Origin of the sequence: Metapseudomonas resinovorans, assembly GCF_002003485.1 — a bacterium.
Taxonomy (GTDB): domain Bacteria; phylum Pseudomonadota; class Gammaproteobacteria; order Pseudomonadales; family Pseudomonadaceae; genus Metapseudomonas; species Metapseudomonas resinovorans_D.
In genome coordinates, this window is record NZ_BDMA01000057.1 from 113,377 (window position 1) to 170,245 (window position 56,869).

51 protein-coding genes (2 of these 51 running past the window's edge) are annotated in these 56,869 nt (G+C 64.1%); 15 read left to right on the plus strand and 36 right to left on the minus strand.

Annotated features, from left to right (window positions below):
* From fkpB to murJ, 5 genes are all read right to left on the minus strand, one after another.
* Positions 1–426, minus strand: partial view of an FKBP-type peptidyl-prolyl cis-trans isomerase gene (gene fkpB, locus MnOB_RS15390; RefSeq protein ID WP_077525093.1) — the 5' portion only. Its footprint begins 12 nt before the window's first position; only the first 426 of its 438 coding nucleotides appear in the window; it begins with the start codon at positions 424–426; its stop codon lies beyond the left edge, outside the window.
* Positions 419–922, minus strand: coding sequence for a signal peptidase II (gene lspA / locus MnOB_RS15395; protein WP_077525094.1), 504 nt, complete (start codon positions 920–922; stop codon positions 419–421). The genes fkpB and lspA overlap by 8 nt, the downstream gene beginning before the upstream one ends.
* Entirely contained in the window at positions 915–3,749 is a 2,835-nt protein-coding gene (ileS, locus tag MnOB_RS15400) for an isoleucine--tRNA ligase (RefSeq protein ID WP_077525095.1), read from the minus strand. The genes lspA and ileS overlap by 8 nt, the downstream gene beginning before the upstream one ends.
* A 16-nt stretch (positions 3,750–3,765) precedes the next feature.
* Positions 3,766–4,704 carry a bifunctional riboflavin kinase/FAD synthetase gene (ribF, locus tag MnOB_RS15405; protein ID WP_077525096.1) on the minus strand — a complete coding sequence of 313 codons (939 nt, stop codon included), beginning with the start codon at positions 4,702–4,704 and terminating at the stop codon, positions 3,766–3,768.
* 110 nt (positions 4,705–4,814) lie between these two features.
* Positions 4,815–6,350 (minus strand): murein biosynthesis integral membrane protein MurJ, encoded by a 1,536-nt coding sequence (gene murJ / locus MnOB_RS15410; RefSeq protein WP_077525097.1) that lies wholly within the window; start codon positions 6,348–6,350, stop codon positions 4,815–4,817.
* A 217-nt stretch (positions 6,351–6,567) separates the two neighbouring features.
* Between murJ and rpsT the strand changes: the two genes are divergently transcribed.
* On the plus strand, positions 6,568–6,843 hold the full coding sequence (rpsT, locus tag MnOB_RS15415) for a 30S ribosomal protein S20 (protein ID WP_069082204.1): 276 nt from the start codon (positions 6,568–6,570) through the stop codon (positions 6,841–6,843).
* A 125-nt stretch (positions 6,844–6,968) separates the two neighbouring features.
* On the opposite strand, the gene MnOB_RS15420 is transcribed toward rpsT, so the two are convergent.
* The 5 genes from MnOB_RS15420 to rplU all read right to left on the minus strand — a co-directional run bounded on the left by MnOB_RS15420 (position 6,969) and on the right by rplU (position 10,597).
* Entirely contained in the window at positions 6,969–7,433 is a 465-nt protein-coding gene (locus tag MnOB_RS15420; protein ID WP_077525098.1) for a CreA family protein, read from the minus strand.
* A gap of 13 nt (positions 7,434–7,446) precedes the next feature.
* Positions 7,447–8,565 carry a glutamate 5-kinase gene (gene proB, locus MnOB_RS15425; RefSeq protein WP_077525099.1) on the minus strand — a complete coding sequence of 373 codons (1,119 nt, stop codon included), beginning with the start codon at positions 8,563–8,565 and terminating at the stop codon, positions 7,447–7,449.
* Positions 8,566–8,645: 80 nt separating this feature from the next.
* Positions 8,646–9,863, minus strand: coding sequence for an Obg family GTPase CgtA (cgtA, locus tag MnOB_RS15430; RefSeq protein WP_077525100.1), 1,218 nt, complete (start codon positions 9,861–9,863; stop codon positions 8,646–8,648).
* A gap of 140 nt (positions 9,864–10,003) precedes the next feature.
* Positions 10,004–10,261 carry a 50S ribosomal protein L27 gene (gene rpmA, locus MnOB_RS15435; RefSeq protein ID WP_044410405.1) on the minus strand — a complete coding sequence of 86 codons (258 nt, stop codon included), beginning with the start codon at positions 10,259–10,261 and terminating at the stop codon, positions 10,004–10,006.
* 24 nt (positions 10,262–10,285) lie between these two features.
* Positions 10,286–10,597, minus strand: a complete 312-nt coding sequence (gene rplU, locus MnOB_RS15440; protein ID WP_044872190.1) for a 50S ribosomal protein L21 — start codon at positions 10,595–10,597, stop codon at positions 10,286–10,288.
* Between the two features lie 244 nt (positions 10,598–10,841).
* On the opposite strand from rplU, the gene MnOB_RS15445 reads away from it, so the two are divergent.
* Together MnOB_RS15445 and MnOB_RS15450 are read left to right on the plus strand one after the other, a co-directional pair.
* Positions 10,842–11,810 (plus strand): polyprenyl synthetase family protein, encoded by a 969-nt coding sequence (locus MnOB_RS15445; protein WP_077525101.1) that lies wholly within the window; start codon positions 10,842–10,844, stop codon positions 11,808–11,810.
* A 131-nt stretch (positions 11,811–11,941) separates the two neighbouring features.
* Positions 11,942–12,184 carry a PA4570 family protein gene (locus tag MnOB_RS15450; protein WP_077525102.1) on the plus strand — a complete coding sequence of 81 codons (243 nt, stop codon included), beginning with the start codon at positions 11,942–11,944 and terminating at the stop codon, positions 12,182–12,184.
* 141 nt (positions 12,185–12,325) lie between these two features.
* Here MnOB_RS15450 and MnOB_RS15455 read toward each other — a convergent pair whose 3' ends face one another.
* The 6 genes from MnOB_RS15455 to MnOB_RS15480 all read right to left on the minus strand — a co-directional run bounded on the left by MnOB_RS15455 (position 12,326) and on the right by MnOB_RS15480 (position 17,622).
* Positions 12,326–12,943: a BamJ family beta-barrel-assembly machinery protein gene (locus MnOB_RS15455; protein WP_077525103.1), complete on the minus strand. Its 618-nt coding sequence runs from the start codon at positions 12,941–12,943 to the stop codon at positions 12,326–12,328.
* An 87-nt stretch (positions 12,944–13,030) separates the two neighbouring features.
* Complete coding sequence (locus tag MnOB_RS15460; RefSeq protein WP_077525104.1) at positions 13,031–13,336, minus strand: DUF6482 family protein; 306 nt, start codon at positions 13,334–13,336, stop codon at positions 13,031–13,033.
* A gap of 122 nt (positions 13,337–13,458) precedes the next feature.
* Positions 13,459–13,953, minus strand: a complete 495-nt coding sequence (locus MnOB_RS15465) for a TIGR00645 family protein (RefSeq protein ID WP_077525105.1) — start codon at positions 13,951–13,953, stop codon at positions 13,459–13,461.
* Between the two features lie 193 nt (positions 13,954–14,146).
* The gene (locus MnOB_RS15470; protein WP_028629637.1) at positions 14,147–14,488 is read right to left on the minus strand and encodes a PA4575 family protein; all 342 of its coding nucleotides are present in this window, start codon (positions 14,486–14,488) and stop codon (positions 14,147–14,149) included.
* Between the two features lie 212 nt (positions 14,489–14,700).
* Positions 14,701–17,211 (minus strand): Lon protease family protein, encoded by a 2,511-nt coding sequence (locus MnOB_RS15475; RefSeq protein WP_077525106.1) that lies wholly within the window; start codon positions 17,209–17,211, stop codon positions 14,701–14,703.
* Positions 17,212–17,298: 87 nt separating this feature from the next.
* Positions 17,299–17,622 (minus strand): TraR/DksA family transcriptional regulator, encoded by a 324-nt coding sequence (locus MnOB_RS15480; RefSeq protein WP_077525107.1) that lies wholly within the window; start codon positions 17,620–17,622, stop codon positions 17,299–17,301.
* 160 nt (positions 17,623–17,782) lie between these two features.
* On the opposite strand from MnOB_RS15480, the gene MnOB_RS15485 reads away from it, so the two are divergent.
* From MnOB_RS15485 to MnOB_RS15495, 3 genes are all read left to right on the plus strand, one after another.
* Positions 17,783–19,636, plus strand: a complete 1,854-nt coding sequence (locus MnOB_RS15485; protein ID WP_077525108.1) for an Lnb N-terminal periplasmic domain-containing protein — start codon at positions 17,783–17,785, stop codon at positions 19,634–19,636.
* A 380-nt stretch (positions 19,637–20,016) separates the two neighbouring features.
* A complete protein-coding gene (locus MnOB_RS15490; RefSeq protein ID WP_077525109.1) occupies positions 20,017–21,237 on the plus strand; it encodes an RtcB family protein in 1,221 nt (406 codons plus the stop codon).
* A 91-nt stretch (positions 21,238–21,328) separates the two neighbouring features.
* On the plus strand, positions 21,329–21,691 hold the full coding sequence (locus MnOB_RS15495; RefSeq protein WP_077525110.1) for a hypothetical protein: 363 nt from the start codon (positions 21,329–21,331) through the stop codon (positions 21,689–21,691).
* Positions 21,692–21,817: 126 nt separating this feature from the next.
* Here MnOB_RS15495 and gdhA read toward each other — a convergent pair whose 3' ends face one another.
* The 3 genes from gdhA to ettA all read right to left on the minus strand — a co-directional run bounded on the left by gdhA (position 21,818) and on the right by ettA (position 25,667).
* A complete protein-coding gene (gene gdhA / locus MnOB_RS15500) occupies positions 21,818–23,152 on the minus strand; it encodes an NADP-specific glutamate dehydrogenase (protein ID WP_077525111.1) in 1,335 nt (444 codons plus the stop codon).
* 254 nt (positions 23,153–23,406) lie between these two features.
* A complete protein-coding gene (locus MnOB_RS15505; protein ID WP_077525112.1) occupies positions 23,407–23,934 on the minus strand; it encodes a hypothetical protein in 528 nt (175 codons plus the stop codon).
* Between the two features lie 65 nt (positions 23,935–23,999).
* On the minus strand, positions 24,000–25,667 hold the full coding sequence (gene ettA / locus MnOB_RS15510; protein ID WP_077525113.1) for an energy-dependent translational throttle protein EttA: 1,668 nt from the start codon (positions 25,665–25,667) through the stop codon (positions 24,000–24,002).
* A gap of 233 nt (positions 25,668–25,900) precedes the next feature.
* Here ettA and MnOB_RS15515 point away from each other — a divergent pair, with 233 nt between their 5' ends.
* On the plus strand, positions 25,901–30,148 hold the full coding sequence (locus MnOB_RS15515; RefSeq protein ID WP_475120348.1) for a sensor domain-containing protein: 4,248 nt from the start codon (positions 25,901–25,903) through the stop codon (positions 30,146–30,148).
* A 137-nt stretch (positions 30,149–30,285) separates the two neighbouring features.
* Complete coding sequence (gene glyA / locus MnOB_RS15520; protein WP_077525114.1) at positions 30,286–31,539, plus strand: serine hydroxymethyltransferase; 1,254 nt, start codon at positions 30,286–30,288, stop codon at positions 31,537–31,539.
* Between the two features lie 316 nt (positions 31,540–31,855).
* Here glyA and MnOB_RS15525 read toward each other — a convergent pair whose 3' ends face one another.
* The 4 genes from MnOB_RS15525 to MnOB_RS15540 all read right to left on the minus strand — a co-directional run bounded on the left by MnOB_RS15525 (position 31,856) and on the right by MnOB_RS15540 (position 36,111).
* Positions 31,856–32,923 (minus strand): extracellular solute-binding protein, encoded by a 1,068-nt coding sequence (locus MnOB_RS15525; protein WP_077525115.1) that lies wholly within the window; start codon positions 32,921–32,923, stop codon positions 31,856–31,858.
* 243 nt (positions 32,924–33,166) lie between these two features.
* Positions 33,167–33,370 (minus strand): YbdD/YjiX family protein, encoded by a 204-nt coding sequence (locus MnOB_RS15530; RefSeq protein ID WP_077525116.1) that lies wholly within the window; start codon positions 33,368–33,370, stop codon positions 33,167–33,169.
* A gap of 13 nt (positions 33,371–33,383) precedes the next feature.
* Complete coding sequence (locus MnOB_RS15535) at positions 33,384–35,450, minus strand: carbon starvation CstA family protein (RefSeq protein WP_077525117.1); 2,067 nt, start codon at positions 35,448–35,450, stop codon at positions 33,384–33,386.
* A 154-nt stretch (positions 35,451–35,604) separates the two neighbouring features.
* Positions 35,605–36,111 carry a DUF3015 domain-containing protein gene (locus MnOB_RS15540; RefSeq protein WP_077525118.1) on the minus strand — a complete coding sequence of 169 codons (507 nt, stop codon included), beginning with the start codon at positions 36,109–36,111 and terminating at the stop codon, positions 35,605–35,607.
* A 172-nt stretch (positions 36,112–36,283) separates the two neighbouring features.
* On the opposite strand from MnOB_RS15540, the gene MnOB_RS15545 reads away from it, so the two are divergent.
* From MnOB_RS15545 to MnOB_RS15555, 3 genes are read left to right on the plus strand one after another with little or no spacing between them, the layout of a single operon-like run.
* Complete coding sequence (locus MnOB_RS15545; RefSeq protein ID WP_077525119.1) at positions 36,284–37,465, plus strand: DUF3142 domain-containing protein; 1,182 nt, start codon at positions 36,284–36,286, stop codon at positions 37,463–37,465.
* Positions 37,452–39,617: a hypothetical protein gene (locus MnOB_RS15550; RefSeq protein WP_077525120.1), complete on the plus strand. Its 2,166-nt coding sequence runs from the start codon at positions 37,452–37,454 to the stop codon at positions 39,615–39,617. The genes MnOB_RS15545 and MnOB_RS15550 overlap by 14 nt, the downstream gene beginning before the upstream one ends.
* Before the next feature lie 52 nt (positions 39,618–39,669).
* Positions 39,670–40,038, plus strand: coding sequence for a PilZ domain-containing protein (locus tag MnOB_RS15555; protein ID WP_077525121.1), 369 nt, complete (start codon positions 39,670–39,672; stop codon positions 40,036–40,038).
* A gap of 210 nt (positions 40,039–40,248) precedes the next feature.
* Here the strand turns inward: MnOB_RS15555 and radA are convergent, their stop codons facing one another.
* The 3 genes from radA to MnOB_RS15570 form a co-directional block, all read right to left on the minus strand.
* The gene (radA, locus tag MnOB_RS15560; RefSeq protein WP_077525122.1) at positions 40,249–41,613 is read right to left on the minus strand and encodes a DNA repair protein RadA; all 1,365 of its coding nucleotides are present in this window, start codon (positions 41,611–41,613) and stop codon (positions 40,249–40,251) included.
* Between the two features lie 43 nt (positions 41,614–41,656).
* Entirely contained in the window at positions 41,657–41,935 is a 279-nt protein-coding gene (locus MnOB_RS15565) for a hypothetical protein (RefSeq protein WP_077525123.1), read from the minus strand.
* Positions 41,936–42,018: 83 nt separating this feature from the next.
* Positions 42,019–42,264, minus strand: coding sequence for an HP1242/YdcH family protein (locus tag MnOB_RS15570; protein WP_077525124.1), 246 nt, complete (start codon positions 42,262–42,264; stop codon positions 42,019–42,021).
* 208 nt (positions 42,265–42,472) lie between these two features.
* On the opposite strand from MnOB_RS15570, the gene mscL reads away from it, so the two are divergent.
* Positions 42,473–42,889 carry a large-conductance mechanosensitive channel protein MscL gene (gene mscL, locus MnOB_RS15575; protein ID WP_077525125.1) on the plus strand — a complete coding sequence of 139 codons (417 nt, stop codon included), beginning with the start codon at positions 42,473–42,475 and terminating at the stop codon, positions 42,887–42,889.
* Positions 42,890–43,052: 163 nt separating this feature from the next.
* On the opposite strand, the gene MnOB_RS15580 is transcribed toward mscL, so the two are convergent.
* From MnOB_RS15580 to MnOB_RS15590, 3 genes are all read right to left on the minus strand, one after another.
* Positions 43,053–44,606 (minus strand): TerC family protein, encoded by a 1,554-nt coding sequence (locus MnOB_RS15580; RefSeq protein WP_077525126.1) that lies wholly within the window; start codon positions 44,604–44,606, stop codon positions 43,053–43,055.
* A 278-nt stretch (positions 44,607–44,884) separates the two neighbouring features.
* Positions 44,885–45,367: a DUF934 domain-containing protein gene (locus MnOB_RS15585; protein ID WP_077525127.1), complete on the minus strand. Its 483-nt coding sequence runs from the start codon at positions 45,365–45,367 to the stop codon at positions 44,885–44,887.
* Positions 45,364–47,034 carry a nitrite/sulfite reductase gene (locus tag MnOB_RS15590; protein WP_077525128.1) on the minus strand — a complete coding sequence of 557 codons (1,671 nt, stop codon included), beginning with the start codon at positions 47,032–47,034 and terminating at the stop codon, positions 45,364–45,366. Before MnOB_RS15590 ends, MnOB_RS15585 begins: the two co-directional genes overlap by 4 nt.
* 307 nt (positions 47,035–47,341) lie before the next feature.
* On the opposite strand from MnOB_RS15590, the gene ccoN reads away from it, so the two are divergent.
* Together ccoN and MnOB_RS15600 are read left to right on the plus strand one after the other, a co-directional pair.
* A complete protein-coding gene (gene ccoN, locus MnOB_RS15595; protein ID WP_077525248.1) occupies positions 47,342–48,778 on the plus strand; it encodes a cytochrome-c oxidase, cbb3-type subunit I in 1,437 nt (478 codons plus the stop codon).
* Positions 48,771–49,016 carry a cytochrome Cbb oxidase CcoQ gene (locus tag MnOB_RS15600; protein ID WP_107504089.1) on the plus strand — a complete coding sequence of 82 codons (246 nt, stop codon included), beginning with the start codon at positions 48,771–48,773 and terminating at the stop codon, positions 49,014–49,016. Before ccoN ends, MnOB_RS15600 begins: the two co-directional genes overlap by 8 nt.
* 131 nt (positions 49,017–49,147) lie before the next feature.
* On the opposite strand, the gene MnOB_RS15605 is transcribed toward MnOB_RS15600, so the two are convergent.
* Positions 49,148–49,924 (minus strand): ferredoxin--NADP reductase, encoded by a 777-nt coding sequence (locus MnOB_RS15605; protein ID WP_077525129.1) that lies wholly within the window; start codon positions 49,922–49,924, stop codon positions 49,148–49,150.
* A gap of 82 nt (positions 49,925–50,006) precedes the next feature.
* On the opposite strand from MnOB_RS15605, the gene MnOB_RS15610 reads away from it, so the two are divergent.
* Entirely contained in the window at positions 50,007–51,131 is a 1,125-nt protein-coding gene (locus tag MnOB_RS15610; RefSeq protein WP_077525130.1) for a methyltransferase, read from the plus strand.
* Positions 51,132–51,293: 162 nt separating this feature from the next.
* Here MnOB_RS15610 and MnOB_RS15615 read toward each other — a convergent pair whose 3' ends face one another.
* From MnOB_RS15615 to MnOB_RS15640, 6 genes are all read right to left on the minus strand, one after another.
* Positions 51,294–51,434 carry a DUF2474 domain-containing protein gene (locus MnOB_RS15615; protein WP_077525131.1) on the minus strand — a complete coding sequence of 47 codons (141 nt, stop codon included), beginning with the start codon at positions 51,432–51,434 and terminating at the stop codon, positions 51,294–51,296.
* 9 nt (positions 51,435–51,443) lie between these two features.
* Entirely contained in the window at positions 51,444–52,451 is a 1,008-nt protein-coding gene (gene cydB / locus MnOB_RS15620; protein ID WP_077525132.1) for a cytochrome d ubiquinol oxidase subunit II, read from the minus strand.
* 3 nt (positions 52,452–52,454) lie between these two features.
* Positions 52,455–53,891, minus strand: a complete 1,437-nt coding sequence (locus MnOB_RS15625) for a cytochrome ubiquinol oxidase subunit I (RefSeq protein ID WP_077525133.1) — start codon at positions 53,889–53,891, stop codon at positions 52,455–52,457.
* Positions 53,892–54,251: 360 nt separating this feature from the next.
* Positions 54,252–54,827: a nucleotidyltransferase family protein gene (locus MnOB_RS15630; RefSeq protein WP_077525134.1), complete on the minus strand. Its 576-nt coding sequence runs from the start codon at positions 54,825–54,827 to the stop codon at positions 54,252–54,254.
* A gap of 171 nt (positions 54,828–54,998) precedes the next feature.
* Entirely contained in the window at positions 54,999–55,970 is a 972-nt protein-coding gene (locus tag MnOB_RS15635; protein ID WP_077525135.1) for an XdhC family protein, read from the minus strand.
* Positions 55,971–55,985: 15 nt separating this feature from the next.
* On the minus strand, positions 55,986–56,869 hold the 3' portion of the coding sequence (locus MnOB_RS15640) for a cytochrome c (RefSeq protein WP_077525136.1). 337 nt of this gene lie beyond the right edge of the window; only the last 884 of its 1,221 coding nucleotides appear in the window; its start codon lies beyond the right edge, outside the window; the stop codon is at positions 55,986–55,988.

The following is a 56,869-nucleotide window of genomic DNA, read 5'->3' on the forward strand; positions in this document are numbered from 1 at the left end:
GACCGACAGGATCTCCACCTCGAAGGCGAGAGGCTTGCCGGCCAATGGGTGATTGAAGTCGATGGTCACATGCGTGTCGTCGATCAGCTTGACCACCCCAGGCAACTCGGCGTTGGCCGCGTCATTGAAGATGACCAGCAGGCCTTCGGAAAGCTCCATGTCCTGGAAGTTGCCACGGGGCATCACCTGCACGTTCTGCGGATTGTGCTGGCCGAATCCCTGCTCCGGCTCGACGGCGAGGACGCGCTTGTCGCCGCTCTTGAGTCCGAATAGCACGCTCTCGAAGCCAGGCAACAGGTTACCGTCGCCTACTTTGAAGGTGGCCGGCTTCTTCTCGAAGGTGCTGTCCACCACGTCGCCGTTATCCAGCTTGATGGCGAAATGCAGGGTGACTTCCATGTCCGGCCCTATGCGATGTTCAGTCATGGGCAGGTTCTCCGGACTTCTTCGCTTTGAACATATCCAGCGCCAGCATCACGGCGCCGACGGTGATGGCGCTATCGGCCAGATTGAACGCCGGGAAATACCAGCGGTTCTGCCAATGCACCAGGATGAAATCGACCACGTGGCCAAGTACCACGCGGTCATAAAGGTTGCCAAGGGCTCCGCCCAGAACCAGGGCCAGCGCGATGGCCAGCCAGGTTTCTTCGGGCTTCAGGCGCTTCAGCCAGACCACCAGCACGCCGCTCACAACCAAGGCGATCATCGCGAACAGCCAGCGCTGCCAGCCGGAGCTATCGGCGAGGAAGCTGAAAGCCGCCCCGGTGTTGTAGGCCAGGGTCCAGCTGAAATAGTCGGGGATGACCACGATCTGCTGGTAGAGGTTGAGCTCGGTTTCGAAGAACCACTTGCTCGCCTGATCCAGTATGAACACCAGGGCGGTCAGCCACAGCCAGCCGAGACGGCCGTATGCCTTAGGCATAGTGACGAACCTCGCCGGCCCCATCGATGTTTTCGACGCAACGGCCACACAGCTCCGGGTGCTTCACGAACTGACCAACATCGGCGCGGTGGTGCCAGCAACGGCCGCACTTGGTGTGGGCGGATTTGTGGATTTTCAGCTTGAGGCCGGCGACTTCGGTATCCACGGCATCGGCCGGGGCACTGGCCAGGGGCTGGACGTCAGCCGCCGAGGTGATCAGCACGAAGCGCAGTTCGTCGCTCAGCTTGGCCAGGCTCGCCACCAGGGCGTCTTCAGCGAACAGGGTGACTTCGGCCTGCAGGTTGCCGCCAATCGCCTTGTTGCTGCGCAGGTTTTCCAGTTCCTTGTTGACCGAGGCCTTGACGGCCATGACCTGCTCCCAGAATTCGCGGTCCAGCTCGGTGCCTTCCGGCAGCTCGGACAGGCCTTGGTACCAGGTATTGAGCATGACGGACTCGTTACGCTCGCCCGGCAGGAACTGCCAGATTTCCTCGGCGGTGAAGGACAGGATCGGCGCGATCCAGCGCACGAGGGCTTCAGCGATGTGGAACAGTGCGGTCTGGCAGGAGCGGCGCGGCACGCTGTCAGCGGCGGTGGTGTACTGGCGGTCCTTGATGATGTCGAGGTAGAAGCCGCCCAGTTCCTGCACGCAGAAGTTGTGCACTTTCGAGTAGACGTTCCAGAAACGGTACTCGCCGTAGGCTTCTTCCAGTTCGCGCTGCAGCAGCAAGGCGCGGTCCACGGCCCAGCGATCGAGGGCCAGCATGTCTTCCGCCGGCAGCAGGTCCTTGACCGGGTCGAAGCCGTTCAGGTTGGCCAGCAGGAAGCGCGCGGTGTTGCGGATGCGGCGGTAGGCATCGGCGCTGCGCTGGAGGATCTGCTGGGAAACCGCCATCTCACCGGAGTAGTCGGTGGCCGATACCCACAGGCGCAGGATGTCGGCGCCCAGACTGTCGGTAACCTGCTGCGGGGCGATGACGTTGCCCAGGGATTTGGACATCTTGCGGCCGCTTTCGTCCACGGTGAAGCCGTGGGTCAGCAGTTGGCGGTAAGGTGCGTGGCCGTCGATGGCGCAACCGGTCAGCAAGGAAGAATGGAACCAGCCACGGTGCTGGTCGGAGCCTTCCAGGTAGAGGTCGGCAGCCGGACCGCTGGCATGGCCCAGTTCTGCGTGGGAGCCGCGCAGGACGTGCCAGTGCGTGGTGCCCGAGTCGAACCATACGTCCAGGGTGTCGCTGATCTTGTCGTACTGGCCGGCCTCATCACCGAGCAGTTCGGCGGCATCCAGCTTGAACCAGGCTTCGATGCCTTCCTGCTCGACGCGAAGGGCAACCTGCTCCATCAGCTCGACCGTGCGCGGGTGCAGGTCGCCGGTGGCCTTGTGCAGGAAGAACGGAATCGGTACACCCCAGTTGCGCTGGCGGGAGATGCACCAGTCAGGACGGCCGGCGATCATGCCGTGCAGGCGCGCCTGGCCCCAACCCGGAACGAATTCGGTCTGTTCGATAGCGGTCAGCGCACGCTCGCGCAGGGTGGCGCCCTGCTCCGGCTGCTTGTCCATGCCGACGAACCACTGCGCGGTGGCGCGGTAGATCAGCGGGGTCTTGTGACGCCAGCAGTGCATGTAGCTGTGGCTGATGGATTCGTGCTTGAGCAACGCACCCACTTCTTCCAGTTTGGCGACGATGGCCGGATTGGCTTTCCAGATGAACTGGCCGCCAAAGAACGGCAGGTCCTGAACGTAGACGCCGTTGCTCTGAACCGGACTGAGGATGTCGTCGTTGCTCATGCCGTGCTGTTTGCAGGTACGGAAGTCGTCCTCGCCGTAGGCCGGCGCGGAGTGGACGATACCGGTACCGGCGCCCAGCTCGACGTACTCGGCCAGGTAGACGGGCGACAGGCGCTCATAGAAGGGGTGGCGGAAGCGAATCAGGTCCAGCGCCTCGCCTTTGGCGGTGGCGATGACCTGGCCTTCCAGGCCGTAGCGCGAAAGGCAGGATTCCACCAGTTCTTCGGCCAGAATCAACAGGCGCGCGCCGGTATCCACCAGCGCGTAGTTGAATTCGGGGTGGACGTTCAGTGCCTGGTTGGCCGGGATGGTCCAGGGGGTGGTGGTCCAGATGACGATGGCAGCGGGCTTGTCCAGGCTCGGCAGGCCGAAGGCAGCAGCCAGCTTGTCGGCATCTTCAATGGCGAAGGCGACGTCGATGGCGTCAGACTTCTTGTCGGCATATTCGACTTCCGCCTCGGCCAGGGCCGAAGCGCAGTCGAAGCACCAGTTCACCGGTTTCAGGCCCTTGAACACGAAGCCCTGCTTGACCATTTCGGCCAGTGCACGGATTTCGCCGGCCTCGTTGCTGAAGGCCATGGTTTTGTAGGGATTGCCCCAGTCGCCCAGTACACCAAGACGGATGAAGTCGGCCTTCTGGCCTTCGATCTGCTCGGCGGCGTAGGTACGGCACAGCTCACGGGTCTTGTCCGCGGGCAGGTTCTTGCCGTGGGTGGTCTCGACCTTGTGCTCGATGGGCAGGCCGTGGCAGTCCCAGCCCGGAACATAGGGCGCGTCGTAGCCCGCCAGGGTCTTGGAGCGAACGATGATGTCCTTGAGGATCTTGTTGACCGCGTGACCGATGTGAATGCTGCCGTTGGCGTAGGGCGGGCCATCGTGCAGGACGAACCTCGGGCGACCTTCGCCGATCTGACGCAGCTTTCCGTACAGGTCGATGCTGTTCCAGCGCTGCAGCAGTTCCGGCTCGCGCTGGGGCAGACCGGCCTTCATCGGGAATGCCGTCTCGGGCAGGTTCAGGGTCGCTTTGTAATCGGTCATTTCAAGTCCAGGCTCTTCAATTTGATTGAGTACCCTGCCAATAGGCACGGGCGGCAGCGACATCCGCATCGATCGCCGACTTCAACGCCTCCAGGGAGGCAAAACGCTGCTCATCACGCAGCTTGTGGTGGAAGGTCACGCTGATCCGCTGGTCGTAGAGGTCGGCGGAATAGTCCAGCAGATGGACCTCCAGATGGGCGCGTCCATCGCCCTTCACGCTGGGGCGCACGCCGATGTTTGCAACGCCGGGCAGTTGCCGGCCTTCCAGCTCCACACTGACCAGGTACACGCCGTTGAGCGGGACGCGGCGGCGTTTGAGCTGCACGTTGGCGGTCGGGGTACCCAGCTGGCGACCGAGTTTCTGCCCGTGCAGCACTCGGCCGGTAATGGTGAACGGCCGCCCCAGCAGCCGCTCCGCAAGCACGAAGTCGCCCTCGGCCAGGGCCTGGCGCACGCGGGTGCTGCTGACCCGCAAGCCATCCAGCTCGACGGTTGCCGCGGCTTCGACACTGAAACCTTCCGCTTCGCCCGCCTGCAGCAGGAAATCGAAGTCTCCGGCGCGGTCGCAGCCAAAGCGGAAATCGTCACCGATCTCCAGGTGCTTGGCGCCCAGTCCTTCCACCAGCACGGCATGCACGAACTCGGCGGCGCTGAGCTCACGCAGACGGTGGTTGAAGGCCAGGCAAAGCACCCGGTCCACCCCTTCGCGGGCCAGCAGCTCGAGCTTGTCGCGCAGCCGCGTCAGGCGCACGGGTGCAGTGTCAGGGCCGAAATATTCGCGCGGCTGCGGCTCGAAAATCACCACGCAAGTAGGCAAACCCAGCTCAGCCGCACGCTCGCGCAACCGCTTGAGAATGGCCTGGTGGCCGCGGTGCACGCCGTCGAAATTGCCGATGGTGGCGACGCAGCCCCGATGTTGGGGCCGCAGGTTGTGTAAACCTCGAACCAGCTGCATAGCACAAGTCTTGTTCACAAAGTGGTCGATTATACGCACAGCCGAGGCTGGACAACAGGCGCTACAGACCCGTCACCACGACAAGCGGCGACGAGTCGCAGCTCGGCGAACTACACGGCCCGCCGGGCGAAGTCGCGAAGGCGAAAACCCAGGAGCGCCAGCATGCCGAAATAGGTGATTACACCGGCACCCACGAGCGCGGCCAGGCGCAGCAGACGTTCGGCCATTCCTCCCTGCTCCCATGCGGGCAGCAGGTACATCACGCCGAGCAGGACCGCGCACATCGCCAGCACCGCCAGCACGAGCTTTGCCAGAAATTTCCCCCAGCCCGGCTGCGGCTGGAACAGCTGCTGCTTGCGCAGCTGCCAGTAGAGCAGCCCGGCGTTCATGCAAGCCGCGAGGCTGATCGCCAGTGCCAATCCGGCATGGCGCAGCGGGAAGACGAAGACAAGGTTCATCAACTGGGTGGCGATGAGCGTGAACAGGGCGATCCTCACCGGCGTGCGAATGTTCTGCCGCGCATAGAAACCAGGAGCCAGTACCTTGACCAGGATTATCCCGAGCAGGCCCACGGCGTAAGCGATCAATGCGCGCTGGGTCATCAACGCGTCGGTGGCAGTGAACTTCCCGTACTGGAACAGCGCCACTGTCAGCGGCTCGGCGAGCAGCGCCAGGGCCAGGGTGCAAGGCAGTACCAGCAGGAAGCACAGACGCAGACCCCAATCGAGCAGCTGCGAGTACGCATGGCGGTCATCGCTCGCGTAAGTCTTGGCCAGGGATGGCAGCAGGATGGTGCCCAAGGCGACGCCGAGCACACCGGACGGCAACTCCATCAGGCGGTCGGCGTAGTACATCCAGGACACCGACCCCGCCGCCAGGAAAGAGGCGAAGATGGTGTTGATGATCAACGAGATCTGCCCCACGGAAACCCCGAAGATCGCCGGCCCCATCTGCTTGAGCACGCGCCAGACCCCGGTATCGCGCAGGTTCAGGCGAGGCAGTACGAGCATGCCGATGCGCTTTAGCGACGGCAGTTGGTAGAGCAACTGTGCCAGGCCGCCGACAAGCGTCGCCCAGCCGAGGGCCATGATCGGCGGGTCGAAATAGGGAATCAGGAACAGCGAGAAGACAATCATGCTGACGTTCAGCAGGGTCGGCACAAAGGCCGGCACCGCGTAACGGTTCCAGGTATTGAGGACCGCTCCCGCCAGCGATGACAACGAAATCAGGAAAATATACGGAAAGGTCACCCGCAGCAGGTCGGTGGTCAGGGCGAACTTCTCAGGGGTATCAGCAAAACCCGGGGCGGTCACCCAGATCACCCACGGCGCCGCGAGCACACCGAGCAGGGTCACCAACGCCAGTACCAGGGTCAGGAGGCCGGAGATGTAAGCGATGAACGTGCGGGTCGCCTCCTCGCCCTGCTGGGTCTTGTATTCCGCCAGGATCGGGACGAATGCCTGGGAGAACGCCCCCTCGGCGAAGATTCGACGCAACAGGTTGGGCAACTTGAAAGCGACGAAGAAGGCGTCGGTGGCCATGCCGGCGCCGAAATAGCGCGCGACGATGGTATCGCGCACGAAGCCCAATACGCGGGAAAGCATGGTGATGGAGCTGACGGCCGCCAGCGACTTGAGCAGGTTCATTCAGGGGTCCGGACAGGTGTTGCGCGGTCCTTCGGCAATGCTGCCAGGGGACAATCGAGGCTGCCGAGTGTAGAGTCCGTGCGGGATAAAAGCATCCGGCAAGAAAAGCGCACGCTCGTCGCCCGACCTGCCTGAACGCCCTTGACAAGCCCACATCACGTGGGCATGATTCGCGGCCTTAATTTGATTCAATTCCCCAGTTTCGAGGAGCTTGACGGTGGCCAACACACCTTCTGCCAAAAAACGCGCCAAACAGGCTGAGAAGCGTCGTAGCCATAACGCCAGCCTGCGCTCCATGGTTCGTACCTACATCAAGAACGTGGTCAAGGCTATCGACGCCAAAGACCTGCCGAAGGCACAAGCCGCTTTCACCGCTGCTGTACCGGTGATCGATCGCATGGCCGACAAAGGCATCATCCACAAGAACAAAGCTGCTCGTCACAAGAGCCGCCTGAACGCCCACATCAAGGCGCTCGGTCAAGCTGCTGCCTAAGCTTGAGTTCTTGCGAAAAAACCGGCCTTCTGGCCGGTTTTTTTATTGCCTGCATTTTCCTGACGCAGGATCTGCAGCCATAAAAAAGCCCGGAAATTCCGGGCTTTCTGCTTTCTGGAATCAACTCAAGGCCGGCTCGGCCATGGAACGATCGGGATCGCCGTAACAGCATTCTGTGGACTGCCCTCGATCACGCGGTCGCTGTAGACCAGATAGATCAGGGTATTGCGCTTGCGATCGAAGAAGCGCACGACCTGCATGGTCTTGAAAACCAGCGACGTGCGCTCCTTGAATACCTCTTCGCCATCCTTGAGTTCGCCACTGAAGCGAATGGGCCCCACCTGGCGACAAGCAATGGACGCCTCGGCACGATCCTCAGCCAGCCCCAGCCCACCTTTCACACCACCAGTCTTGGCTCGTGACAGGTAGCAGGTCACACCTTCCACCTTCGGATCATCGAATGCTTCGACCGTGATCTTGTCGTTCGGCCCCATCCACTTGAACACGGTGGAGACCGAGCCGATTTCCTCCGCAGCAGCCAACAGCGGTATCGCCAGAAGCGCCACCGCCACTCCCTTGATCAGTCGCATCTGCCCCTCCAACTCAAACCAGGACCAGGTTGTCCCGGTGCACCAGCTCCGGCTCATCGACATAGCCCAGCAGCTTCTCGATGAGATCGGACGATTGGCCAATGATCTTCTGCGCCTCGAGAGCGCTGTAGTTGGCCAGACCACGGGCGATTTCAGCACCATCCGGCCCGACGCAAACCACCATCTCGCCGCGACGGAAACTGCCCTGAACAGCCTTCACGCCGACCGGCAGCAGGCTCTTGCGGTCCTCCCGGAGAGCTTTGACCGCACCCGCATCGAGCACCAGCGTGCCACGGGTCTGCAGATGGCCAGCCAGCCACTGCTTGCGCGCCGCCAGCATGCCGCGCTCAGGCGCAAGCAGCGTACCCAGGCGCTCACCAGACTTGAGGCGATCCAGAACACGCTCGATCCGCCCACCGACGATCACGGTGTGCGCGCCGGAGCGTGCCGCCAGCCGCGCGGCGCGCAGCTTGGTCTGCATACCGCCCCGCCCCAGAGCACCACCGGTACCACCGGCGACAGCATCCAGCGCAGGGTCATCGGCACGAGCCTCGAAGATCAGTTGGGCATCGGGATTGTGACGAGGGTCGGCGTCGAACATGCCGTCGCGATCCGTAAGGATCACCAGCAGGTCCGCCTCCACCAGGTTGGCCACCAGCGCCGCCAGGGTGTCGTTGTCACCGAAGCGAATTTCGTCGGTAACCACGGTGTCGTTCTCGTTGATCACCGGAATCGCACCCAGCTCAACCAGGGTGCGCAGGGTGCTGCGAGCGTTCAGGTAGCGCTTGCGATCAGACAGGTCATCGTGGGTCAGCAGGATCTGCGCAGTGTGGCGACCATGCTCGGCGAAACTGGATTCCCAAGCCTGGACCAGCCCCATCTGCCCTACGGCAGCGGCAGCCTGCAGCTCGTGAACGGCGCTCGGGCGACTCTGCCACCCCAGGCGACTCATACCAGCCGCCACAGCACCGGAGGACACCAGCACCAGCTCCACACCTGCCTCACGCAAGGCCACCATCTGCTCAACCCAGACCGCCATGGCCGAGCGATCCAGCCCGCGACCGTCAGCCGTGAGCAAAGCACTACCGATCTTCACCACCCAGCGCTGCGCGCCAGTCACCTTGTCCCGCATATCGTCCAACCTTAGCTAGAAGGCCGCGCGGCAAGGCGCGCGGCCATGCGAACATCCCACAGCGCCGGGTGGCGCCAGGATCAGGGTACGTAGAAGATTTCCGGCCCGTCGCCGTCATCCTCGTCGTCATCGAAATCGTCGTCATCATCGACGCCAGCGCTCTTCATGCCGGCACGGCGCAGGGCACGCTGATCATCCATGGCCTGCAGACGGGCACGCGCCTCGTCCTCGATGCGCTGATCCAGCTCAGCGAGCTGATCGGCATACTCCGGCTCCTCTTCCATGCGCAGGGTGCGCTCGTCGAGGTAGCGCATGATCTCCTGGGAGAGCGCTTCGGTGCCTTCGCGCTCCAAGGCGGAAATCACGAACACCGGCCCTTCCCACCCCAGACGCTCAAGCACTGCCTTCAAGCGGGTATCGCGATCTTCATCGAGAAGCTGGTCAGCCTTGTTCAGCACCAGCCAGCGATCACGCTCGGTCAGGGCCGGACTGAAGCGCCCCAACTCTTCGATGATGGTGGCAGCAGCCTCGGCCGGATCACTTTCATCCAGCGGCGCCATGTCGACGATGTGCAGCAACAGGCGAGTACGCGCGAGGTGCTTGAGGAAGCGAATGCCCAGGCCAGCGCCTTCTGCAGCACCCTCGATCAGACCGGGGATGTCCGCGACCACGAAGGACTTGAAACGCCCCACGCTGACCACGCCAAGGTTCGGCACCAGCGTAGTGAAGGGGTAATCAGCCACTTTCGGCTTGGCCGCGGAAACGGCACGAATGAACGTGCTCTTGCCTGCGTTCGGCAGGCCGAGCAGACCAACATCGGCCAACACCTTCAGCTCCAGCTTGAGGTCGCGGGACTCGCCCAGCTTGCCCTTCGTGGTCTGACGCGGTGCGCGGTTGGTACTGGACTTGAAGCGGGTGTTGCCCAGGCCGTGCCAGCCACCCTGGGCAACCATCAGACGCTGTCCCGGCTTGGTCAGGTCGCCGATGATTTCCTGGGTCGCCGCATCGATGATCGTGGTCCCTACCGGCACCGGCAGGACCAGGTCATCACCCTTGCGACCGGTGCAGTCCTTGCTGCCGCCGTTTTCACCGCGCTGGGCGTCGAAACGACGGGTGTAGCGGTAATCGACCAGGGTATTGAGGTTCGGATCGGCCTCCATGAATACGGAGCCGCCATCGCCCCCGTCACCACCGTTGGGGCCGCCCTTCTCAATGAACTTTTCGCGACGGAAGCTCATCAGGCCATTGCCGCCGTCGCCCGCTTTTACAAAGATCGATACTTCATCGACGAATTTCATCAGGACGCCTCCCGTCACGGGGACGGGTTGTAGAAAACAAAGAACATAGGATACAGGGAAGCTCGAGCAATTCAGAGTTTCCGCATATCAGAAACAAAAAAGCCCCGTCGCAAGACGGGGCTTTTGCAGCGAGATCGCGATCAGGCCGCGACGACGCTCACGTACTTGCGACCGAAGGCGCCTTTGACCTCGAACTTGACCACGCCGTCCACTTTCGCGAACAGAGTGTGATCCTTGCCCAGGCCTACGCCGACGCCGGCGTGGAACTTGGTGCCGCGCTGACGCACGATGATGTTGCCGGCCTTGATGACCTGGCCGCCATACAGTTTCACGCCAAGGCGTTTACTTTCTGAGTCGCGGCCGTTGCGGGTAGAACCGCCAGCTTTTTTGTGTGCCATGAGTCAAATCCTCCAAAAAGGAAATTAGGCCTGGATGCCGGTGATTTTGATTTCAGTGAACCACTGGCGGTGGCCCTGGCGCTTCATGTGGTGCTTACGACGGCGGAACTTGATGATGCGCACTTTGTCGTGACGGCCTTGAGAGACCACTTCAGCGACTACTTTGGCGCCATCAACAACCGGAGCACCGATTTTCACGTCTTCGCCATTGCCGATCAGCAGGACTCGGTCGAAAGTCACGGATTCGCCAGTGGCGACTTCGAGCTTCTCGACTTTCAGGAATTCACCTTCAGCGACTTTGTATTGCTTGCCGCCGGTAACGATAACTGCGTACATGGATTTTCTCCGTTAAACCTGCTCACCCGACGCTTTATAAAAAGAGGTATCGGTCGGCATGGCTGCATGGGGCCGGAACTGACGCCCGTGCAATTGCGTAAGGCAGGAAAATGCCCAAGGAAGTTCAGGGGCCGCGATTGTACGCAAGGCGCGATTGCCGCGCAAGCACCGCCAGGGCTCGCCTTGACAGTCCCCGGCCCGGTCCCTAGCATGCCGCGCATCCCAACAGGAGCACTTCTGGCCGATGCAACCCCAGGCTTTCTACCGCGTGGTGGCGGACGATTTTACCGCAGTCGACGACATCATTCGCCGGCAGCTGACCTCCCGCGTCCCCCTGGTGGAAAAGATCGGTGACTACATCGTCTCCGCCGGTGGCAAGCGCCTGCGTCCGCTGCTCGTCCTGCTGAGCGGCAATGCCCTTGGCTTCGGCGGCGACCAACTGCGCCTGCTGGCCGCCACCATCGAGTTCCTGCACACCTCCACCCTGCTCCACGACGACGTGGTGGATGCCTCCGGCCTGCGCCGCGGCCGCTCCACCGCCAACGCCCTGTGGGGCAACGCACCCAGCGTGCTGGTGGGCGACTTCCTCTATGCCCGCTCCTTCGAAATGATGGTGGAACTCGGCTCCATGCCGGTGATGCGCATCATCTCCCAGGCCACTCGGGTCATCGCCGAAGGCGAAGTGCTGCAGCTGTCGAAAATCCGTGACGCCAGCACCACTGAAGAAACCTATATGGAAGTCATTCGCGGCAAGACCGCGATGCTCTTCGAAGCTTCGACCCACAGCGCCGCTGTGTTGGCCGGCGCTAGCGCCGAGCAGTCCGAGGCCCTGCGCCAGTTTGGCGACGCCCTGGGCATCGCCTTCCAACTGGTGGACGACCTGCTCGACTACCGTGGCGATGCTGCCACCCTCGGCAAGAACGTCGGAGACGACCTGGCCGAAGGCAAGCCCACCCTGCCGCTGATCGCCGCCATGCGCGATGGCACTCCGGAGCAGGCCAGCCTGGTGCGCAAGGCCATCCAGCAAGGCGGTAGCCAAGACCTGGAAGGTATCCGCGCAGCCGTGGAAGCCGCCGGCGCCCTGGACTACACCGCCCAACTGGCCCGTGATTATGCCGCCCGCGCCATTGCCTGCCTGGACACGCTGCCAGCCAACGCCTATCGCGATGCGCTGGTGGAGCTCACCGAGTTCGCTGTCGCGCGCACCCACTGAGGTTCTGATCAGCCGAAAAAGCCCGTCCTGGTGACGGGCTTTTTTCTGCCTCGACGAAAGGTATCGATTAGCGCTTGCTATTTTAATAATGGGAATTATTCTCATCTCAACGGTTTTCAAGGAGATGAGCCATGACCTACCTGATCGATGCCTGGCTGGATCGCCCCCACCCTTACCTGCGGATACTTCACAGGGAAACCGGTGAGGTCTGCGCCGTGCTGGAAGAAGAAGCCCTCGACGAACTGCGTGACCAGGGCGACCTCGACCTGGCCTGCCTCAACTCAAGCGAACCGCTGGTGCTCAAGGAACTGGTGCGAAACCTCTTCCTGTTCTGCTACGCCAGGGCATTGCGTCCGCACGGCGAGCTGCACTGAGGGTCATTCCGGAATCTGGATGACGCCAGGATGCGTCATCCGCAAGAGCGGCGCCCGGGCGCCGCGCTTGCAGCGAGGGCAAAGGCGCCCTCGCCGGTTCCTGGGCGGGCCAGGGATGGCTCGCCCAGGGGTCGCCCTGGATCAGAGGATGTCCAGGAGCTCCACGTCGAACACCAACACGCTGTGCGGCGGGATGCTGCCGACAGCCTGGCCGCCGTAGGCCAGTTCGCTCGGAACGTGCAGGCGCCATTTGCTGCCGGCGTTCATCAGTTGCAGGGCCTCGACCCAGCCGGCGATCACGCCGCCCACCGGGAATTCAGCCGGCTGGCCACGATCATAGGAGCTGTCGAACACAGTGCCGTCGATCAGGGTGCCGTGGTAGTGCGTACGTACGGTGTCTTCGGCGGACGGCTTGGCGCCCTCACCCGCTACCAACACTTCGAACTGCAGGCCCGACGGCAGGACGGTCACGCCTTCGCGCTTGGCGTTCTCTTCCAGGTAGGTGCGACCAGCGCCGGCGGCGGCTTCGGCCTTGGCTTCGGCTTCGGCCTGCATGCGCTCGCGGATGACGCGGAAGCTGGCGGACAGGGCGGCGCCATCGACGCGGCTTTCCAGGCCCTGGAAGGCATCGCTGAGGCCAGCGATCACAGCCTCAAGGCTCACGCCGGGCGGGGGATTGTCACGGATCTGGTCGCCGAGCTGACGGCCAATGCCGTAGCTGACGCGGGTTTCGTCGGTAGAGAGATCAAGTTGGGACATGGCGGAACTCCGCTCCGGGAAAAAAAGGCCGGCCAGACTAGCACAGCTTCCCTTTCCCGGCGCGGGCGCCCACCCACAGCCGCAGGGTCAGTGGGACACGCGGGTCGAAATAGGCACGCGCACCGTATCCTGGCTGTCCGCCTCCATCCCGCACATCTCGTCGTGCACCACGCTGTGCACCAGGTGGAAGGGCAGGTCCGGGAACTCGCGAAGCACTTCCCGGGCGTGTTCCACCGATCGAAGATGCGTCGCATGGCCCTGGCCGTCATCCAGATGATGGGTACGCCCATCGATTCGGGCTTCCAGCAGATAGATGCCGCCTTCCAGAGAGATCAGGTTGATTTCTTCGATGTGCCCGGCACGGGCATGACTGCTGAGGTCGTGCAATTTCATGGCGTCGCCCTCGCTCGCTGTACACCTCCAATCTAATGCACTGGACCGGATGCGGACGGCAGATACGCAACCGCCCGTCCGCTTTTCAGCGGCCGGGCGGTCAGGGCAGCGATAAAACCTTGTCAGTGGTCGTGCTTGGTCATCTTGTCCAGATAACCCATGGCGAAGGCCGAGATGACGAAGGTCATGTGCAGGACCACGTACCACATGATCTTGCTGTTATCGATGTTCTGCGCGTCCATGAAGATACGCAGCAGGTGAATGGAGGAGATTGCCACGATGGATGCGGCCACCTTCATCTTCAGCGAGCCGGAGTCCATCTTGCCGAGCCAGCTCAGTTTTTCCTTGCTGTCGTCGATGTCCAGCTGCGAAACGAAGTTCTCGTAGCCGGAGATCATCACCATCACCAGCAGGCCGCCCACCAGCGACATATCGATCAGCGAAAGCAGCACCAGGATCAGGTCGGCTTCGGACTTCTCGAAGACGTGCGGCAGGATGTGCACGACTTCCTGGAAGAATTTCAGGGTAAGCGCCAACAGCGCGAAGGACAGACCGAAGTAGATCGGGGCCAGCAACCAGCGTGCGGCGTACATCGAGTTTTCTAGAATGCGTTCCATGGCTTCTCGTAGTCAGTAAAAAACCGGCCGCGAGTATAGCGAGGTGCTTCTTACAGAAAAATAATGGCAACGAGCAGCGAAATATCCCCAAACACTGTGGATAAGTCTGTGAGCGAACATTGGAACGTCCGACGAACGCCGCTACCGCCGCAGGCTCCCAGCCGCTGCACAAAAGCTGGCCAACTGAAGCCCATCAGGTTTCAGGGCGGAACTGGTAGTCGCCAAGGTTTCGGCAACGCGTGCCGTTGATGCGTCGCAACTCACCCTGGAGGTGCAGCCGCCAGATCGGCGGATCGTGGGCTTCGGTGTATCCCTGCTCGGCGAGGCAATCGGCAATCGCAGAGAGCACCGACTCCGCAACGAGAGGCCCGTGGAATGGGCCCTGGGCTTTGATCGCCGAGGGTTGTTCCCCCGACATTCCCGCTGCACAGAGCAGCGTCCAGAGTCCATTCTCTCCCGCCAGCGGACGGATCACACACTCGATCCGGGTCACGAGTCCCAGGCACTGGCGGGTAAGGCAGAGGTTGCGCGTCATGGCGGCTTTCCTCGCAGAGGCCTGTTTTTCAGCCTACACCCGAGTTTAGCCCTACGAAAGCACGATGCTTATCCACGTGAACTGTGGATAACCCTGTGTACAGGGTGAGGGAAAGGCGGTGGGACGCCGGCTACCCGAGGGGCCTACCCCACCGCTCAATGACTGACCAGCCACGCCGGGCACCCAACCCGGCGCGACGAGTCAGCAGAGGCTCAGGACGGACCCTGGGTCTTGTCCGGGACCGGCGCCTTGCCGGGCTCCTTCTTTGGCCCCTTACGCGCAGGCTTGGGCGGTGCTGCGGCCTTGGCAACGGCCTCCACTACCTCCTGGGCAACAGCTGGTTTCTCCTCTTCTTCCAGCCCCATCTCGGCAATTTCCCGCAGTCGCTCCACCACGCGGGCATTGACGCTACCTTCAGGGAACTGGCCCTTGTCGTCTGGTACGCCAGCCGGCTCGCCCACCAACAAGCTCAGGGCCTCGTCGGCCTGGCGGACCGCATAGACGTGGAAGCGTCCCTTGCGCACGGCGTCCAGCACGCGCTCGTCCAGCATCAGGGTGGTGACGTTGGCATGGGGGATGATGACTCCCTGCTCGCCCGTGAGGCCACGGGCTTCGCAGAGGCGGAAGAAGCCTTCGATCTTCTCGTTGACGCCACCCACCGCCTGCACTTCACCGAACTGGTTGATCGAGCCGGTGATGGCGAAGCACTGCTTGAGCGGCGTGCGCGAGAGGGCGGAGATCAGGGTGCAGGCCTCACCGAGGGAAGCGCTGTCGCCATCCACGTAGCCGTAGGACTGCTCCAGGGCGATGCTCGCGGAGATTTCCAAAGGGAATTCCTGGGCATAGCGGCTGCCGAGGTACCCGGTGAGGATCATCACCCCCTTGGAGTGGATGGGCTGGCCCAGGTTGACCTCGCGCTCGATGTCGACGATGCCGGAGCTGCCCGGGTAGACGGTCGCGGAAATCCGCGCCGGCACGCCGAAAGCCGAATCGCCCACTTCCAGCACGGTCAGGCCGTTGCACTTGCCCACGGCGGCACCGGCGGTGTCGATCAGGATGATGCCCGCCAGCATGTCGTCGAGGATGCGCGCGGATACGCGACCCGTGCGGGTGGCCTTGGCCTTGAGGGCACGGTCGATGTGATCGGCATCGGTCATCGGCTCATTCGCCAGCTGACGGATGAAGTCCGCCTCGCTGACCAGTTGGAACAGATCGCCGATGCGTGCCGAAAGCCGGCCCTGGTGCTCGGCCAGACGGGCGCTGTAGGTCGCCAGACGGGCGACGGCAGCCGCGGTGAGCGGGGCCATGCCCTCTTCCGAGGTGCGGGTCTTCAGCAACTGGGCGAACTGCTCGAGGCTGTCGTCGGACAGGGCAATTTCCTCGTCGAAGTCCACCAGCACGCGGAACATCTCCTGGAAGTCGGGATCCAGGTCCTGCAGCGTGTAGTAGAGCTGGCGCGACCCGATGATCACCACCTTCACCTGCAGCGGGATCATCTGGGGTGTCAGGGTGACGGTGGCCAGGCGGCCGAGCTCGGCAAGAGGGGACTCCATCTTCAGCTTGCGCGACTGCAGTGCGCGCTTCAGGGCATCCCAGACGAAGGGTTCGCCCAGCAGCTTCTCGGCTTCCAGGATCAGGAAACCACCGTTGGCGCGGTGCAGCGCACCTGGGCGCAGCTGGCGGTAGCTGGTGTAGAGGGCGCCCTGGTCGGTGCCGTACTCGATGCGGCCGAAGAGGTTGTCATAGGTGGGATGCGGCTCGAACACCACTGGGGCGCCGCCGCTGGCGTGATGACCCACCACCAGGCTGGGGCAGTACTGCTCTTCCAGTATTTCGCGACGCTGGGCGTCCGGCTTGTCGTCCAGCAGCTGGTCCACCACCGTTTTCAGCAGGTTCACCTGCATGGCCTGCAGATAGGCCACCACGCCGGCGTTCTCCGCGTACTTGGCCGACAGGGGCGAAAGCAGCGGCTGCAGGGCCTGGGTAATGGTTTCCTCGTTGAGCTGGCGGAGCTGGTTGCTGGACTCGCGCTTCCACTGCGGCAGGCTGGACAGCTCCTCGTTCAGGCGCTCCTCCAGCATGGAAATGTCATCGTGGAAACGCTCGCGCTCGGCCTCGTCCAACTGGGCGAAGTCCGCTTCGTCCAGGGCCTTGCCGTCCTTCATGGGCGTGAAGGCGATGTTCGCACTGTCACGGTAGAGGGCGACGTCTTTCTCCAGGGCCAGGCGCTCGATGACGTCCAGGGCACGGTCGTAGCGCTGGTTGAAGGCGCGATCGATAGCGCTCTTCTTCTGCTGGAAGGTCGGCGTCTCGAATACCGCCGGGAAGGTGGACAGGAGGTTGTCCACCAGATGCTCGATGTCGCTGATGAAATCGTTCGCCTCGCCCGACGGCAATTGCAGGGCACGAGGCTCGCGGAGTTCTTCAAAGTGGTTGACGTAGAGCCAGTCCGCCGGGGTTTCCAGGCGCTTGCCCTCGGCCTTGAGGTAGCGTTTGACGAAGGAGAAGCGGCCAGTGCCCGGCTCCCCCATTACATAGACGTTGTAACCGGGACGCGGCATTGCCACGCCGAACTGCAGGGCCTCCACCGCGCGCTCCTGGCCGAGCACGCCGCGGAAGGGCTCCAGGTCCTCGGTCGACTGGAAACTGAACTGGTGGGGCTCGAACGGACGGGTCAGCGCATCGGGCGCCAGTCGCAGGCTGGCAGCGAAGGAGTCAGGCATCGAGTGTCCTTAATGGCTCGGCAAGAAAGCAATGGCCGCATTCTGGCGCCGCCCTGACATCACTGGCAAGGCAAAACGCCAGGGTGTTCAGTGGGCCAGGTCAGCGCAGCTCAGGCAGTACTCGGCCGCCGGCAGCACCGCCAGTCGCGCCGGCTCTATGGCATCGCCGCAACGCTGGCAAAAACCGTAGCTGCCGTCCGCCAGGCGCAGCTTGGCCATGCCCACGCGGCGCAGGGCGGCCTCGGTTTCGGCGAGGATGGCAGTCAGCACTTCGTCGTTCTCGCGCTCCCCCGCCTGCTCGGCAAAATCCGGCGAGTGGCTGCTGGCCAGGTCTTCACGAATGGAGTTGGCGCGGGCGGTGTACTCCACTATCAGGGCATCGAGTGCAGCCCGAGGGTCTGTGGTTGTCATGCTGGAATCTCCCCAGTTCACTCCCTAAGTGTGGACGCTGTAACGCAGCCTGCATCCCACTTGTGCAAACTTGCGCAAATGCGCGTCATCGCCTTGCTTGACACCCGCCCCGGCGTTACCCAAAGCTCGGACCAATCTCTCACCAGGAAGAGCTGCGCCCTTGAAACGGATTTTCCCGTACCTCGCCCTGTGCACCTCGATCGCCGCCCACGCCGCTCCCCAGATCCCCGCCGAACGCCACCAGGCGCTGGCATATGATCCCTACTGGATTGCCCTCGGCCACTACGAGACCGGGAAGCTGGGCGGCTGGCGCAGCTATGTGGACGATTCCGAGTTCTTCCTGGCCGAAACGGGGGCGAACGACCCGGAAGCCGAACTGCGCGCCACCCTTGCCGCGCTCTATGCGCCGGCCGAGCAAGGCGACAAACATCCGCAATGCGTCTATCCCGCACGTACTCGCTGGCTGCGCGAGCAGCTCCAGCTCAGCGACCTGCCCCAGCCGGCTTGCGGCGAGTACAAGGCCTGGTACGCCGATATCAACCCGGATAGCACCGTGTTGGTGTTCCCCGCGGCCTACCTCAACAGCCCCTCCTCCATGTTCGGCCATACCCTGTTGCGGATCGACCAGCCGGACATCCACGAAAACAACACCGCGATGCTCAGCTATGCGCTGAACTTCGGTGCCTTCATCGAAGGGTCGGACAACAGCATCCTCTACGCCTGGAAAGGTCTGATGGGGGGCTATCCCGGCCTGTTCGCCCTGGTGCCCTACCGCGACAAGCTCAAGGAATACAGCCGCCTGGAGAATCGCGATCTCTGGGAATACCGCCTGAACCTCACCGCCGAGGAAACCGGGCGCATGGTGGAGCACGTCTGGGAGCTCAAGCAGATCCGCTTCGACTATTACTTCTTCGACGAAAACTGCTCCTACCGCCTGCTGGAACTGCTGGAGATCGCCCGTCCCGGAATCGAGCTCACCGACCAGTTCCCGATTACCGCCATCCCCACCGATACCGTGCGCGCGGTCAAGCAAGCCGGTCTGGTGGAGTCGATCGACTACCGCCCCTCGCGGGAAAAGGAACTGCTGGCGCGCGCCGAGCCGCTGGACCACGACGAACAGCAGTGGGTACGCCAGCTCGCCGAAAACGAACAGCTACTGAATGATCCAGCCTTCCTCGCCCAGCCCGCTCCACGCCGCGCCCTGATCCAGGACGCCGCCTTCCGCCTGGTTCGCTACCGCGCCACCGGGGAAGAGCGCACCCGCGAAAGCGCCACACGCAGCTACAAGCTGCTGCAGAGCATCAATCACAATCCGCCGCCGGAGCTGAGCCTGGACCGCCCCGGATTGCCCGAAGAAGGCCACGAATCGCGGACCTGGCAATTGGGCGCCGGTACCCGCGAGGACCGCGCCTTCGCCGAGTACGGCCTGCGCATGGCCTATCACGACCTCAATGACAACCTCTCCGGATTCCCGCTTGGCGCGCAGATCGAGATCCTCCAGCTCAAGCTGCGCCAGTACGAGGACAACCACTGGCAACTGCAGCGCCTGGACCTGGCTACCATCCGCTCCCTGACCCCGCGCGGGGACCTGCTCAAGCCTCTGTCCTGGCAAGTGGCCGGCGGCCTGGAGCGGGTATTGGGCGAGGATGGCGACGAACGCCTGGTCAGCCACCTCAATGGCGGTGTCGGCGGCTCCTGGCAACTCGGGGACGACGCCCTCGGCTTCGCCCTGGCGACCGCCCGCATCGAGCACAACGAAGACTTCGCGCCCTTCATCGCCACCGCAGCAGGCTTCAACACCGGGCTGCTCTGGCACAACCCGCTGGGCAGCCTCAGCCTGGAAGCGGCCGGCGACTATTTCCACAACGGCGAAGTCCGTCGCCGGTTCTCCCTCAACCAGCAATGGGATATTTCCCGCAACCTCGGCCTGCGCCTGACCGCGCAGCGGGAGTTCAGCCAGCTCGCCGCGCCGGTGAACGAAGTGATGCTGGAACTGAAGTGGTATCACTACTGACTGGCCAAACTGGACCTTGTAGGAGTGAATTTGTTCGCGATTAAACATCCACGTTCGTAGAACGTGGACTTGGGCTAGTCCCCTGGAAGGGGCAATTTAGTTCGGTCTGGGGCGTAGGGTGCGCTGCGCGCACCGACTTCAGGATCAGCTTCGACACCCGGTCAAACCGCCGGTGCGCACGGCGCACCCTACCGGATTGGCTTCATCCTGCTCCGGCAGATTCGAATCCTCACAGGCAGAGCCGATAACTCAGGACGTGGTTTCCCAAGTTCAAACGAGTTCGCGTACATATTTCACCTCCCTGCGCCACCGGTAAGATGCGCGCCCGGCCCGCCACAATGGGCCCAGAATGGTTACCACACCCTCGTCAGGCGATACAGATGAAGACTAGCGGCCCCCAATTGCTGGAAGTATCCAACGGCAAGCCGATCAAGCTCTGGACCCAGGGTGTGCCGGTGGAGGACGAAGCCCGTCAGCAGTTGATCAACACCGCGAAGATGCCTTTCATCTTCAAGCACCTGGCGGTGATGCCCGATGTGCACCTGGGCAAGGGCTCGACCATCGGCAGTGTGATTCCCACCGTCGGCGCCATCATTCCCGCCGCAGTCGGCGTGGACATCGGCTGCGGGATGATCGCCGCCCTCACCTCCCTGCACGCCCGCGACCTGCCGGACAACCTCCACGGTCTGCGCAGCGCCATCGAACGCGCGGTCCCCCACGGCAAGACCTTCGGCCGACATGACCAGGGCGCCTGGGATGATGTGCCGGATGCCGCCGACCAGGCCTGGCGGCCACTCGCCAGGCGCTTCAAGGTCATCACCGCGAAGTACCCGCGCCTGGAGAAGACCAACAACCGCCATCACCTGGGGACACTGGGCACCGGCAACCACTTCATCGAGGTCTGCCTGGACGAGACCGATCGCGTCTGGTTCATGCTGCACAGTGGTTCGCGCGGGGTAGGCAATGCCATCGGCACCCTGTTCATCGAACTCGCCCAGGCCGACATGCGCCAGCACATCGCCAACCTGCCGGACCGCGACCTGGCCTACTTCGAGGAAGGCAGCCGGCACTTTGACGACTACGTGGAAGCGGTGGGCTGGGCCCAGGACTTCGCCCGGCAGAACCGCGCCCTGATGATGCAGGCGGTTATAGACGCCGCCCGCAAGGCGCTCAAACGCCCCTTCGAAGCCAGCCTGGAAGCGGTCAACTGTCACCACAACTACGTGCAGAAGGAGCGGCACTTCGGCCACGAGGTGCTGGTGACGCGCAAGGGCGCGGTGTCTGCGCAGAAAGGCGAGCTGGGCATCATTCCCGGTTCCATGGGAGCCAGGAGCTTCATCGTCAGGGGCCTCGGCAACGAGGACGCCTTCTGTTCCTGCAGCCATGGCGCCGGTCGGGCGATGAGCCGTGGGCGGGCGAAAAAGCTGTTCACGGTGGAAGACCAGATCCGCGCCACCGCCCACGTCGAATGCCGCAAGGACAAGGACGTGATCGACGAGATCCCCATGGCCTACAAGGACATCGATGCCGTGATGGCGGCCCAGCGCGACCTGGTGGAAGTGGTGCATACCCTGCGCCAGGTGGTCTGCGTCAAGGGTTGAACGCCTTGACGTTTTCATCACAAGGCCCGCGCTAGAGTCGTTCGCAATCCTCTTTGCGCGTGCGCCCGCCCCTCGGCGCACGGGAGCCACCATGGCGTCGCGTCACGTCGCCCTCTTCATGCTTCTCGGCAGCCTGATCGCAGGCTGTGAAACCACCCATGACCACCTGATCGCCCAGGGCTATCCCCCCGCCTTCGCCGACGGTTTCGCCGATGGCTGCAGCAGCGGCCGCCAGGCAGCCGGGACCATCAGCGGGGAGTTCCGCAAGGACGTGCCGCGTTATCTCAAGGACGCAACGTACGCCGAAGGCTGGAGCGACGGTTTTCGCCAGTGCCAGGCGCAGGTGCAGAGCGAGGAGCGCCGCGATTTCGAGGATTGGCGCCGTGATCGGCACGATGATGAGTGGGAGCGGGACAGGAGCAACGCCATGGGGCGGGCGTTGCATCCGGATTGACGGCAATGAAACTGTGGGGGCGAATTCATTCGCCAAGCAGGTCGAAGGTCTGCCCTACAGACCTTGAAGGGGGCAGCTGCGCTGCCCTTGGCGAATGAATTCGCCCCTACAAGGCCTACAGCAGCGTTACACCACGCCCTGCGCCAGCATGGCATCGGCGACTTTCACGAAGCCGGCGATGTTGGCGCCCTTCACGTAGTTCACCCGACCGTTCTCTTCGCCATAGCTCACGCAGGCGTGGTGGATGTTCTGCATGATGCCGTGCAGGCGCTGGTCCACTTCACCCGCGGTCCAGTGCAGACGCATGGCGTTCTGGCTCATTTCCAGGCCGCTGGTAGCGACACCGCCGGCGTTGGAGGCCTTGCCCGGCGCAAAGAGGATGCCTGCTTCGTGGAATACGTCCACCGCTGCCAGGGTCGACGGCATGTTGGCGCCTTCGGCGACGCAGACACAGCCATTGGCCAGCAAGGCGCGGGCGTCGTCGGCATCCAGCTCGTTCTGGGTCGCGCAGGGCAAGGCGATGTCGCATGCCAGGGCCCAGGGACGCTGGCCAGGCAGGAAGCGCAGGCCTGGACCGGAGAGTTCGCTGAGGCGGCCACGACGGACGTTCTTGAGCTCCATCAGCGCTTCCCACTGCTCGACGGTCAGGCCCGCCTCGGCAAACAGGGTGCCTTCGGAGTCGGACAGGGAAATCACCTTGCCGCCCAGTTCCATCACCTTCTGTGCCGCGTACTGGGCCACATTGCCGGAACCGGAAATGGTCACGCGCTGGCCGTCGAAGTCACGACCGATGCCTTTGAGCATTTCCTGGGCGAAGTAGACGCAACCGTAACCGGTGGCCTCGGGGCGGATCAGGCTGCCGCCGTAGGCCAGGCCCTTGCCGGTGAATACCGAGGTGAACTCGTTGGACAGGCGTTTGTACTGACCGAAGAGGAAGCCGATTTCGCGTGCGCCAACGCCGATGTCACCGGCCGGCACGTCGAGGTCGGCACCGATGTGGCGGTACAGCTCACTCATGAAGGACTGGCAGAAGCGCATGACTTCGGCGTCGCTCTTGCCCTTGGGATCGAAGTCCGAACCGCCCTTGCCGCCGCCCATTGGCAGCGAGGTCAGGGAGTTCTTGAAGACCTGTTCGAAAGCGAGGAATTTCAGCACGCCCAGGTTCACCGAGGGATGGAAGCGCAGGCCGCCCTTGTAGGGACCGATGGCGCTGCTCATCTGCACACGGAAACCACGGTTGACGCGGACCTGCCCCTGGTCGTCGACCCACGGCACCCGGAACAGGACGGCGCGTTCCGGCTCGACGATACGTTCGACGATGCCGGCCTGCAGGTACTGTGGATGGGCTTCAAGGAATGGCCAAAGGCTGCGCAGTACCTCTTCCACGGCCTGATGGAACTCAGGCTGATCGGGGTCGCGCTGCTTGAGGCGCAGCAGGAAGGCGTCGACAGATTGCGTCATGACTCTCACCAATTTCTTCTTTTGTGAACAATTTATGGCGCGAGACTCTACCAATCTGGACAGCACCTCGATAGGGCAAAATGACGCATATCTGAATCTTTTTGGTGCATTAAATGTAAATCAGCACTGAAAGCAGCGAATTTCCGTACCTTAACGCTCTATTTACGGGGATTGGCGCCGCAACCAGCCGACCAATGGTCGCACCACGCCTGAGCATCCAGCGCACCAGTTCTGCCCATGGTCCTGACCCGTCATCAACGCGCGGACACTTTCAACACTTCTCGGGGATTGATGCCCATCGCGCTGCGTTTGCCGCGCATCACCACCGTGCCGTGGTCCGGCAGGGAATGCCAGACATCCTCCGCAACGCAGACACCGACGCCCATTGCCGCATCGTCCAGCACCAGCTCCACTCGGAACTGGCAGCCGAGGCCACCGTCAGCCTTGCCCAGAATCCGCGCGGCGAACTCGGAATCCTCCCCCAACCACTGGGTATATAGCGCGGCCGCTGGCACCTGCAGCGCGCCCCAGACCACCAGGATCAGGAGCGACCCCAGGACAGCGTGCAACTGCCAGCGCGCGCTGTCCGTCTCCAGCTGGAAGAGGCTGACGAAGCGCTCGCGCCAGGCCAGCCATGCATAAAGCCCGCTGCCGAGCACGAGGGCGCAGCCCACGGAACCGGCTTTCCAGGCAGGCGATGGGTAGAAGGAGAAATACAGGCCGCAGACCCCGAACAGCGCCAGGGACGAAAGCCAGAACAGGTAGTGATTGAATCCCTTCACGGAACCTCCTGAAACGACAACGGAGCCAAAGGGCTCCGTTGTCTTGTGATGCCTGCCCGGTAGGGTTACTGGGCCAGCTTCTTGTAACGCACGCGGTGTGGCTGGGCGGCAGCCTCGCCAAGGCGTTTCTTGCGGTCTGCCTCGAACTCGGTGTAGTTGCCTTCGAAGAAGTTCACCTTGCCGTCGTCCTCGTAGGACAGGATGTGGGTAGCGATACGGTCCAGGAACCAGCGATCGTGGGAAATCACGATGGCGGCGCCGGGGAAGTCCAGCAGCGCTTCTTCCAGCGCACGCAGGGTTTCCACGTCGAGGTCGTTGGACGGTTCGTCGAGCAGCAGCACGTTGCCGCCCTGCTTCAGGGTCAGGGCCAGGTGCAGGCGGCCACGCTCACCACCGGAGAGGTCCTTGACGAACTTCTGCTGGTCGGCGCCCTTGAAGTTGAAGCGGCCGACATAGCTGCGCGACGGGACTTCGTAGTTGCCGATCTTGATCTGCTCGAAGCCATCGGAAACCTGCTGCCATACCGTCTTGCCACCGTCGAGGATCTCGCGGCTCTGGTCGACGCTGGCGATCTGCACGGTTTCACCGATATCGATGGTGCCCGAGTCCGGTTGCTCCTTGCCGGTGAGCATGCGGAACAGGGTCGACTTGCCCGCACCGTTACCGCCGATCACGCCGACGATGGCGCCCTTCGGAATGCTCAGGGACAGGTCGTCGATCAGCACGCGATCGCCGTAGCCCTTGGTGACGTTCTGCAGCTCGATGACCTTGTCACCCAGGCGCGGACCGGCCGGGATGTAGATCTCGTTGGTTTCGCTGCGCTTCTGGAATTCCTGCGACTGCATTTCCTCGAAGCGTTGCAGACGGGCCTTGGACTTCGACTGGCGAGCCTTGGCGCCCTGGCGAACCCATTCCAGTTCGGCCTTCATGGCCTTGGCGTGGGAGGCTTCCTGCTTGGCTTCCTGGGCCAGGCGGTTGGCCTTGGATTCCAGCCAGCCGGAGTAGTTGCCCTCGAAGGGGATGCCGTGGCCACGGTCCAGCTCGAGGATCCAGCCGGCGACGTTGTCGAGGAAGTAACGGTCGTGGGTAATGGCTACCACGGTACCCGGGAAGTCGTGGAGGAAATGCTCCAGCCAGGCTACGGAGTCGGCGTCCAGGTGGTTGGTCGGCTCGTCCAGCAGCAGCATGTCGGGAGCGGACAGCAGCAGGCGGCACAGGGCCACGCGGCGCTTCTCACCACCGGAAAGGTGTTCGATCTTGGCGTCCCACTGCGGCAGGCGCAGGGCGTCGGCGGCGACTTCCAGCTGACGCTCCAGGTTGTGGCCATCGGAGGCCTGGAGGATGGCTTCGAGCTTGGCCTGCTCGGCGGCCAGGGCGTCGAAGTCGGCGTCCGGCTCGGCGTAGGCGGCGTAGACCTCGTCCAGGCGGGCCTGGGCCTGCTTGATTTCGCCCACCGCCTCTTCAACGATGTCGCGCACGGTCTTGGTCGGATCCAGCTTGGGTTCCTGGGGCAGGTAGCCGACTTTGATGCCAGGCATCGGGCGGGCTTCACCATCGATCTCGGTATCCACCCCGGCCATGATGCGCAGGAGGGTCGACTTACCCGCGCCGTTCAGACCGAGCACGCCGATCTTGGCGCCCGGGAAGAAGGAAAGGGAAATGTCTTTGAGAATCTCACGCTTCGGGGGCACGACTTTGCCGACCCGGTGCATGGTGTAGACGTATTGAGCCATGACAGACCTTGGTGCTGTAGCGAATGTGGAATAAGGCGGGGAGCGACAATAAGGGAACAGGCGCTCCCGCGCGCGTGCGGCAAAGCTACCGGAATGCACCGGGGAGGGCAAACAACACGCGACGGTCGTACTGGCACTTTGAGTGCCTTCAGGGCATGCTAGCCGCCCCGCGCGCCCGGTTGCGCGGGACACCCCGTCACCTGCCCATCGAGCAGTAGCAGGAACGCCATCCTTTGCCAGTCAGCCCCCGCCCTCCAGCCCAGCCTGAGCCAGGACTTCCCCTGGCCAACGCACCTGCGCGCGGCTCGGTAAAGGGCCTGCTGGCCGGCCTCGTGCTGCTGATGCTCGCCCTCCTCCTCTGGCAACTGCACCAGGAATATCGCCAGCTGCAGGACGGCGCCCGGGAGCGCAACTACACCCTGACCCGCGAACTGGCCAGCCACCTCGAGCTGGTCATGCAGATGAAGGCCGACGCCGTGCTCGCCCTGCTTCGCCAGCGACCGCCCAGGCCCGAGCTCGAAGACGAGCGGCTGGCGGAACTCGAGCTCGTTCGTCCGATTATGCCGGCGATCACCAGCCTGGCCTGGCTCAACCCCAACGGCGGCGTGCTCGACGATACCCAGACCGGCAGCGACGACGAACTGTTCCTCGCCAGCCTGGCCCAGCGCAGCGAGGGCCAGACCTACCATTTCGCCTTCAGCACCCTGGGTCGCGGCGAGATCTACCTGATCCTGCGCCAGTCGCCGCTACCCGAGCCCAGCGGCTACTGGGTCCTGCGCCTGGACGCCGAAGCCATTCGCACCTGGCTGCTCAAGCACGAGGACCGCGATTACCGCTGGCTGCTGGAAGATCGCTTCCTCCAGCGGGTCCTGGCACAGAGCGGCAAGCTCAGCCGCAGCAGCCCCATCGTGATGCCGGTGACCGCCGAGCAGGAAGGGCAGACCATTCTCGTTTCCGAGCTCCGGAACAGCGACTGGCAGCTGCGCGCCCTGCACGACGAACGCCAGGTACGCACGCGGCTGCTGCCCGAACTGCTCAGCAAGCTGCTGCTGTTCCTCATCAGCGCCAGCCTGGCGCTGATCGCCCTCTACTACCTGCAACGCGAACAACGCGGCCTGCGCGAACTCAATGCCGCATCGCGGCGCTCGCTACGCCAGGCCGCCAGCGCCCTCGGCGTGATCGAGGAACGCGTGCTGGTGACCCAGGTGGACGGCCGCCTGAGCTACCTCAACCCGCAGGCCGAATCGATGTTCGGCATCAGCGGCGCGGCGGCCCAGGACCATCACCTGCTGGCCCTGCTGCCGGGCCTGGACCCGCTGTTGCTCAACGCACCGGACCTGGACCATGAACTGGGTTCGGACCTGGTGCAGTTCCGGCGCAATGGCGAGACCCGCCTGCTGGCCGTCACCCGCAATGATCTCAACGACGGTAACCAGCTGCTGGGCTATGTCTGGGTGGTGCGCGACGTCACCGAAGAACAGCAAGCGCTGCGCGTATTGCAGGAAACCCGGCGGCGCTACCAGGACATCTTCGAAGGCAGCGGCATCGCGCTCTGCGTGCTCGACCTCGCTGAACTGCGCCGTTACCTGATCCGGCAAGGCATGCGCGATCACGCCAGCCTCGCGGCATGGGTCAAGGACAATCGCCAGCGTCACGCCGAAGCGCTGCGCCTGCTGCGTATCACCGAAGTGAACCAGGTGGCCATGCATTTGCTGGAAGTCAGCAGCAGCGAGCAGGCCTGGCGGCAGCTGATCGGTACCCACCCGCTGCGCGAGGGCGGCATCCGCTTCCAGGTGATGGCCGCCCTGCTGGGGGGCAACCGGCACCTGGAGATGGAAAGCCAGATCGTCACCGCCCAGGGTCAGGTCCGGCACATCTGGCTGGTATTGCACCTGCCGGACATGATCCAGGACCTCGAAGCCGTCACTCTCAGCATCAGCGACATCACCAGCCGCAAGCAGGTGGAGTTGTCGCTGATCGAGCGCGAGCGCTTCTGGTCCGACGTGGTGCTCGCAGTGCCCGACACCCTCTACGTGCACGACGTCATCAGCAAACGGGTGATGCTCACCAATAATCGCCTGGCCCAGCAGCTGGGTTATAGCCGCAGGGATGTCCTCAGGATGGGCGAGCGCTTCTGGGAAGAGCTGCTGCACCCCGACGACGAAGAACAGTACTGGCGCGTGCGCAATCTGCAGCAGGTCGTCGGCGATGGCGCGCTGCTGCAGTGCCAGCTGCGCTGGCGGCACAAGGACGGCAGCTGGCACTGGTTCGATATTCGCGAGCAGGCCCTGGCCCGCGATGACAAGGGCCGCGTCAGCCGCCTGATCGGCGTGGCGAAGGACATCACCGAGCAGATCGAGGCCACCGAATCCATGCGCGAGAGCGGACGCCGCTACCGCATGCTGGCCGAAAGTATCAGCGACGTGATCTTCACCACGGACAGCGAACTGCAGCTCAACTACGTCAGCCCGTCGGTCCTGCCGGTGCTGGGCTACAACGCCGACTGGGCCATCGCCAATGGTTTCCAGGGCATGGCTGCCGATCCGCGGCAGATGCTCGAGCTGTTCGAGCAGCTGGAGCAGATCCGCAGTGCCCTGGGCAACCCCCAGCGCCTGGCCGAGCTGCGCAGCCAGACGCCGGCGCGCTTGTTCCTGTTCGACTGCATGCGCGCCGATGGCCAGAAGATCCCGGTGGAACTGCGCACCATGTTGATGTGGGACGAATACGGGCGCTTCGAGGGCATGCTCGGCGTGGGCCGGGACATCAGCCAGCAACGCCGCGCGGAGAAAGACATGCGCATGGCGGCCACGGTATTCGAGCACTCCACCTCGGCGATCCTGGTCACTGACCCGGCGGGTTACATCGTCCAGGTCAACGAAGCCTTCTGCCGCATCACCGGCCACAAGGCCAATGATGTGCTGGACCAACTGCCGTCGATGCTCACCGCCGACCGTCAGCAAGCCAATCAGCTCAACTACATCATTGGCCAGCTCAACCAGCGCGGCAGTTGGGAAGGCGAGATCTGGCTCAAGCGCCGCGAGGGCGATACCTACCCGGCCTGGGTCGGCATCACCGCCGTGCACGACGAAGACGGCGACCTGGTCAGCTACGTCTGCTTCTTCAGCGACATCAGCGAGCGCAAGGCCAGCGAGCAGCGCATTCACCGCCTGGCCTACTACGACGGCCTGACCCACCTGCCCAACCGCACGCTGTTCCAGGACCGCCTGCATACCGCCCTGCAATACGCCGAGCGGAACCAGGAGTGGGTGGTGCTGATGTTCCTCGACCTCGACCGCTTCAAGCCGATCAATGACTCCCTTGGCCACGCGGCGGGCGACCGCATGCTCAAGGATGTGGCCGTGCGCCTGGCGGCCTGCGTCCACGAAGACGACACCGTGGCACGCATGGGGGGCGACGAGTTCACCCTGCTGCTGCAGCCGCGCGCCACCCGCGAGGGCGCCCTGAACCGGGCCGTGCATGTTGCCGAGCAGATCCTCGACAGCCTGGCCCGTCCGTTCGTCCTCGAAGGCCGCGAGTTCTTCGTCACCGCCAGCATCGGCATCGCGCTCTCCCCCCAGGACGGCCGCGAGCTGAGCCAACTGATGAAGAACGCCGACACGGCGATGTACCACGCCAAGGAACGCGGCAAGAACAATTTCCAGTTCTACCAGGCCGACATGAACGCCCGCGCGCTGGAACGCCTGGAACTGGAGAGCGACCTGCGCCACGCCCTGGAGCAGGGCGAATTCCTGCTCTACTACCAACCGCAGTTCTCCGGAGACGGCAAGCGCCTGACCGGCGTCGAGGCCTTGCTGCGCTGGCGCCATCCCAAGCGCGGGCTGGTTCCGCCGGGAGAGTTCGTTCCGGTACTGGAGGAACTCGGCCTGGTGGTCCAGGTGGGTGACTGGGTACTGGCCGAAGCCTGCCGTCAGCTCAAGGCCTGGCACCAGGAGAAGATGCGCCTGCCCAAGATCTCGGTGAACATCTCCGCCCGCCAGTTCGCCGACGGCCAACTGGCAGAGCGTATCGCCGCCATCATCGAAGACAGCGGCCTGCCAGCGGCCTGCCTGGAACTGGAGCTGACCGAGAGCATCCTGATGCGCGACGTGGCCGAAGCCATGGACATCCTCGAAAACCTCAAGCGCCTCGGCCTGTGCATCGCGGTGGACGACTTCGGCACCGGCTACTCGTCCCTCAACTACCTCAAGCAGTTCCCCATCGACGTGCTGAAGATCGACCGCAGCTTCGTCGACGGGCTGCCCGATGGCGAACGCGACGCCCAGATCGCCCGCGCCATTATCGCCATGGCCCATAGCCTGAACCTGGCGGTGATCGCCGAAGGCGTGGAAACCCAGGCCCAGCTCGACTTCCTCCGCGAGCACGGTTGCGACGAAGTCCAGGGCTACCTGTTCGGCCACCCGGTGCCGGCGGCGCGCTTCGAGCACCTGTTCGGCACCAGCGCCAACTTCATCCTCAGCTGAGGCGGCGTTCAGTCCTGGACGGTGATGGTGGCCATGAGGGCCACTTGTCTGTCACATGACCGACCTTCATATGCCAGCCAGCGACCGATCAGGTAGAATGCGGCCCTTTCCTAGCACCGATCCTTAAGAGGACCGCCATGTTCAGCCGTGATTTGACCCTCGCCCGCTACGATGCCGACCTGTTCGCCGCCATGGAGCAAGAAGCCCTGCGCCAGGAAGAGCACATCGAGCTCATCGCCTCCGAGAACTACACCAGCCCGGCGGTGATGGAAGCCCAGGGCTCCGTGCTGACCAACAAGTACGCCGAAGGCTACCCGCACAAGCGCTACTACGGTGGTTGCGAGTACGTCGACATCGTCGAGCAACTGGCCATCGACCGCGCCAAGGAACTGTTCGGCGCCGACTACGCCAACGTCCAGCCGCACGCCGGCTCCCAGGCCAACAGCGCCGTCTACCTGGCCCTGCTCAGCGCCGGTGACACCATCCTCGGCATGAGCCTGGCCCACGGTGGTCACCTGACCCACGGCGCCAGCGTCAGCTCCTCCGGCAAGCTGTACAACGCTGTGCAGTACGGCATCGATGCCAACGGCCTGATCGACTACGACGAAGTCGAGCGCCTGGCCGTCGAGCACAAGCCGAAGATGATCGTCGCCGGCTTCTCCGCCTACTCCCAGGTCCTGGACTTCCCGCGCTTCCGCGCTATCGCTGACAAGGTAGGCGCCTACCTGTTCGTCGACATGGCCCACGTTGCCGGCCTGGTCGCCGCTGGCGTCTACCCGAACCCGGTTCCGTTCGCCGACGTGGTCACCACCACCACCCACAAGACCCTGCGCGGTCCGCGTGGCGGCCTGATCCTCGCTCGCAAGAACGAAGAGATCGAGAAGAAGCTGAACTCCGCCGTATTCCCGGGCGCCCAGGGTGGCCCGCTGGAGCACGTGATCGCCGCCAAGGCCGTGTGCTTCAAGGAAGCCCTGCAGCCTGAGTTCAAGACCTACCAGCAGCAGGTCCTGAAGAACGCCCAGACCATGGCCCAGGTCTTCATCGACCGTGGCTTCGACGTGGTTTCCGGCGGCACCCAGAACCACCTGTTCCTGCTGTCGCTGATCAAGCAGGACATCACCGGTAAAGACGCCGACGCCGCCCTGGGTCGCGCCTTCATCACCGTGAACAAGAACTCGGTGCCGAACGATCCGCGTTCCCCGTTCGTCACCTCCGGCCTGCGTATCGGCACCCCGGCGGTCACCACTCGTGGCTTCAAGGAAGCCGAGTGCCGCGAACTGGCTGGCTGGATCTGCGACATCCTCGAGAACATGGGCGACGAGTCCGTGATCGACGCGGTTCGCGAGAAGGTCAAGGCCATCTGCGCCAAGCTGCCGGTTTACGGCAAGTAAGCGACAGCGCAACGAAGAAGCCCGGCAAATGCCGGGCTTTTTTATGGGTGTTCAGCACATACGGGATCGGCACTCCGGCGCGTTCGGCCTCCCGAAGGGGCGGAGTCGCTGTCCCCATCTGCAGACCTTCAGGCAATACGTGTGCATCAGCACTGCTCTGCCACGTCCGGCGTGAGTCACCCCTCTACCTCTGGGAGAGGGGCCGGGGGTGAGGGAAGCCCAGCTCACTCACTCTTGCCAACCCAGTGTGAAAAGTCGCCTTTGACCCCAGCCATGCTCCGCCCCCGGTGGAAAGGACCTCACCAGCCTCCAGCCCTCACCCACCAGTACGCGCCGCCTTGATCTGCTGCCACAACGCATCAACCCTCTCCTTCTGCGCCGGCGTCAGGCGCTCCAGCAGGTACAGCCGCTTACGCTCGGCCTGGTTGGGCACCAGCATCGGCTGCTCCTTCGCCAGCCGGGCCATTTCCGGCGAGTCGGCCTTCAGTGGCGAGTAGAAATGCGATGCCAGGGCGTTGCGGCGGGCGTTATCCGGCTGCAGCAGGAAGTCGATGAAGCGATAGGCCAGGTCCGGCCGCGCAGCGTTGGCGGGAATGGCCAGGCTGTCGATGAACACCAACGCACCTTCATCGGGAATCCGGAAGCGCAGGGCCGGGTTCTTCTCCGCAGCCGTCAGCGCATGTCCGACCCAGGCCATGGCCACGCAGAGCTTGCCGCTGGCGAGGTCGGCGACGTAACCGTCGTTGTCCAGGTTGCGAATCTGCCCCTGCATGGCCAGCAGTTGCTTGCCGGCCTGATCGACCTGCCGGGTACCACCCTTGCTCAGGTTGCGACCCCGATAGTTGAGCCAGAGCGACAGGGTTTCCTCCGGCGCATCCAGCATCCCCAGGCCGCAGCTCGCCAGGCGCGTTCGTTGCTGCTCGTCGAAGAGCAGGCTCCAGCTGTTCGGCAAGGTGCCGCCAAGCGCTGCTTCGGCCAGGGACGGATTGCTTACCAGGCCCACCGATCCCCAGAGATAGGGCACCACGTAGCGGTTCGCCGAATCGAATCCGGCCAGCATGGCCAGCAGTGCCGGGTCCAGGCTGCCGTAATGGGGCAACAGGCTGAAGTCCAACGGCTGCAGGCGCTTTTCGCCCATCAACCGCGTGAGCTGGAAATGCGAGGGCACGACCAGGTCGTACGGCGTCGCCCCGGCCAGGGCCGCATCCAGATCGGCGGCGGTATTGAAGGTGGTGTACTCGACTCGCACCCCGCTCTCACGCTGGAAGGCCGCGAGCACGTCGGGATCGATGTAGTTGGTCCAGTTGTAGACCCGCAGCACCTCCTCGGCCTGGGCAAAGCCGGCCAGCAAGCTGCACAGCAACAGGCAGAACGTCTTCTTCATGGTTCCCTCCCGCCCTGCTCCCATGAGGGCTGGGGAGGATTTAAACGATCACCAGCGGCATCGTCATGGCCGTGCCTGCCAGTCGCTTGTGTCTGTCTGCCGGATTGTCGGGAATACGAACCAGGTCGCGCCGGGCCCTACGGCGCTTGCGTCTGACTGCCGTTCTCCGGCCCGATCACGCTACGTCCGGTGCAAAAAAAAGCGCCACGACAATACGTGGCGCTCCTGCCTCCGCCTTTCAGCTCAGCAACAACGTATGGGCCGTCCCTTGCCACCGCCGTAGCGCGCCTCCTGGCGCTCGCGGAAGAACTCCTCGTAAGTCATGACCGGCTTGTCCGGATGCTTGTTGTGCATGTGCTCGACGTAATTGTCGTAGTCGGGCATGCCCACCAGCATGCGCGCGGCCTGGCCGAGGTATTTGCCCATGCGACTCAGGTCATTGAACATGCGCGCGGCCTCCTCAGGCGTCCGGAATCGGCTGGAACGGCGCTTCCTTGTCGGTGCGCTCCGGTTTCATCCAGGCGCTGCGGCCCACCTTGAGCGCGTAGAACAGCACGCTCAGCACCACGAAGAGGAACAGCACGGTCAGGGTAGCGTTGGTGTAGGCGTTGAAGATCACGTGCTGCATCTGCGTGATGTCCTTGGCCGGGGCCAGGATCTGGCCAGCATCCAGCGCATCGCTGTACTTTTTGGCCAGGGCCAGGAAGCCCACCGCCGGGTTCGGGTCGAGCAGCTTGATCACGCCTGCGGTGGTGGTGCAGATCAGCAGCCAGGTGGCAGGAATCAGCGTCACCCACACATAACGCTGGCGCTTCATCTTGATCAGCACCACGCAGCCCAGCATCAGGGCGATGCCCGCCAGCATCTGGTTGGAGATGCCGAACAGCGGCCACAGGGTATTGATGCCGCCCAGCGGGTCGATCACACCCTGGTACAGCAACCAGCCCCACAGCGCCACGCAGCCAGCGGTGGCGATGACGTTGGCGGTCCAGGACTCGGTTTTCTTCAGCGCCGGGACGAAGTTGCCCAGCAGGTCCTGCAGCATGAAGCGACCGGCACGGGTACCGGCGTCCACCGCGGTGAGGATGAACAGCGCCTCGAAGAGAATCGCGAAGTGGTACCAGAAGGCCATGGTGTTCTCACCCGGCAGCACCTGGTGAAGGATCTGCGCGATGCCCACGGCCAGGGTCGGCGCACCGCCGGCGCGGGCCAGGACGGTGTGTTCGCCGATGTCACGGGCAGTCGCCTCCAGTTGCTCTGGCGTGATGGCGAAGCCCCAGCCACTGACCGTCGCGGCCACGCTGGCGACATCCGCACCGACCACCGCGGGCGGGCTGTTCATGGCGAAGTACACGCCCGGCTCGATCACCGAGGCAGCGACCATGGCCATGATGGCGACGAAGGACTCCATCAGCATGCCGCCGTAACCGATGTAGCGGGCGTGGGACTCACTGGCCAGCAGCTTGGGCGTGGTGCCGGAGCTGATCAGCGCATGGAAGCCGGAGACCGCGCCACAGGCAATGGTGATAAACAGGAACGGGAACAGGGTGCCCTTCCACACCGGGCCGGTGCCGTCGACGAACTGGGTCAACGCCGGCATTTTCAGTTCCGGCATGGTGATCAGAATGCCAATGGCCAGCGCGATGATGGTGCCGATCTTCAGGAAGGTCGACAGGTAGTCACGCGGGGCGAGGATCAGCCACACCGGCAGAACGGCGGCCACGAAGCCATAGCCGATCAGCATCCAGGTGATCTGCACGCCGGTGAAGGTGAACGCCGGGCCCCAGACCGGGTCGGCGGCCACCTGGCCACCGAGCCAGATGGAGGTGAGCAGCAACGCCACGCCGACGACGGAAATCTCTCCGATACGGCCGGGGCGGATATAGCGCATGTAGATGCCCATCAGCATCGCAATGGGGATGGTCGCCATCACGGTGAACATGCCCCACGGGCTTTCCGCCAGGGCTTTCACCACGATCAGCGAGAGCACCGCGAGGATGATGATCATGATCAGGAAGGCGCCGAACAGCGCGATGGTGCCGGCCACCTGGCCCATCTCCTCGCGCACCAGTTCGCCCAGGGAGCGACCATCACGGCGGCTGGAAATGAACAACACCATGAAGTCCTGCACCGCACCGGCCAGGACAACGCCGGAGATCAGCCAGAGCGTGCCGGGCAGGTAGCCCATCTGTGCGGCGAGTACCGGGCCCACCAGTGGGCCAGCGCCGGCGATGGCGGCGAAGTGGTGGCCGAAGAGCACGTGCTTGTTGGTCGGAACGTAATCCAGACCGTCGTTATGGATGATCGCCGGTGTGGCACGGGCGGGATCGAGTTGCATCACCCTGTTGGCGATGAACAGGCTGTAGTAGCGGTAGGCAACCAGGTAAAGGGCAACGGCGGCCACCACTATCCACAGGGCGTTGATCGCTTCGCCGCGACGCAGCGCGACGACGCCCAGAGCACAGGCGCCGACTACAGCCAGCACTGCCCAGGGCAGGTGGCGCAGGACGCTGTTGTTATTGTTCATAGGAAGCTCCGAATGGATGGACAGACAAGCTGCCGCACAAGCTTAGTCCGTCTGGAGGCAACCGTTGGCCGGCCACCGTCTGCAACGCCCCTTTGCGCGACCGGGGGCTAGAAAAAAGCCGGGCATTGCCCGGCTCTTTTATGCGTTGCGGAACTTAACTCGGCTGCTTGGCGTAACGGGCCAGTTGCTGGTCTCGGCTCATCACGTCCAGGGTCGCGGCCAGTACTTGTTCGCCGGTGACGTCCGCCCCGGAGAAGATGGTGGAGAAATTGGCGTGAGTGACCTGGGCGAAGTGGGCGCGGTCGCCCTGCTCGATCCCCAGCAGGGTCGCGTAGGCATCCAGCGCTTCACCCTGACCTTGAGCCATGTCTTCGGCGATGTTGTCCAGCATGCCGTTCATGGCCAGCAGGGAACGGCCGCCATAGCCAATGCGGACGCTGGAGTCGCAACCGTTGGTGCCCGACGTCAGGCCGAAGGTGGCGTTGCCCGACGTACCGTTGGTGGTGGTGGCCAGCAGGTGTGGCACAAGGCCGCGCTGACCTTCGAAGACCATCTGGCCCCAACCGCAGCCGCCACCCCCGGCCTGGTCGGCTTGGGCAGCCAGACTCGCCGCACTCAACAGGCCTACGATCAACCCCTTGCTCAGCAGTCGCTTATCCATATTCTGCGCTCCGCATGGATTTATAGAGAAACCGCCTAAGCAGCTTTGGTGACGGATGGGTAACTGTCAAACCAGCGCCGGCAGGCCTTGCCGGCGCGTGGGAATGCGGATGTAATTCGCCGCATTCCGGCTCGAATGCCCAAGGACTCCGCCCCCCGTGCGCGTCGCATCCATGCCTGTCTTTCATCTACGTGTCGCCCTCGCCCTTCTGCTGCTCCTCGCCTCAGGCTGCCGGCCGGAAGCTCCGCCCGCGCTCGACCAGCAACTCTATATCTGGCAACGGCAATGGCGACCCGCCCATGCCGAAGCCCTGGCCGCCAGCCGCAGCGACTTTTCCATGCTGCGGGTGCTCGCCGCCCAGGCCCATCCCGGTGCCGGCTGGTCTCGCATCAGGGTGAATGCCCGGATGCTCCGGACCGATGGCCGACCGCTGGTGGCCGTGGTGCGCCTGGATGGCCAGCTGCCGGAGCTGGACCTGCAGCGCACCCGCGACGCTATCCTCGCGCTAATGGAAGACTGGCGCGCACAGGGCCTCGCCGTGCAAGGCCTGGAGATCGACCACGACTGCGCCAGCGCGCGCCTGCCGGGCTATCGCGCCTTCCTCCATGACCTGCGCCCGGCACTGCCACCTGAGCTGAAACTCAGCATTACCGCCCTGCCCGCCTGGCTCGACAGCCCCACTCTTCCGGACCTGCTGCGCGAGGTGGACAGCAGCGTGCTGCAGGTCCATGCGGTCAGCGCACCCGCGAGCGGTCTTTTCGACCCTGCCCGCGCCCTGGTCTGGGCACGGCGCTGGAGCCAGGTCACCGAGCGCCCCTTCCAGCTCGCCTTGCCCGCCTATGGCATTGCCCTGGTCAATGGCCAGGTGGAAAGCGAAAGCCCGTTGGCGCTGGCTGGCCCGCGCCACGAACTTCAAGCAGACCCGCAGCAACTGGCCGAGCTCCTCGCCGACTTGAGGCAGAAACGTCCCGAGCGCCTGGCTGGCGTCATCTGGTTCCGCCTGCCACTGGAAGGCGACCGCCGCGCCTGGCCACTCACGACCCTCAAGGCCGTGGCGCGCGGCGAAAGCCTGTACGCAGATGTCCAGCCAAAGATCCATCAGCGTGGGCCGCTCCATGAACTGGCCATCGCCAATCAGGGAAACCTGACCGCCACGCTGCCCCAACGCATCGAACTGCCGGCGCAAGCCTGCGACTCCGCCGATGCCCTCGCCGGCTATCGCCTGGAACGCACGGCCAACGCGCTGGTGTTCACCCGTCATACCGAAGGCCAGCTTACTGCCGGCCAGCAGCGCGCCCTGGGTTGGGCACGCTGCCAGCAAATCGATCAAGGAGGATCCCATGTCGACCCCTGAACCCCGCCGGCGTCTGGCCCTGGCCATCGCACTTTGCCTGCCGCTAATGAGTGCCCAGGCCTGCGGACCAGACTTCCCCCTGAGCCTGCTGGGCGACCGCGCCCAGACCCTGGCCGAACTTCCCGAAGGCAATTTCGCCTTTGAAGCCGCACGCCTGGGCAAGCCTGTACCGGGCCTCGGCCAGTCCGGGGATGCCACCCTGGTGGGCTATTGGGACGACGGTGGAGAGCGATACCTCCAGCAGCGCGACGAGATCGAGCAGAAGGAACTGGGAGACACCCTCTACCAGCAGGTGAAACGCCTACGAACGCTGGCCGACGCCAGCCAGGTGGAAGACCAGGGCCAGGAGCTGCCCACCGAACTGCGCCTCTACAGTGCCGGCGCAGTGGCCTTTGCCCAGCAGGACTACCTGCTGGCCAGCGCCTACTTCCGCCGCGTGCTGGAACTCCCGGCAGACCAGCGCCGCTTGCGCGGTACCTGGGCCGCTTACTCGCTCGGACGTGCCCAGGCCAGCCTGAGCCGTCCCGACGGCGTCCCCGTCGAAGAAGCCCGGCGCAGCGAGGAAGATCAGCGCCTGTTCATGGAGGACGCCGCCCAATCCGCACGGGAAGCGTTCCAGCAGACTCGCCAGCTCGCCATCCAGGGCTATGCCGACCCGCTGGAACTGGGCATTGCCAGTCTCGGTGAGGAAGCCCGCCTGGCCTATCTGGCCGGTGACTGGGCCAGCGCCATCCGTCTCTACGCCAGCCAGACCGCCCATCGATCCAGTACCGGCTACAGCTCCCTGCGCCAGCTCGCCGGCGAACTGGCGCGGATGCCCAGCGAAGAGCTGGCACCGCTGCTGGCACTGCCTGAAGTCCAGCAACTGCTCACGGCCCGCCTGCTCAGCCGCATCGACGGCGAGCAGAGCGGTGATGAACGCATCAGCACGCTGCTGATCGAGAACGCCGGTGCCGATCTGGCCAACGCCGATCGCCTGGCGGCGCTGAGTTACCAGTTCGGTCGCTATGCCGACGCCGAGCACTTCGTCGCCAAGGCAGGCGACAGTGGCCTTGCCTGGTGGCTGCGGGCCAAGCTGGCCCTGCGCGATGGCGACTCCACTCGCGCGACTGAAGCCTATGCCAAGGCCGCCCGCGCCTTCCCCAAGGACGAAGACTGGGGCTACCGGCGCACCGCGAACTGGGACTGGGAGGACGTGAAGCCGCGCTGCCGCGTGGACGGCGAGAACGCCATCCTTTCGCTCCAGCGCGGCGACTATCTGGATGCCTTCGACCTGCTCTGGCGCACCGGCGAAATCTACTGGTGGGACAGCGCCACCACCGCCGAACGTGTGCTCACCCTGGAAGAACTCAAGGGCTATGTCGACGCCAAGGTGCCTGCCCCAGAGCCGCAGACGGCGGAAGAGCGCGAGAACTACCAGCCACGCCCGGTCGCCTCCCAGCTGCGCAACCTGCTGGCCCGGCGACTGCTCCGCGAAGGCCACTATGCCGAGGCATTGCCCTACTTCGACGGCGATGAACTACGCGACGCCGCCCGTCGCTATGGCCAGGCCCGCGAAGAGGCGGAAAACCGCTGGACCGCTACCGGGCGCGCCGAAGCGCTCTATGAGGCCGCACTGATCGCCCGCGAACAGGGCATGGAGCTGTTGGGCTACGAGATGTCGCCGGACTTCCACAGCCTGGGTGGTTCCTTCGCCCTACTTCAGGTCGGGCAGCAGCAGCCAGGCGACCTGCTGAGCGCGGACGAGGTCAATCGGCAGAACGAAAACCTCGCTCGGCCCAACAACCGCTATCACTATCGCTGGGTCGCCGCGCAACTGGCCGGCCGCGCCGCCGACCAACTGCCACAAAGCAGCCAGGCCTTCGCCGCGGTGCTGTGCAAGGCCACCGGTTTCCTGCTCAGCAGCAACCTGAAAGACGCGCGGAGCTACTACCTGCGCTACGTGGAAGATGGTCCCTACGTACCCTGGGCGGCCAACTTCGGCCGCAACTGCGAAGCACCGGACTTCGACGCTGCCGAAAAACGCGTCTGGGAAGAGCGCGGGAACGGGTTACGCACCCGCTTGCGCCCTTACAAGTACCTGCTGGTCGGGGCCGGCGCGCTGGTGGTTGCCCTGTCGATTTTCTGGATCAGGCGTCGCCGCGGCGAATGAACAGCCCGGAGAGCCTTGGCTATAGTGGATGAAATCTCGCAGGAGCATGACCATGAGTGAAACCGCCAACGATCGTCGGCGCTTCCACCGCATCAACTTCGACGCCGCCACCACAATCACCCAGGGCGACAACCGCTGGACGGCGGAGCTGCATGACATTTCCCTCAAGGGATTGCTGGTGATCCGTCCGGCGGACTGGGATGGCGATCCGGCAAGCCTGTTCGATGTGCGGGTCGATCTGGGCGCAGACGCCAAGGTCGAGATGGAAGTGGAACTGACCCGCGCCCAGGGCGACCAGCTCGGCTTCATCTGCCGTCATATCGACCTGGACTCCATCAGCCACCTGCGCCGCCTGGTAGAACTCAACCTGGGCAGTGAAGAACTGCTGGAACGTGATCTGACCGCGCTGGGTGAGCAATAGCCCGTCGGCAGCCGCTTCTTGTAGGGGCGATTTCAATCGCCAAGCAGACCGCAGGTCTGCCAAAAGCCCCTCTCCCCAACCCTCTCCCGCAAGCGGGAGAGGGAGTCGTCCGTGCAGATTAAATGCTGCTCGCTTTTCCTGTGGGGGCGATTTCAATCGCTAAGCAGACCGCAGGTCTGCCAAAGTTTCTCACCTCAACCCCGCTCCCCACTACTCGAACAGCGCATCCAGCGCCTGTTCCAGGCGTGTCACCGCAACCACGGTGAGGCCCGGCGGATCTTCCTTGGGGGCGTTGCCCTTGGGCACGATCGCCCGCTTGAAACCATGCTTCGCGGCTTCCTTCAGGCGTTCCTGACCGCTCGGCACCGGGCGCACCTCACCGGACAGCCCCACTTCGCCGAACACCAGCACGTCATGGGCCAGGGGGCGGTTGCGCAGGCTGGAGATGATGGCGGAGATCAGAGCGAGGTCGGACGCGGTCTCCAGTACCTTCACGCCACCCACCACGTTGAGGAACACATCCTGGTCATAGGTCGGGATGCCGCCGTGCCGGTGCAGGACCGCCAGCAGCATGGCCAGGCGGTTCTGATCCAGGCCCAGGGTCACCCGCCGCGGATTGGCCAGGTGGCTGGTGTCCACCAGCGCCTGTACCTCCACGAGCATGGGCCGCGAGCCCTCCCAGGTGGCCATCACCACGCTGCCGGGCACGGATTCCTGGGCCCGTGTGAGGAAGATCGCCGAGGGGTTGGAAACCTCCTTCAGGCCCTTGTCGGTCATGCCGAACACACCCAGCTCGTTGACCGCGCCGAAGCGGTTCTTCACCGCCCGCAGCAGGCGCAGGCGGCCGTCGGACTCGCCCTCGAAATAGAGCACCGTGTCCACCATGTGCTCCAGCACGCGTGGCCCCGCCAGGGCGCCTTCCTTGGTCACATGGCCGACCAGGAAGATCGCCGTGCCGCTCTGTTTGGCGAACCGCACCAGCAGCGCCGCGCTTTCGCGGACCTGCGCAACCCCGCCGGGGGCCGACTGGAGTTGCTCGGTGAAGATGGTCTGGATGGAGTCGATCACCATCACCTTGGGCTTCTCCACCCGCGCGGTGGCGATGATGCTTTCGATGCAGGTCTCGGTCATCACCTTGAGTTTGTCTTCCGGCAAGCTCAGGCGGCGGGCACGCATGGCCACCTGTTGCTGGGATTCCTCGCCAGTGACATAGAGCGCAGGGAAGCGCGCTGCGATGTTGCAGAGGGTCTGCAAGAGGATGGTGGATTTGCCGATGCCGGGATCACCGCCAATCAGCACCACCGAGCCGTCCACCAGACCGCCGCCGAGCACGCGGTCCAGCTCATTGGAGGCTGTGGAAAAGCGTGGCATTTCCTCGACGCTGACTTCCGCCAGCGTCTTGATCTGCGCTTGCTGGCCGGTCCAGCCAGTACGCCCGCTCGACGTGGCGGCGGCCCCCTCCAGCACGGTTTCCACCAGGGTGTTCCAGGCCCCGCAATCAGCGCACTGGCCGGCCCATTTGGGGAAAGTGGCGCCGCACTCGGTGCAGCCGTACATGCGTTTGGCCTTGGCCATCAGCGGACTCCGTCAAAAACACGAAAGCCCGCATGATAGCGGATCAATCCCGGCAACCGCCGCCGCAGTTGCAGCATTGGCCGCTGGCGCGTCGACGCTGGCGTTCGAGGTCCTCAAGCAGACCATCCAGGCGCATGTGAAGCATGGTCAGGCTGGAGCCGTCTGACGGCTCGCTGCCCTCTTCCACGCGGCGGATGCGGAGTTGCAACAGGTCGAGCTGACTTTGCAGGCGGCCCAGACGTTCGATGGCTTCCAGGCGCTCAGGGGAAATGGACGACGCAGGCATCATGCCCACGCCGGACATCAGGATGGAGGCGGTCATGGCAAAGGCTCCGGGAAGAAATGATGGTGCCCAGCCTATGCCCCTACTCGTCCAGCCCTGTTGACCCCGATCAAATCAAGGCGTCAGCCCTTGGCGCTCCTGAGCATTCGGGCGATTTCATCTTTCAAGGCGACCCTTTGCACCTTCAGACCGTGCAGGGCGCTGTCATCGAGGGCCTTGTTGCCGTCCTCGACTTCGTAGATTTGCGAATCCAGATCCTGGTACTCCCCCGCCAACCGGGCAAAGTGCGCATCGCTTTGCAGCAGTGCGCGCATGGTGTCCTTGAACTCCGGGAATTCACGGTTGAGCGGGTGGTGTTCTAGTGGCATGGCAGCGACCCTCCTCTTGCAGCCTCCCTCTCAGGCTAGACCAGGGACCACAGGCGGAAAGCGCCGCCTGACGGAAACTCCGCCGGACTTGGCACTGCGGCCGCCGCGCCCTAGCATGTGCGCCGGCACAAGGAGGTGGCCGTCGCTGGCAGCCTCGACCCGCTGAATTACACTTCAGCGTTGAATCCAGAACCTCAGGGAGTGAAACATGAGCTTGCTCAACGAATTCAAAGCCTTCGCCGTCAAAGGCAATGTGGTCGACATGGCCGTGGGCATCATCATCGGCGCCGCCTTCGGCAAGATCGTCTCGTCGTTCGTGGGCGATGTGATCATGCCGCCCATAGGCCTGCTGATCGGCGGGGTCGACTTCTCCGACCTGGCCATCACCCTCAAGGCCGCCGAGGGCGAAATCCCGGCTGTGATGCTGAGTTATGGCAAGTTCATCCAGACCATCCTCGACTTCGTGATCGTCGCCTTCGCGATCTTCATGGGGGTGAAGGTGATCAACAAGCTCAAACGTGAAGAGGCCGCCGCTCCCGAGCTGCCGCCGACGCCGACCCCCGAGGAAACCCTGCTGACCGAGATCCGTGACCTGCTGAAATCGCAGCAGGACAGGCAGCCCTGACGGGCATCGCAAAAATGACAACGGCGCCTCATCGGCGCCGTTTTTGCCTTTACCTGTAGGGGCGAATTCATTCGCCATGGGCCGCGCAGCGGCCCCCGGGGCATGCAGGGCGGACCTGCGGTCCGCTTGGCGAATGAATTCGCCCCTACAAGGCCTTCCCGACCTACGCCATCGGCTTCAGGAACAGCCGATTGACCCGCCGTTCCCTCACCTCGATCACTTCCAGCTGCCACCCTTCGACCTCGAGGGAGTCACCGATGACCGGCAGGCGATCCAGCAGGCTCATCGCCAGCCCCGCGAGGGTCTGGTAGTCCTCGCCGGGTTTGGCGGAAAAGCCGACACGCTCCCCCAGCAGGCTCAGGTTCACCGCACCGCTGACCTTCCAGCCGCCGTCGCACGGCTCGATATCCAGGCCGTCCACCTCGCTGGCGTCGGGCAGCTCACCGGCGATGGACTCGAGAATGTCGGTCATGGTCAGCAGCCCTTCGAAGCCGCCGAATTCGTTGACCACGAACGCCACGTGGGTGGAGGCCTTGCGCATTTCTTCCAGGGCGCCCAGCACGGAGGCGCTGTCCGGCAGGTTCGGCGGAATCCGCAGCATCTGCTCGAAGTCCGGCTCCTGGCCCTGCAACAGTTCGCGCAGCAGTTCCTTCTTGTGCACGTAGCCGAGGGGCTCGTCCACGTCGCCACTGCGGATCACCAGCAGGCGCGAGTGCGGCGAACGCAGCAGGGCGTCGCGGATGCTTTCGCGCGGCTCGTCGAGGTCGATGCGTCCCACCTCGTTGCGGTTGGTCATCAGGGTCCGGATCGGGCGCTCGGCCAGCCCCAGCACGCCGCTGATCATGATCCGTTCGCGACGGTCGAAGGGCACCTTGCCAATGTCGTCGCCATCCAGCAGGTCGGCGATTTCCTCGCCCACCTCATCAGCCTCGATACCACGCCCACCCAGCAGGCGGAGCACGGCGTGGGCAGTACGCTCACGCACACTGCGGTCGCCCTGGAGCTGGCGCTTGCGGCGCCAGCGCACCAGCTGGTTGGCGGCCTCGATCAGTAACGAGAAACCGATGGCGGCGTACAGGTAGCCTTTCGGAATGTGGAAGCCCAGGCCTTCGGCCGTCAGGCTGAAGCCGATCATCATCAGGAAGCCCAGACACAGCATGATCACCGTGGGGTGGGCGTTGACGAAGGCGGTCAGCGGCTTGCTGGCGATGATCATCAGGCCGATGGACACCACCACCGCGATCATCATCACTTCCAGGTGCTCGACCATGCCCACGGCGGTAATCACCGCGTCCAGAGAGAACACCGCATCCAGTACCACGATCTGCGCCACCACCGGCCAGAACATGGCGTAGGTACGGCTTCCAGCCTGGCTGTGGACACGGCCTTCCAGGCGCTCGTGCAATTCCATGGTGGCCTTGAACAACAGGAACACACCACCGAACAGCATGATCAGGTCGCGACCGGAGAAGCTCTTGTCGAACACCTCGAACAGCGGCGTGGTCAGGGTGACCAGCCAGGAAATACTCGCCAGCAGGCCCAGACGCATCAGCAACGCCAGCGACAGGCCGATCAATCGCGCGCGGTCGCGCTGATGGGGCGGCAGCTTGTCGGCCAGGATGGCGATGAACACGAGGTTGTCGATACCGAGGACGATCTCCAGGACGATCAGCGTCAGCAGGCCCAGCCAAGCCGTGGGGTCAACTATCCATTCCATAGAAATCAGGCTCTCGAACCAGGTTTGCGGGCAGGCGCAAACGACGCCTGCGGGCGTTGCATCGACATGCACGAAGAGTAGGCAGCGGGGAGCTGCAATTCGAATTGGCGTGCGCAGACGCCAGTGGGAAGGGGGGCGGCCGCACCCGGGGTTGCAGGGGGCGGCTTACAACTATCGCTGTCCATTGGTTTCCAGTTCGGATAAACGAACTGCGAATGCTAGGTCAGAAAATCCCCCGCATTAAGCGAGGAATTTTTACCATTCATGTACGAAATCTCTCAGCGACGGCGAAATAAGGGTCTTGGCTCTATTGCCGAACGCCCATAGAGCACGCTCAAACCCATCAATCCTTTCAACGCATCCTCGGCGGATTTGTCCTCACGCACGGCAAAGGCATCGAAGCCACACTGGCGCATGTGGCTGAGCTGGTCCCGCAGCACATCCCCCACCGCGCGCAGTTCGCCACGCCAGCCGAGGCGCACCCGCAACAGGTAGGCCTGGCTGTAGCCACGGCCGTCGCGGAAGCTGGGAAACTCCACGGCGATCAGCGGCAGCGTTTCCGACAGCAGCGGCGCCAGCGGCTCCACCTCGTCATCCGGTTGCAGCAGCAAGCCATCACGACCATCGCGTTCGCGCCAGAGCGCCAACGGCAGGATCAGCGGGCCATCGGGCAACGCTTCTCCGGGCTCGCGCACCAGCGTCCACGGGTCGCTCTCCATCAGCCGGGCCTGGCCGTCCAGTAGCTTGATCAGGTTGTTCATGCCGGCACCTCCGCCTTGGCGTAGACCCGTTCCTTGAAGGGCTCCAGACCGATACGCCGCACGGTATCGACGAAGCGCTCGTCCGGTTCGCGGTAATCGCGGAAGGTGGCCACCACCTTCTCGATGACATCCGGCACTTCGTCGGCACTGAACGACGGGCCGATCACCTTGCCCAGTTCGCTCTGCATGCCCTGGGCGCCGCCGAGGGTGATCTGGTACCACTCGCTGCCCCCCTTATCCACACCAAGAATGCCGATGTTGCCAATGTGGTGGTGGCCGCAGGCGTTCATGCAGCCGGAGATGTTCAGGCTCAGCTCGCCCAGCTCCTGAAGTGCCGCCGGGTCGACGAAGCGCGCCTGGATGGCCTGGGCGATGGGGATGGACTTGGCGTTGGCCAGGGAGCAGTAGTCGCCCCCCGGGCAGGCGATGATGTCGGTAAGCAGGCCAATGTTGGCGGTCGCCAAGCCCCGCTCGCGGGCTAGCAGCCAGAGCGCGTGCAGGTCGGCTTTGCGCACGTCGGGCAGCACCAGGTTCTGTTCGTGGGCGATGCGGATTTCACTGAATCCGAAACGCTCGGCCCAGTCGGCCACCGCTTCCATCTGCGCGGCGGTGACGTCGCCGGGTGGCGCATCCGGCCCCGGCTTGGTGGACAGCACCACAGCGGCGTAGCCCGGCACCTTGTGCGGTTGCAGGTTGCGCGCGCACCAGCGGGCGAAGGCCGGGTCCCGCGCCAGGTGAGTGCCGAAGCCAATATCGGCGTCATCGAGATGGTCGTAGGACGGCGCATCGAAACTGACGGCGACTCGTTGATACTCGTCCTCGGTCAACTCGGCCGGCCCCTCCTTCAGGTGCTGCCACTCGGCTTCCACCTCGCGGGCGAAGGCGTCGATGCCCAACGCCTTCACCAGGATCTTGATCCGCGCCTTGTACTTGTTGTCGCGCCGGCCATGTCGGTTGTAAACCCGCAGGATGGCTTCGACATAGGACAGCAGGTGCCGCCAATGCAGGCCGTCGCGGATCTGCTGGCTGAGGATCGGCGTGCGCCCGAGCCCGCCGCCCACCATCACCCGCAGGCGCATTTCCCCCGCCTCATCGCGGTACAGGTAGAGGCCGATATCGTGCATCTGCACAGCGGCACGGTCCTCTTCGGCGGCGCAGAGGGCGATCTTGAATTTGCGCGGCAGGAAGAGGAATTCCGGGTTGATGGTCGACCACTGGCGAAGGATTTCCGCCAGCGGCCGCGGGTCCAGCAGTTCGTCGGCGGCCACCCCGGCGAAGGCCTCGGTGGTGATGTTACGTACGCAGTTGCCGGAGGTCTGGATGGCGTGCATCTCCACCTCGGCCAGTTGCTGGAGGATGTCCGGCACCTCGGCCAATTCGATCCAGTTGAACTGGATGTTCTGCCGGGTGGTGAAATGGCCGTAGCCGCGATCGTGCGCGCGGGCGATATGCGCCAGGCAACGCAGCTGGTTCGACGACAGGGTGCCGTAGGGAATGGCGACCCGCAGCATGTAGGCGTGCTTCTGCATGTAGAGGCCGTTCTGCAGGCGCAGCGGCAGGAACTCTTCCTCGGACAGCTCGCCGTTGATGCGCCGCGCCACCTGGTCGCGGAATTGCGCCACGCGCTCCTGCACCAGGGCGCGGTCGTAGTCGTCGTAGTGGTACATGCAAGCAGCTCCAGCAAGGCGGGCGGGGGCCTTCACTATGGCTACGCTCTGCAACAGGAAACAGCGCCAGATATGTCAGTAAAAACCATATCAGATCAGCCAGACAGGTAACTTTCGTAGGAGCGAGCTCTGCTCGCGAATGGCCAGGATCGCGAGCAGAGCTCGCTCCTACAGGGACAGCAGCGGTTCGTTTGGAAGGACACTCTCAATCTGAGCTCCAAAAAGCGGGTTTATCTGAGTCTGTTTCCCCGTCGACAGGATTTCCAGAATGGCGGCCGCTCAGTCTTCCCAACCGAAAGGCCCGCACATGAACACCGCAAACCCGGAACCGACCTACGACTACAAGGTGGTTCGCCAGTTCGCCCTGATGACGCTCGTCTGGGGCATCGTCGGCATGGGCATGGGCGTGTTCATCGCCGCCCAGCTCGTCTGGCCGGCGCTGAACCTCGACCTGCCCTGGACCAGCTTCGGCCGCCTGCGCCCGCTGCACACCAACCTGGTGATCTTCGCCTTCGGCGGCAGTGCGCTGTTCGCCACCAGCTACTACACAGTGCAGCGCACCTGCCAGGCGCGGCTGTTCGGTGGCGGGCTTGCCGCCTTCACTTTCTGGGGCTGGCAGGCGTTGGTGGTGATCCTCCTGGTCACCCTGCCTCAGGGCCTGACCACCACCAAGGAATACGCCGAGGTGGAGTTCACCGGCGCGGTGTGGATGGGCATCATCTGGATCGCCTACGCGGTGGTGTTCTTCGGCACCATCATGAAGCGCAAGACCAAACACATTTACGTGGGCAACTGGTTTTTCGGCGCGTTCATCGTGGTCACCGCGATGCTGCACATCGTCAACCACATGGCCATTCCGGTGAGCTGGTTCAAGTCGTACTCGGTCTATTCCGGCGCCACCGACGCCATGGTGCAGTGGTGGTACGGGCACAACGCCGTGGGCTTCTTCCTGACCACTGGCTTCCTCGGGATGATGTACTACTTCATTCCCAAGCAGGCCGGGCGCCCGGTGTACTCCTACCGGCTGTCCATCGTGCACTTCTGGGCGCTGATCACCCTGTACATCTGGGCCGGCCCGCACCACCTGCACTACACCGCCCTACCCGACTGGGCGCAGTCCCTCGGCATGGTGATGTCGATCATCCTGCTGGCGCCGTCCTGGGGCGGCATGATCAACGGAATGATGACCCTCTCCGGGGCCTGGCATAAGCTGCGCGACGACCCGATCCTGCGCTTCCTGGTGGTGTCCCTCGCCTTCTACGGCATGAGCACCTTCGAAGGCCCGATGATGGCCATCAAGACCGTCAACGCGCTGTCCCACTACACCGACTGGACCATCGGCCACGTACACGCCGGTGCCCTCGGCTGGGTGGCGATGATCACCATCGGCTCGCTCTACCACCTGATCCCCCGGCTTTACGGCCGCGCGCAGATGCACAGCATCGGCCTGATCAATGCGCACTTCTGGCTGGCCACCATCGGCACGGTTCTGTACATCGCCTCGATGTGGGTCAACGGCATCACCCAGGGCCTGATGTGGCGCGCGGTCAACGAAGACGGCACCCTCACCTACTCCTTCGTCGAAGCGCTGGAAGCCAGCCACCCCGGCTTCGTGGTGCGCATGGTGGGCGGCATCTTCTTCGTCACCGGCATGCTGCTGATGGCCTGGAACACCTGGCGCACCATCCGCGTGGGCGATGCGCGCACCACCGAAGTGGTGCCGCAGGCGGTGGCCCATGGATAGCGAGAGCGCCTACGCCTTGCTCAGCCTTGCCGCCCTGGCGTTCTTCTACCTCGCCACCCAGGCCTGCCTGGGCGGCAGGAGCCAGCGCCAGCTTGATGAAGCCACCATGCTGCCCTTCGCCGACGACGAGCCCGTGGCCCGGCGCATGGAGCGCGCCACCGGTCGCAGCAGCACGGGGTGTAGTTGTCCGGGGCGGTGTGATGGGGGGTGTGAGCGGCGAATAGAACTGGATGCCTGAGAAGAACACCCGTAGGGGCGAATTCATTCGCCAAGCAGGCCGAAGGTCTGCCCTGCAAAGCCGAAGGGGGCAGCAGAGCTGCCCTTGGCGATTGAAATCGCCCCTACAACCTATTCACCCGCCACACACGCCTACCAGTAATTCTCCACCGCCACCTGCCCGGGCCGGCGGGTCAGGCTGAGGTTCATATCGCGCTTCTTCAGCACGGCGCGGGTGTCATCGATCATCTGCGGATTACCGCAGAGCATCACGCGGCTATGTTCCGGGATCAGTTCCAGGCCGGCGGCGCGTTCCAGCTCGCCGTTCTCGATCAGGGTGGTGATGCGCCCATGCAGCGCGCCGGGTACTTCCTCGCGGGTCACCACGGGGATGTACAGCAGCTTGTCGGCCACACCTTCCAGGTAATCGCGGCTCTTCAGGTCATCGATCAGCGGCTGATAAGCCAGCTCGGCTTCCTGGCGCACGCTGTAGACCAGGATGATGCGCTCGAAACGCTGCCAGACCTCCAGGTCCTGGAGGATCGACAGGAAGGGCGCCAACCCGGTGCCGGTGGCCAGCAGCCAGAGGTCACGCCCATCGGAGAAGCGGTCGAGGGTGAGAAAGCCGAAGGACGTCTTGTCCACCATCAGAGTGTCGCCTTCCTTAAGGCGCGACAGCTCGCTGGTGAATTCGCCTCCCGGCACGACGATGGAGAAGAACTCCAGGTGCTCGTCATGGGGCGCCGACACCATGGAATAGGCGCGCCAGACGGTGCTGCCGTCGGCCTTGGTGACGCCCAGGCGGGCAAACTGGCCGGCGCGGAAGCGATAGCCCGCGTCACGGGTGGTGCGCAGGGTGAACAGGCTGGGCGTCAGGGTCTCTACTTCCAGCAGGGTCTGACGGGTGAACTTCTCTTCGCTGGCGGTCATACTCCGCTCCCACTCTTTCCGATTCGTTCGAAGGCCGCCCCAGTGTCTCGCAAAGCGGCCTTCAGAAACACCGCCGGTTCTTATGCCTATATTTGCTACGCCTTTTGCCCAGCTCGATCTCGTTCGCCAGCCCGAGCAGCAGGACGACCCGCTGCAGGCCTTCGATGCCGCCGATGAGTACCTGCTCAACCACCTGCACGAACAAGGCATCACCGGCGACACGCGCATCCTGGTACTGAACGACAGCTTCGGTGCACTGGCTGCAAGCCTCGCCGCCCACGCCCAAGTCACCAGCAGCGGCGACTCTCACCTCGGCCACATTGCCCTGCAACGCAACCTGGCGCGCAACCAACTGGATGCCGGGTGCGTGCGCTTCGTGCCCGCCAGCGAACGGGCCGACGGTCCGTTCGACCGCGTTCTGGTCCGCGTGCCCAAGACCCTGGCACTGCTGGAAGAACAGCTGATCCGCCTGCATGGCCAGCTCGCTCCCGGCGCCACGGTGGTAGCCGCCGGCATGGTCAAGCACTTGCCCCACGCCGCCGGCGACCTGCTGGCGAAGTACATCGGCCCGATGCAGCCTTCGCTGGCGGTGAAGAAGGCACGTCTGCTGATCGCGACAGCCGAACAGAAGTCGGCTCCGTCCTCGCCCTATCCCACGCGCTATCAGCTGGACCAGCCACGCCTGACGCTGATCAACCACGCCAACGTGTTCTGCCGCGAAGGCCTGGACATCGGCACCCGCGCCTTCCTCCCGCACCTGCCACGCAGCCTGGCGGACATCCGCGCGGCGGACCTTGGCTGCGGCAATGGCGTTCTAGGCATCGTCTACGCCCTGGCCAACCCGCAGGCGCAGATGACCCTGGTGGACGAGTCCTACATGGCGGTGCAGTCGGCGCAGGAAAACTGGCGCGCGGCACTGGGTGATCGCCCGGCGGACATCCGCGCTGGCGACGGCCTGGCCGAACAGCCGGAGGATTCGCTGGACCTGGTGCTGTGCAATCCGCCGTTCCACCAGCAGCAGGTGGTAGGCGATTTCCTCGCCTGGCGCATGTTCGTGCAAGCGCGCGATGCGCTGGTGAAGGGGGGCGAGCTATGGATCGTCGGCAACCGCCACCTGGGCTACCACGCCAAGCTCAAGCGCCTGTTCCGGGGTGTGGAGCAGGTGGCGGCGACGCCGAAGTTCGTGGTGCTCAAAGCGAGCAAGTGACTCCGCGCGGGGCCTGACTACCCTCACCCCAACCCTCTCCCAGAGGGAGAGGGAGCCGTCCGTGCAGAGGGCTGTCAGGGTGCGTCACCCCTCTCCCTTCGGGAGAGGGGCCGGGGCGGGCCGCGTTCGGATGAGGGCAGTTGAACGCCGCTCGGACTCCCGTCAGTGCGTACTCAACCCCGCCGCCGTCATGAACATCCTCAGCAGGTAGGCCACGGCGCCAAGGGCCAGCACGCTGAGGGTCCAGATGCCCACCAGCCAGCCCAGGCGCTGCCACAGCGGTTTCTTCTCTGACTTATCCACAAGGCGCTCCTAGTGGTAGCCGTCTTCCTGGGTCACCTTGCCGCGGAACACGTAGTAGCTCCAGGCGGTGTACATCAGGATGAAGGGGATGATGAACAGCGCCCCCACCAGCATGAAGCCCTGGCTCTGCGGCGGCGCCGCGGCTTCCCAGATGGAGATCGACGGCGGGATCACATTCGGCCAGATGCTGATGCCCAGGCCGCTGTAGCCGAGGAAGATCAGCACCAGGGTCAGCACGAAGGGCGCGTGGTGGGCGTTGTCGGCCACCGCACGCAGCAGTGCCCAGGTGCACACCAGCACCAGGATCGGCACCGGCATGAACCAGAACAGGTTGGGCAGGCTGAACCAGCGGGTGGCGATCTCTTCATGGGCCAGCGGCGTCCAGATGCTGACGATGCCGGTGATGGCCAGCAGCACCAGTACCAGCGGGCGCGCCAGGTCGTGCATCTGCTGCTGCAGGCGGCCTTCGGTCTTCATGATCAGCCAGGTGCAGCCGAGCAGTGCGTAGGCGGCGATCAGGCCCAGGCCGCAGAACATCGGGAACGGCGCCAGCCAGTCCAGCGAACCACCGGCAAAGGTGCGGTTCACCACCGGGATGCCCTCGATGAAGGCCCCCAGCGCGACGCCCTGGAAGAAGGTCGCGGCGATGGAGCCGCCGATGAAGGCCTTGTCCCACAGGTGACGCTTGGCCGGCTTGGCCTTGAAGCGGAACTCGAAGGCGACGCCGCGGAAGATCAATCCCAGCAGCATCAGGATCAGCGGCAGGTAGAGCGCGGAGAGCACGACCGAGTAGGCCAGCGGGAAGGCGCCGAACAGGCCGGCACCGCCCAGGATCAGCCAGGTCTCGTTGCCGTCCCAGACCGGCGCGACGGTGTTCATCATCACGTCGCGCTCGCCGCTGTCCTTGACGAAGGGGAAGAGGATGCCGATTCCGAGGTCGAAGCCATCCATCACCACGTACATCATCACGCCGAAGATGATGATGATGGCCCAGATCAGTGAAAGGTCTACGCCCATGGTTCAGCTCCTTACCTCGGTAGCGTTGTCTTCATCGTCCATACCCTCTGCGGTCGCCGAGAGCGGGCGGGCGGGGGTGCGGTGCTGGCCGGGGCCGCCGATACCCTGTTCCTTGCCTTCGTGGGTGACCGGGCCCTTGCGCACCAGGCGCATCATGTAGCCCAGGCCCGCGCCGAAGAGCACGAAGTACACCACCACGAAGCTCACCAGGGTCAGGCTCATCTGCGTCACGCTGTGGTTCGACACCGCATCGGCCGTGCGCATCAGCCCGTAAACCACCCAGGGCTGGCGGCCCATCTCGGTGGTGAACCAGCCGGCGAGGATCGCGATCAGCCCGGACGGGCCCATCCACAGGCACAAGTAGAGGAACGGCCGGGACTGGAACAGCCCGCCACGCCAGCGCAGCCAGAGGCTCCAGACGCCGGTGAGGATCATCAGCATGCCCAGGCCCGCCATGATGCGGAACGACCAGAACACCACGGTGGAATTGGGCCGGTCTTCCTTGGGGAACTCCTTCAGCGCCGGCACCTGCTTGTCCAGGCTGTGGGTCAGGATCAGGCTGCCGAGGTAGGGAACCTCCACCTTGAAGCGGGTTTCCTCGCGCTCCATGTCCGGCCAGCCGAAGAGGATCAGCGGGGTGGCTTCGCCACTGCTGTTGTCCCAGTGGCCTTCCATCGCGGCGATCTTCGCCGGCTGGTGCTTGAGGGTATTGAGGCCGTGCAGGTCACCGATGAACGCCTGAACCGGCGCCACCAGCAGGGCCATCCACATGGCCATGGAGAGCATCTTGCGGATGCCCGGGTTGTCGCGACCACGCAGCAGGTGCCAGGCCGCCGACGCGCCGACGAAGAAGGCCGTGGCGAGGAAGGCCGCCGTCGCCATGTGCACCAGACGGTAGGGGAACGAGGGGTTGAACACCACGGCGAACCAGTCCACCGGCACCACGCGGCCATCGATGATCTCGAAGCCCTGCGGGGTCTGCATCCAGCTGTTGGAAGCGAGAATCCAGAAGGTGGAAATGATGGTGCCGATGGCCACCATCACCGTGGAGAAGAAGTGCAGGCCCGGTCCCACGCGGTTCCAGCCAAACAGCATCACGCCAAGGAAGCCCGCCTCGAGGAAGAACGCGGTGAGCACCTCATAGGTCAGCAACGGCCCGGTGACCGCGCCGGCGAAGTCGGAGAAGGCGCTCCAGTTGGTGCCGAACTGGTAGGCCATGACCAGGCCGGAAACCACACCCATGCCGAAGTTCACAGCGAAAATCTTCGACCAGAAGTGATAGAGGTCGCGGTAGACCTCCTCGCGGGTCTTCAGCCACAAACCTTCCAGCACGGCGAGGTAGCTCGCCAGGCCGATGGTGATGGCCGGGAAGATGATGTGGAAGGACACGGTGAAGGCGAACTGCATTCGGGCGAGATCGAGAGCCTCCAATCCGAACATGGCAAATCCTCTAAGCAGGTTGATACGGGTGCGGCCCCGCGCGACTCCACCCTATAGAGGATTCGCGCCGGATCGAATTGTTCTTATGGATAGCTGCTGCGACTGGATGCGGGCCAGCCAGGCCCTTCACAAACCCGCGCTGGGGTTTTTGACGCGGATCAATCAATGCATAGAGAGTAGCCGGTCAAGGCATTTAGGAAGCTGTGGTTCGTTGCCGCGCGACAGGTTGCCGCGCGGCCGCGCGCCGCAGAGCTTGGCCAGGGCACACGAAGCTCAATCGTAGGGTGTGCCATGCGCACCGAATCGCGGCTTCAGGCAATGCGCTCCGCCCCCGGCACTGCACGGTGCGCGCGGCGCACCCTACCCTTCGGCGCGGAGTGCTGCGGGGCTGTCCACGTCACGCAAGACGCCCGGATCGTCGACGTCCACTGCCACCCAGGCGGAAGCGTGAGCCCGCAACACGCGCCGCGCCCCTTCGTCGCCGGTCAATTGCTGCAGCTCGGGCCAGAACTCTCGCCCGAACAACACCGGATGACCGCGTTCATCGTGATGGACAGGGAAGACGATGTGGCCCGGCGCCGCCTTGGCAATCAGGGCGCGCAGGCTGGATTCGGCGATCCACGGCATGTCGCCCAGCAGCACGGCGATGGCCTCTCCCCCGCCATCGCCCAGTGCCCGCGCCCCGGCCGCGAGGCTGTGGCCCATGCCCTGCCCGGCGTCCTTGCAAAGGATGATGTTGCAGCCTTCCGGCAGCCCCAATGCAGCCGGATCGTCCTCCGGGCGCAGCACCACATGCACCTCGTCGAACACCGCCTGGGCCCGCTCCAGGCTGGCTGCCAGCAGGGTGCGGCCATCAACCAGCGTGGCGCGGCGCTTGTCGCTGCCAAAGCGGGTGCCGAAGCCGGCAGCGAGGATCAGGGCGGGGACATTGGGCATGCATCAACTCCCGGAGCGAAGAAACTGTGGGGGCGAATTCATTCGCTGTAGGGGCGATTTCAATCGCCAAGCAGGCCGAAGGTCTGCCCTGCAAGACCGAAGGGGGCAGCATAGCTGCCCTTGGCGAATGAATTCGCCCCTACAGGGATTCGCGCGATTGATTCCGTCTGATCAAACCCTTTCCCGCGCAACCCCATTGCGCACCCGCAGGATATCCGCGAGCACCGCCAGAGCGATTTCGGAGGGGGTCTTGCTGCCCAGGTTGAGGCCGATGGGGGCGATGATGCGGCCGAGTTCCGCCTCGTTCAGGCCGCCGATCCGGCGCAGGCGTTCCATACGCTTGGCGCTGGTGGCCATGGAGCCCATCACGCCGATGTAGAAAGCCTCGGTGCGCACTGCTTCGATCATCGCCAGGTCGTCGATCTTCGGATCGTGGGTCAAGGCGACCACGGCGGTGTCGGCATGGCAGCCACCCAGGCGAATGAACTCCGAGGGCAGTTCGCGGCGGATTTCCACGCCCGGCAGCTCGACGCCTTGCAGCGCCTCGTCACGCGGATCGCAGAGCACCACTTCGAAGCCCAGGCTCTGGCCGAACTCGGCGCACACCTGGGCCACCGTGGAATAACCCGCCAGCAGCAGGCGCTGGGCGGCGCCCACGCGCAGGTGCAGTAGATCGCCCTGGCGCTCTACCCGTGGGCCATGCTCGCGGTCCGGCAGGAGACGGCGCGCACCATCGGGCAGGGAAACTTCGCGGATCAGCCGGCGCTGGCCGGCCAGGGCGCTTTCCAGCTCGCGCAGGTGGGCCTGGACATCGCAATCGGAGGGCAGGTTTTCCACCAGCACATCAAGAATGCCGCCACAGGGCAGGCGGATCGACGACTGGGTATCACTGCCATCGCCGTAGCGCACCAGTTGCACCGGTTCGGGGAAAGCGCCGGCGGCCAGGCGTTCGAGGAAGTCATCCTCCACGCAGCCGCCGGATAGCGAACCTATCCAGTGGCCGTCGGCGGTGGCCGCCAGCAGCGAGCCCGGCGCGCGAGGCGCCGAGCCGTAGGTGGCAAGGACGGTGCACAGCCACACGCGCTGGCCGGAAGTCGACCATTCGAGGGCCTTGCGTACCACCAGCAGATCCAGGTGTTGCATCGAGGGTGCTCGCTGTCAGTGGGACTGGACGTCGCTGCGCAGCTCCGCCACCCGCTCCGGACTCACCTCGCCGTCGAGGCCGCCCCAGGTCTGACGCAGGTAGTTGAGCAGGTCGCGCAGCTGGCCGTCGTCGAGTTTATCCCTGAAGCCGGGCATTGGCTGCATCCGCTCGAAGCCGGTGAACTGCTGTTCGCGAATGCCGTCGTCGATCACCCGCAGCAGGTTGCGCGAATCCGCCAGGCGCAGGGTGGTGTTGCCGTTCATGGCGACCGCCACATGGGGCACGCCCTCCCCCGCCGCGCCGTGGCAACCGGCGCAGACGTTGAGGTAATCCTGGCGGCCACGGGCTGCGCTTTCGCCCAGCGCGGAATCGGCCACCGCAGCGATCTTGCGCGGTGCCGGCGGCTGCTCGCCCAACAGGTAAGTGGCCATGGCGCGATGATCGTCCTTCGGCAGGTACTGGGTGCTGTGGTGCAGCACCGGGTACATCTCGTTGAACACCGAGCCCTGGTCGCTGATGCCGTGCTTGAGGAATGTGGTCAGGTCATCCGTGGTCCAGCCGCGTTCGGCCAGGTCCTTGGCCAGCAGGCTCGGCGCCTCGTAGCCGAGAATCACCCCGCCGGTCATGCGCAGATCCTGCTGCAACGCGCCGACAGCGTTGCGCGGGGTGTGGCACTCGCCGCAGTGGCCGAGCACTTCCACCAGGTACTGGCCGCGCTGCCATTCCTCACCCTTGCCGTCGGCCGGTTCGAGCTGCACGCGGTTCTTGTAGAGCATGTTCCAGAAGGTCATGCCGAAGCGCACGTTGAACGGGAAGGCCAAGTCGGTTTTCGGGCTCGGCTTGGCGATGGGCTCCAGACTCATCAGGTACGCATAGATGGCGTCGGAGTCTTCACGCT

What these genes read in the sequence shown, in the direction of transcription:
- lspA (WP_077525094.1), bottom strand. Translation starts at nt 922, where the DNA reads ATGCCTAAGGCATACGGCCGTCTCGGCTGGCTGTGGCTGACCGCCCTG.
- ileS (WP_077525095.1), bottom strand. Translation starts at nt 3,749, where the DNA reads ATGACCGATTACAAAGCGACCCTGAACCTGCCCGAGACGGCATTCCCG.
- ribF (WP_077525096.1), bottom strand. Translation starts at nt 4,704, where the DNA reads ATGCAGCTGGTTCGAGGTTTACACAACCTGCGGCCCCAACATCGGGGC.
- murJ (WP_077525097.1), bottom strand. Translation starts at nt 6,350, where the DNA reads ATGAACCTGCTCAAGTCGCTGGCGGCCGTCAGCTCCATCACCATGCTT.
- MnOB_RS15420 (WP_077525098.1), bottom strand. Translation starts at nt 7,433, where the DNA reads ATGCGACTGATCAAGGGAGTGGCGGTGGCGCTTCTGGCGATACCGCTG.
- proB (WP_077525099.1), bottom strand. Translation starts at nt 8,565, where the DNA reads ATGCGGGACAAGGTGACTGGCGCGCAGCGCTGGGTGGTGAAGATCGGT.
- cgtA (WP_077525100.1), bottom strand. Translation starts at nt 9,863, where the DNA reads ATGAAATTCGTCGATGAAGTATCGATCTTTGTAAAAGCGGGCGACGGC.
- rpmA (WP_044410405.1), bottom strand. Translation starts at nt 10,261, where the DNA reads ATGGCACACAAAAAAGCTGGCGGTTCTACCCGCAACGGCCGCGACTCA.
- rplU (WP_044872190.1), bottom strand. Translation starts at nt 10,597, where the DNA reads ATGTACGCAGTTATCGTTACCGGCGGCAAGCAATACAAAGTCGCTGAA.
- MnOB_RS15445 (WP_077525101.1), top strand. Translation starts at nt 10,842, where the DNA reads ATGCAACCCCAGGCTTTCTACCGCGTGGTGGCGGACGATTTTACCGCA.
- MnOB_RS15450 (WP_077525102.1), top strand. Translation starts at nt 11,942, where the DNA reads ATGACCTACCTGATCGATGCCTGGCTGGATCGCCCCCACCCTTACCTG.
- MnOB_RS15455 (WP_077525103.1), bottom strand. Translation starts at nt 12,943, where the DNA reads ATGTCCCAACTTGATCTCTCTACCGACGAAACCCGCGTCAGCTACGGC.
- MnOB_RS15460 (WP_077525104.1), bottom strand. Translation starts at nt 13,336, where the DNA reads ATGAAATTGCACGACCTCAGCAGTCATGCCCGTGCCGGGCACATCGAA.
- MnOB_RS15465 (WP_077525105.1), bottom strand. Translation starts at nt 13,953, where the DNA reads ATGGAACGCATTCTAGAAAACTCGATGTACGCCGCACGCTGGTTGCTG.
- MnOB_RS15470 (WP_028629637.1), bottom strand. Translation starts at nt 14,488, where the DNA reads ATGACGCGCAACCTCTGCCTTACCCGCCAGTGCCTGGGACTCGTGACC.
- MnOB_RS15475 (WP_077525106.1), bottom strand. Translation starts at nt 17,211, where the DNA reads ATGCCTGACTCCTTCGCTGCCAGCCTGCGACTGGCGCCCGATGCGCTG.
- MnOB_RS15480 (WP_077525107.1), bottom strand. Translation starts at nt 17,622, where the DNA reads ATGACAACCACAGACCCTCGGGCTGCACTCGATGCCCTGATAGTGGAG.
- MnOB_RS15490 (WP_077525109.1), top strand. Translation starts at nt 20,017, where the DNA reads ATGAAGACTAGCGGCCCCCAATTGCTGGAAGTATCCAACGGCAAGCCG.
- MnOB_RS15495 (WP_077525110.1), top strand. Translation starts at nt 21,329, where the DNA reads ATGGCGTCGCGTCACGTCGCCCTCTTCATGCTTCTCGGCAGCCTGATC.
- gdhA (WP_077525111.1), bottom strand. Translation starts at nt 23,152, where the DNA reads ATGACGCAATCTGTCGACGCCTTCCTGCTGCGCCTCAAGCAGCGCGAC.
- ettA (WP_077525113.1), bottom strand. Translation starts at nt 25,667, where the DNA reads ATGGCTCAATACGTCTACACCATGCACCGGGTCGGCAAAGTCGTGCCC.
- glyA (WP_077525114.1), top strand. Translation starts at nt 30,286, where the DNA reads ATGTTCAGCCGTGATTTGACCCTCGCCCGCTACGATGCCGACCTGTTC.
- MnOB_RS15525 (WP_077525115.1), bottom strand. Translation starts at nt 32,923, where the DNA reads ATGAAGAAGACGTTCTGCCTGTTGCTGTGCAGCTTGCTGGCCGGCTTT.
- MnOB_RS15530 (WP_077525116.1), bottom strand. Translation starts at nt 33,370, where the DNA reads ATGTTCAATGACCTGAGTCGCATGGGCAAATACCTCGGCCAGGCCGCG.
- MnOB_RS15535 (WP_077525117.1), bottom strand. Translation starts at nt 35,450, where the DNA reads ATGAACAATAACAACAGCGTCCTGCGCCACCTGCCCTGGGCAGTGCTG.
- MnOB_RS15540 (WP_077525118.1), bottom strand. Translation starts at nt 36,111, where the DNA reads ATGGATAAGCGACTGCTGAGCAAGGGGTTGATCGTAGGCCTGTTGAGT.
- MnOB_RS15545 (WP_077525119.1), top strand. Translation starts at nt 36,284, where the DNA reads ATGCCTGTCTTTCATCTACGTGTCGCCCTCGCCCTTCTGCTGCTCCTC.
- MnOB_RS15550 (WP_077525120.1), top strand. Translation starts at nt 37,452, where the DNA reads ATGTCGACCCCTGAACCCCGCCGGCGTCTGGCCCTGGCCATCGCACTT.
- MnOB_RS15555 (WP_077525121.1), top strand. Translation starts at nt 39,670, where the DNA reads ATGAGTGAAACCGCCAACGATCGTCGGCGCTTCCACCGCATCAACTTC.
- radA (WP_077525122.1), bottom strand. Translation starts at nt 41,613, where the DNA reads ATGGCCAAGGCCAAACGCATGTACGGCTGCACCGAGTGCGGCGCCACT.
- MnOB_RS15565 (WP_077525123.1), bottom strand. Translation starts at nt 41,935, where the DNA reads ATGACCGCCTCCATCCTGATGTCCGGCGTGGGCATGATGCCTGCGTCG.
- MnOB_RS15570 (WP_077525124.1), bottom strand. Translation starts at nt 42,264, where the DNA reads ATGCCACTAGAACACCACCCGCTCAACCGTGAATTCCCGGAGTTCAAG.
- mscL (WP_077525125.1), top strand. Translation starts at nt 42,473, where the DNA reads ATGAGCTTGCTCAACGAATTCAAAGCCTTCGCCGTCAAAGGCAATGTG.
- MnOB_RS15580 (WP_077525126.1), bottom strand. Translation starts at nt 44,606, where the DNA reads ATGGAATGGATAGTTGACCCCACGGCTTGGCTGGGCCTGCTGACGCTG.
- MnOB_RS15585 (WP_077525127.1), bottom strand. Translation starts at nt 45,367, where the DNA reads ATGAACAACCTGATCAAGCTACTGGACGGCCAGGCCCGGCTGATGGAG.
- MnOB_RS15590 (WP_077525128.1), bottom strand. Translation starts at nt 47,034, where the DNA reads ATGTACCACTACGACGACTACGACCGCGCCCTGGTGCAGGAGCGCGTG.
- ccoN (WP_077525248.1), top strand. Translation starts at nt 47,342, where the DNA reads ATGAACACCGCAAACCCGGAACCGACCTACGACTACAAGGTGGTTCGC.
- MnOB_RS15600 (WP_107504089.1), top strand. Translation starts at nt 48,771, where the DNA reads ATGGATAGCGAGAGCGCCTACGCCTTGCTCAGCCTTGCCGCCCTGGCG.
- MnOB_RS15605 (WP_077525129.1), bottom strand. Translation starts at nt 49,924, where the DNA reads ATGACCGCCAGCGAAGAGAAGTTCACCCGTCAGACCCTGCTGGAAGTA.
- MnOB_RS15610 (WP_077525130.1), top strand. Translation starts at nt 50,007, where the DNA reads ATGCCTATATTTGCTACGCCTTTTGCCCAGCTCGATCTCGTTCGCCAG.
- cydB (WP_077525132.1), bottom strand. Translation starts at nt 52,451, where the DNA reads ATGGGCGTAGACCTTTCACTGATCTGGGCCATCATCATCATCTTCGGC.
- MnOB_RS15625 (WP_077525133.1), bottom strand. Translation starts at nt 53,891, where the DNA reads ATGTTCGGATTGGAGGCTCTCGATCTCGCCCGAATGCAGTTCGCCTTC.
- MnOB_RS15630 (WP_077525134.1), bottom strand. Translation starts at nt 54,827, where the DNA reads ATGCCCAATGTCCCCGCCCTGATCCTCGCTGCCGGCTTCGGCACCCGC.
- MnOB_RS15635 (WP_077525135.1), bottom strand. Translation starts at nt 55,970, where the DNA reads ATGCAACACCTGGATCTGCTGGTGGTACGCAAGGCCCTCGAATGGTCG.